The sequence below is a fragment of the Microseira sp. BLCC-F43 genome, from assembly GCF_041929235.1.
GTDB lineage: Bacteria > Cyanobacteriota > Cyanobacteriia > Cyanobacteriales > Aerosakkonemataceae > Microseira.
In genome coordinates this window covers 1-57,671 of record NZ_JBHFNP010000030.1, presented here as the reverse complement: position 1 = coordinate 57,671, position 57,671 = coordinate 1, and the positions used below count along the sequence as shown (strand labels likewise).

Genomic DNA, 57,671 nt, shown 5'->3' with positions numbered 1-57,671 from the left:
ACGCCCGCTAACATAGCTCTTGCTGCTTGTTGTCGAGCATTCCCAGGTACAGCGACAGCAAGTAGGTATGAGTTATTTGGATCTACGTCTCTGTTATTTTTGTATATTTCTTCTTCTCTATCCTTTTCATTTGGTGTGTTTTTGATCGTAAGATTATTTTCTCCTGTACTTAGACGGTTTGCAACATCAGATGATAATTGACAAATTGGCGGTGGATAGACAAGATTTTTAATCCAGAATAATATTATTGCCAAAAATAATGCTATTACAGCCAAAATAATACGATTTCTTCGTGTGGGAGGAATATGTATAATATTAGCTAGTAAATTTAAAGCTAAGCTTAATAATACTACATCAATGATAAAAATAAGAAAATCTGGAACTACGTTGAACATCATTTCGTCACCAAATACTTTGATAGTTTGTATCTTGCCTGGAATCGCCAACCCAGTCTAAATGCTGAACGCTTGCAGAGATTTTGAACTATCGCTCCCACCAAGAAAGCGGTATAACAGCAAAAATAAGTGGCGGCAGATAGCACCTCAACAACCTACAAGCAGCTTCAGCAGTTCTGAATACATTTACCTCGTCAATCGGAGAAAATCAGGAAAGAGTCGGAAAAAAGTAGAGCTAGTAGGGTGGGGTAGCCGTACTCGTAACGCACCAAGCATTGAGCGAAGATGGCACTCCAGACGCGGAGACACTCCAGACGTGGAGCATTTGAAGTGTCTTACTCTCTTCGCATCAGAAGAATACCTCATTAACGAACCACAGAGGCACAGAGAACACAGAGGTAAGAGAAAAGAAGAGATAGATGGTGTTATAGCGCGAAGGGAGTAAGACCCTTGTCCGGGATATTATAAAGTTCAGCTACTGCTTTGGTGTTGGGTTTCGTTACCTCAACCCAACCTACTTTATGAGGGAAGGTAAAAATTGTTTTTTAGAGGATCGGATTAGCTTGTAGCTTCCGGATTCACCGATAATTTTATATTGACCTGGCTGTAGAAATGCTTCTCCGGTTTTGTTATATTGAGCCAGAATTAGTACTGAAGGTGAAGCGGGGTTAGTGGCAGCGAGTTGCTGAATGTGGAAAATCGTAAATTCAAAGTTGGGGAAAAATGTTACTGGTTTTTGGGTGTAAAATACCACGCTGGGTTTTTCAAATCCAACCATGATTAATTCTTCTCCAGGTTTCTGCTGTTGAACTGCGATTGCAGCTAGTTCTCGCAACGGTTGCTGGCGCACTTTATCTACTAAAAAATAGCCCGGAGTTAAGACAAAAATCAAAAATGCGATAAATCCCAGTAAATTGGCACTCCAAAGCCAAGGTTGAAGCTGTTTTTTTCGCAACAAAAACGCCACCGCAGTCGCCGTTATTCCCCAAATTATTCCTCCCCGCAGGGGGATGCCTGACTGTTGCAACACCTGTTTTAGATCGGGCACGGCGGGGTCATATCCGATCAAGTTGGGACTCAAGAAAATAAAAGATGCGATCGCTAATACCAACACTAAATTAAATAAGCCACTCCACCAAAGTCCTAACTGAAGCATCGGGTATGTGGCATTCCTAATTCCCACTTTCTCACCTGCCCCGAAGCTCATTTGCTCAGTCCACAACAGCGTTACCATAATCGCCGCCGCAGGCATTAAGGGCAGTACGTAACTGGGTAGTTTAGTGACAGCAATGGTGAAGAAACCGAAAACGCCTGCAAACCAAAATAGGGCGAATAAACCTAACTGAGTCGAAGCGGGTGCAGCTTGCCAGTATTTTCGATCCCAAAAGCGCAGTCTCGCGATCGCTAAGGGCAAGTAACCAGACCAAGGAGCAAATCCCACCAACACTATTAAAAAATAAAAGTACCACGGCGCAGCATGATCGTTGACGACGCTGGTAAACCGTTGCAAGTTGTGATACCCAAAAAACGAATTAATATAAGCGTCGCCCTGTTTCCAAATTACCAGGATGTACCAAGGAATAGTAATTGCGGCAAAAATTAATCCGCCCAAAAGCGGTCGCATTTGCGGCACAACAAGCCTAAATTTGCCCAGATAAACCAGAAAAGCAGCAATTATCAACCCTGGTAATACTATTCCCACCGGACCTTTCGCCAAAACTGCCAAAGCACTCAGCACGTAAAATGCTACATACCAAGGAGAAAAATACGAGTCAATTTGTTTCCCCGCGTCTCCCCATCCCCGTGTCTCCCTCTCTTCTTCCCGAATTCCGGCATATCCGATAAAAAAGCATAGCAGTGCCGACCCCATGCAACCTACGAGTAGCATATCCGAGACGCCGGTTCTTGCCCAAACTAGGGTAAGCGGATTTAAGGCAATTAGGGCAGCACCAATCCAGGCAGAAAACCAAAGATAATTCGGGATTTTTTGTTCAATTAACCGAATTTGTCGCAAAAATGCGAAACGGCGTAGGGTGTAAAAGCCGAGTGCAGTTAGCCCTAGTGCAGCAATTGCACTCGGTAGGCGGACGCTCCACTCGTTGACACCTAGAATTTTATATCCGATCGCCATTAACCAGTAAACCAACGGCGGCTTATCAAAGCGCGTTTTGCCGTTAAAAAACGGCACGATCCAATCCCCCGTCACGGTCATTTGCCGTGCCGCTTCGGCGAACAGCGGTTCGGTTTCGTCGATTAAACCAATGCTGCCTAAATTCCAGAAAAAGGCCAAAAAGCCAATTAATAGCACCCACAGAATCGACAGTATCCAACGATGGCGCGGATGCTGCTGCCAGAATTTTTTCATAGGGATGGTGATGCGATCGCCAAGTTTCATGTATCTAGCTTTCAAGCCTTTGTCAGCCTTAGTAGGGGCACGGCACGTTTAAGATTGTGACAGTAAACGAAATATTGATCGTGCCGTGCCCCCACAGACGGTTTGGGGTAGGGGCACGGCAGGTGCAACATGGTAACAGTAAACGAAATATTGATCGTGCCGTGCCCCCACAGATCTGATGGGGAATTCAAGGCTGCAAAATCAACTGCCATTCAGATCTCTGACTATTCCATAGGGGTACGCCTGTTTCGCCTACGACGTATGGCCCCCAGTAGCGGCTGGAACCATCTTGCGCAAAAGCCACCAAAACATCTCCCCGATTTAGTTTCAGATTACCATCGGGTAGCGCCAACACCAATCCCCGGCTACCCCCTTCTCCGGGGGCAAAATCCCAGTGTGCAGGTGCGCCGTAAGCTGGCTGCTTACCAGATTTGGCGTTAGACTGTACGGGTAGCAAAGCTAACCGAACCGGATGAGTGCTTTGATTGCTGACTCGCAAGGTTCCTGCTGCTGTCGCTGGTGCTTTAGAACGAGCCTTGGCTCGATTGGTCGCTGCTAACGGCTGCACCAAGGTTGGCGCTGGTGTTGAGTTGGAGGCGGAGTTAGAAGTCGATTTGGTAACGGGTAGCACTTCGGGCGAGGTTGGAACAGGTGGAAGTTCGGCTTCTGGGGGTTCAACCGTAATGCTGAACTGCCATTCTCCCAGTACTTGCCAGATTGCGAGCAAAAATGCTGTAGCAATAATAACCGCAGCATAAACCTGTAAATGTATTTTCATAGTCCTTACTAATAATTAGTCTTAATATTGAAGCCCTTACAGATTGCCTGTTCGTTATACCAGATCCCCAGTGGGATAGAAAGCACTTTAAGGTGAAAAACATACTCTATACAAGGGCATATCCTCCGCGTCCGGATTTTCTGAGGCAAAATTTATGCAAAACACCCGTCTGAACAATTTACTGGATGTTGTCGGCGCTCGACTTGGGGGCTGGCTTCGCAACCCCTGGCGGCGACTATCCTTGATGGTAATCAGCCTGCTGTTCGGGATTTTTCTGGGAACGGCGATTTCAACCACCGCCGGACAAGCCGCTGACTGGGATATTATCGCCGCCGGTATATTAGTTATATTTACGGAATCTGCTAGTTGGATTTGTTACAGCATATCTCGCAGAAGAGGAACGCGATCGCTTGTCATCGATATGTTGAACGCGCTCAAAATTGGCCTCACTTACAGTTTGTTTGTGGAAGCTTTCAAATTGGGGTCTTGATCGACTATGACGACTGAATTACTAAATCAGTTCCTGCAAAAGTTAACCACATCAGAAGCGCTACCCCTATCCGCAATAGAACAATTGGCAGCTTGGGAATTGGCGGATGAATTAAGGGCGAAAGCGTTTGGCATTACGCCAGCTAATGTGAGGCAGGTGTTGGATTTGCGATCGCACCTCTTCCATACAATCTACCCAGACCTAATGCAATTGTGCCAAACAAAAGGTATAAAGCAGCACCCAGCTTGGCTGGAAACCCTCTTCAACCTGTGGTTACCTTTAGCGATGCAGCTAGCAAGTCACCGGCAGCAATTAGAACGCCCTTTAATTCAAGGAATTTTAGGCGGACAGGGAACCGGCAAAACCACCCTAGCAGCGATCCTGACTTTAATTCTGGGTCACCTGGGATACCGTACTCTGAGTCTTTCCTTAGATGATTTGTATAAAACTTATCCCGAACGCCTAGCGTTGCAACAGGAAGACCCCCGCTTAATCTGGCGCGGGCCACCCGGAACCCACGATATTGATTTAGGTATAAAAGTTTTAGACCAACTTCGCAGAGGGCAAGAAAATCCAAATCTGCAATCTGAAATCTACAATCTCAAATCGATCGCAGTGCCTCGCTTCGATAAATCGGCTTGGGGGGGTGCAGGCGATCGCGCACAACCAGAAATTGTGGAAAATATCGATATCGTCCTGTTTGAAGGATGGTTTGTCGGCGTTCGTCCTATCGACCCCAGCGCCTTCGACAATGCACCGCCGCCGATTGTAACCGCAGATGACCGCAGATTTGCCCGCGATGCGAACGCAAAATTGCAGGATTATTTACCCTTGTGGCAACGATTGGATAGTTTGATCCTGCTTTTGCCAACGGATTATCGCCTTTCCCAGCAGTGGCGACGACAAGCGGAACAACAAATGATTTCTACCGGAAAATCCGGAATGAGCGATGAAACGGTGGATCGATTTGTTGAGTATTTCTGGAAGTCTATCCACCCAGAATTGTTTATTCAGCAAATGGCGAGAAACTCAGATTGGGTGGATTTAGTCATCGAAATTAATCGCGATCGTTCTATTGGTCTGGTCTACAAGCCGAGCGATCGCTTACCTTAAAAATTAGGTTCTTCGCTCTGTGGAACTAACCCCGATGTCCAGCAACATGAGGCAGCGCCGGTTTAACAAATCCTCCCAATCTACATCAGTTGCTCAACGACGAGGCAAACGCAGCCAACGGGATTGGCGGCGACGCTGGCGTTATTTTTACTTGCGCTTTGTTCGCCTCAGAGGCAGTCCGGAAGCGATCGCTAGAGGTGCTGCGGCGGGTGTGTTCGCGGGGTGGTTTCCCCTGATCGCCACCCAGATGGCTGCTGCTATCTTATTAGCCGCTTTAATTAAAGGCAATAAAATTGTCGCCGCCGCCGCAACTTGGGTGAGCAATCCCTTGACATCCATTCCAATTTATGCATTCAATTTCCATGTCGGTCGATGGCTGTTGCGATCTCAGGAGCAATCTTTTTCGGGTGAGAGTATAAGTTCCTGGCAAGGAATGATGCAAATGGGGACGGAGTTTTTAGTCGATTTGTTGGTAGGTTGTTTTGTAGTAGGTTCCCTTTGTTCCGTTGGCAGCTATTTCCTATGTTTGTGGTTCGTGCGTCGCGTGCGCGATAAACGACGATATTAATAATTGCTAATAGCTAATAGCTAATTGTTAATTGCCTTTTGGCGATTAGCGATTAGCTATTAGCAAATTATGCCAGCAAATTGTCAGTTAAATTCACCAGTATTTCAAACCTAAAATCATCGACTAAATCTTTTAAAACGGCTTTCAGATCTCCATGTTCGTCGGGGATTTGTTCGATGAGGGCAAAAATATTTTCATCGTCGCCCATAATCGCTGCCCGATTTAAATCCCGATGCCATTGGTCAGGCATAATTTTTAAGTCTTCGCCGGATATGATTCTATTTTCCTTGGCTGACTCTTGCCAAGAAGGTTCGGATGAATCGTAGAGATAACGCACTCCCAGATGCTCGGCAATTTTTTCTAATAAAACCTCCTCTTGAAACGGTTTAGAAATAAAGTCATTGCATCCCATTGCCATCGCAATTTCTTTTCCTGCTTGCAGCACGCTAGCAGTCAAAGCAATAATCACAGTTGCTTGACCTTTTAAATCAGATCTAATGCGTTTGATCGCTTCATACCCATCCATTACAGGCATTCGCATATCCATCAAAATCAATTGAGGTTCTATCTTTTCCCACATTTCAATCCCAGCTTGACCGTTTTCGGCTTCAAACACTTCAAAGCCAAGCGGTGATAGCATTTTCACCAGTAAGTGACGACTTTCCCATTTATCTTCGACGACTAAAATGCGATACTGGGGTTGGTTGGGTGCTAATGCGATTGCTCGAGGTTTTCGCACTTTTTGCAGAAACTCATCCGCGTTTGCTGGCGTCACCGTCCTTACCGGAATCTCGCAAGTAATAACTGTTCCCTTACCCACTTGACTTGCTATTTTAATATTTCCCCCCATTAATTGGGCAAAATACTGGCTAATTGTCAAACCTAAACCCGTTCCGCCTACCGACTGACGCCCCGCTTCTCCTTGCACAAAAGGCTGAAACAATTTCTCTAAATCTTCCGGCGCAATACCGCACCCTGTATCTTCTACTTCAAAGGTCATTAGTAATTGGTTATTGGTCATGGGTGAACCAGAAAAATTTTCCCGATTCCCCAGTTTGACTTGCAGCGTGACGCTGCCCGATTCAGTAAATTTAATTCCATTTGAAAGTAAATTGATTAAAATTTGACGTAACCTGCTTTCATCAGTTTCGATATAATGGGGCGAGTCTGGACTGATTTTAAAATTTAGTTGCAAGCCTTTGGATGTGGCTCTAAGTTGAAACATATCTTGGAGGAAGTCAATCAGATTGTACAAGTTAAAGCAAGATGGATGTATTTCGATCATTCCTGCTTCAATTTTGGACATGGTTAAAACGTCGTTAATTAGTTCCAGCAAATGCTCGCCGCTTTTACTAACAATTTGTAATTGCTCCTGCTGTTGGGAGTTGAGGTTTTGGTCGCGACTCAGCAGTTGGGTAAAACCCAGGATGGCGTTGAGCGGCGTTCTCAGTTCGTGGGTCATATTTGCCAAAAACTCGCTTTTTGCCTTGTTTGCGGCTTCTGCGGCGCGTTTTGTCTGCTCTAGCTCGATTAACTGTCGCTTGAGCGTCTGCGACAGTTGATGCCGTTCCAAAGCATAGCGGATGGCTCGAACTAGCAAGTAGTGGTTAAATTTGCCTTTAATCAGGTAGTCTTGTGCCCCTAAAGATACGGCACTCACGGCGATTTCTTCGTCATCTAGTCCGCTGAGAATGATTACTGGTATATTTGGAAACCGAGTATGAATTTGACGAAAAGTTTCGAGTCCTTGGGCATCTGGTAAGGTCAAGTCGCTCACAACTATGTCGATGCCTCCCTGTTGTAGGCAGTCGAGTCCTTGTTCTAAGCTTGTGGCGCACTCTAAACGAGCGGAAAATTGTTTAGCTTTGGCTAAATAAATCCGAATTAGATCGATATCTCCTTCGTCGTCCTCAATTAAAAGCATCCTGACAGAGACGTTAAGCATGGTTTTATATTCAATCTTTATTGGACCAGGAGTATTTGCTCCCATATTTGAAGAATGAGTGAAGAAACTTAACAAACCCCTCTGTTCCAAAAATTTTAACAATTTTACCTCAAATTAGGGGGCAGGTGAACCAAGTTTAACCAAAAATGGTCTATAGACTGGATAATATGTTTAAATCCTGCCAAACCGGCGGGTTTTGTGAGGTAGGCATTGGCTCCTAATTTGTAGATCGTCAAAACTTCTTCAGGCGCTTTTGATCCGGTAAGGATAACAACTGGGATTTGTTTAAGTTGTTCGTCGCTTTTGATCGCTTGCAGCACTTCGCGTCCGCTTTTGCCGGGGAGGTTGAGGTCTAGTAAAATTAAGTCGGGTAGCACCTCGCCCGCTGTTTGCCGCAGGTAAGCGATCGCTTCCTCCCCATCATGGACAATTTTTAATTGAATCTTCTCTCGCTGGCGTTGAAAGACGATCTCGATCAGATCTGCATCCCCCGGATCGTCTTCAATTACCAGCACTGCAATGAATTCCCCATTCTCGTTTAATTGAACAGTAGATTTTGTCATGCAGGGATAGTAAAATAGAAAATTGTGCCTTTTCCTGGTTCAGATTCTAGCCAAATTTGTCCGCCATGTCGCTCGACAATTTTACGACACAAGGCTAAGCCAATGCCATTACCAGGATAGTGAGAACGGCTGTGCAATCGTTGGAAAATGGCGAAAATCCGCTCGATATATTCCGGTTTGATGCCGATGCCGTTATCTTGCACGGAAATCAGCCATTGTTGTTTTTGCAACGTAGCTGCTATGTGAATTTCCGGAGGGCAGTCGCGGCGGAATTTAATGCCATTAGCGATTAAATTTTGCAATAGTTGTGCCATTTGGACAGGATTGGCTGACAATGTAGGCAGTGGGGTTGTGGTAATAATAGCGTTGTTTTCTGCGATGACAAAGCTGAGATCGATTATTACCTGAGATACCACAGTATTTAAATCAGTTGGCTGTTTATTTAACTCTTGTCGCCCCACCCGCGAATAGATCAATAAATCCTCGATCAGCGCTTGCATCCGGGTTGCGCCATCGGTGATGTAATCAATGTATTTGTCAGCTATCTCATCTAATTGTTGGCGGTAATCGTGAGCGAGCAATTCGGCAAAACTATTGATTTTCCGCAAAGGTTCTTGCAAGTCGTGGGAGGCGGCGTAAGCAAATTGTTCGAGTTCTTTGTTGGAACGAGTCAATTCGGCGATTGCAGTTTGCAATTGCTCTTGGCTGTTGTGTAAAGCTTCTTGGGCTTGTTTGCGATCGCTGATATCGTAAAGTACGCCCACCATGCGCGTCGGCTGTCCAAGAGCATTGTAATAAAAGCGACCCAAGGAATCGACCCAGTGAATGCTGCCATCAGGCCAAACAACGCGGTACTCGCACTCCAAATCTTGTCGTGAAGCGATCGCCGCTTGTGCTGATGCCTTAATCTCGGGTAAATCTTCTGGGTGAATGCGGTTAAACCAGTCGGTGAAGAAACGGCGAGGCGTTCCGGGTTCGTACCCAAAGATTGTTTCGTGATAGGAAGTCCATATTGTCTCGTTTGTCAACATATTCCAATCCCACGAGCCGATGTTGGCTACCTCTAGCGCCAAAGTGAGGCGATCGTTGTTTTCCCGCAGCGCTGCTTCTGCTTGCTTGCGCGAGGTGATATCTTCTGTCGCACCGAGAAACCGTACCACTCGCCCTTCGCCATCGTCCCATTCGGGTTGTATGCGATCGCAAATCCAGCGAATATCCCCTTGTTTGGTCACAATTCGATACTCGAGCGACCCAGCTTGATTAGTTGAAATTCGTTCGTTAATAAACTGACTAAATGCTGGCAAATCGTCGGGATAAACCAGATTCAACCAACCATTTTCACCCTCTGGCAATTCTGCAAAAGTATAACCTGTAATTCGGCTCAAATTTGCTGTTGCCCATTCATCAATAATTGCCCCTGACCGAGTGACATAGCAGGAATAAATGTAATCTGAAGTAAGTTCGCAAATCCGGCGATACTTCTCCTCGCTCTGGCGCAGGGACTTTTCGGCAAGCTGGCGTTCGGTAACATCGGTGACTAAAACAAACCTGGCGAGTCTGCCTAAAAAAGTTAAAGCATTAGAAGTAACTTCTACATCAATAATCGTTCCGTCTTTCTTTTGATGTCGCCACAAACCCGAATTGGCGTAACCTTCAACAGCAAGGTTAGCAACTTTTTCTTGCAGTACTGGAATATCTTCAGGCGGTCGAATGTCGGCAATCGTCATATTAAGAAACTCGGCAAGAGAATAACCATAGTGATGAATTGCCGCCTGATTAACCGCGAGAAAAGCGAGGGTTTCTAGATCGTAAACCCACATAGGCTGGGGGTTATGTTCAAACAGTAAACGATAGGTTTCGCCCTCGCGCAGCGATTCCTCGATTTGCTGAAGTTCGTGGGCTTTCGGGGAAAGGTCAAGAATAGTTTCTGGGGTAACAAGTCCTACCAACTGACCTTGCCGATCCAAAATCGGGAGATGGCGAATCTGATACTGGCGCAATAGGGACAATACCGTCAGGATGTTGTCAGAATTCGACTGGGTGAGGGTAATGACTTCTCGCGTCATCACCTGGGCGATCGCCACCCCAGATAAGTCAACTCCAGCCGCAGTAAGCTTGACTACATCCCGCTCAGTGAATACCCCCAGTAACTGGGACTCCTCCACCACCAATACACAACTGGTTGTGGTTGGACTGGTAGGAATCAAATCTGGGGACGAATTTGAGTTGGATACTTGACAAATGCTGCCTCGTGCTTTAATCATCAAATCAATGGCATCGAGTACAGAAGTATTTGGTCCAACAATCAAGGGAGAGCGATCGATGACTTGCTCTAGACAGGGAAAATTAAGGAGCCGGTCGGTAAAATGCATGGTTAATATCGAAAAACATCTATCTATAGCCCGATTAATTACACTTTAACTAGAAACCGTTATGCATCAAGAACTATACAACTTAGGATTAGAGAAAGTTCGTCAAGGCGACCTAGCGGGGGCAATTAAAGAATTTAGCCGTGCTTTAAAGGTAAATCCTCAATTTAGCGATGCTTACTACAAAAGAGCTGTGACGCGCTTTGACTGCGGAGATCTACAAGGTGCAATTGAAGACTACAACGAAGTTTTGCAGATGCATCCCGATAATATCAACGCTTACTGCGGTCGAGGTTTAACCAATTTGGCGCTGGGAAATATTGCAGCAGCAATCGAAGATGCAACGCAAGCGACGCGCATCAATTCCAACCATGCTCCAGCATATAGTTTGCGAGGAACTGCTTGCCAAAGATTGGGAAATGTGCAGGCGGCGATCGCCAACTTTAAAAAAGCAGCAGAAATTTATTTAGAACAAAAAGACGCGGTTAAATGCCGTCAGTGTATAGAAACAATTAAAAAGCTTCAGCCACCGCCCCCCGCTGCCGAAAATCCAACCAACAATCCCCAATTTAATCCTGAAGAATTCATCAACGAAGCCCTGAAAAAATCAATGTCAGGGGATTACAGTGGAGCAATTGGAGACTTGGATTGGGTAATCCAACTCAATCCTCAAGAAGACAAGGCTTACTTTCATCGCGGGTTAATTTATGCCAGATTAGAAAGTAAATTGGCTGTTATATAACAAGGAAATACGGCAAATTATCAACAAGCATTGTCAGACATTAAAAAAGTAGAAGCATCGCAACAATACCGCAACAGAATGCGAGCAAAACAAGCATATTTATCCAGAGATATTCCGAGAGGCAGACCGAGTTTCAGAGTACAGCAAAGACTAATGATACTCGTTGGCGGTCATTGGGATACAGCGTGGCGACTTGTTGAGTTAGAAAGGGAGAAAAACCCCGGAATGCCAGAAGATTGGTATTGGGAAAAAGCAATTTATAATATAGAGCGCGATCGCGGATTAAAATAGAGGTTGATCTGTAGGGACACGGCATTCAAAATCTTTCCCACAAAACCAAAAATTTTTCATGCCGTGTCCCTACACCAACAATCTTTGATCGCACCCCCATCGATCTGCCGCGACACGGCATTCCAAATCTTTCTCACAAGACCAAACAATTCTCATGCCGTGTCCCTACACCATACCCCCATCGCTCTTTTGGGACACGGCATCCACCATCTTTCGGACAAAACCAAAAATTCTCATGCCGTGTCCCTACACCATACCCCCATCGCTCTTTTGGGACACGGCATCCACCATCTTTCGGACAAAACCAAAAATTGATCGTGCCTTCTCCCTACCGCGACCATCTTTGATCGCACCCCCATCGATATGTAGGGACACGGCATCCACCATCTTTCGGACAAAACCAAAAATTGATCGTGCCGTGTCCCTACACCATACCCCCATCGCTCTTTTGGGACACGGCATCCGCCATCTTTCGGACAAAACCAAAAAATTCTCATGCCGTGTCCCTACACCATACCCTCGTCGATATGTAGGGACACGGCATCCACCATCTTTCGGACAAAACCAAAAATTCATTATGCCGTGTCCCTACCGCGACAATCTTGAATTAAAAATCTAAACCCAAATCCAGTATTTGATTTGAATGATATTTAATATTCTCTTGATCGATTTCCCACTGGCGCGGATTGTTGATAATATACTGTCGAATCCAATCCAAACCAATTTCAACGCGAACGATACTTTCGTAATAATTATCTTGCCAGATAGGAGGCGTTTTAGTGCGGCGCATCAGATTAATTCTTTTAGTTACCGCTGATTTGAAAGAACGAACTACTGTAGGAATAGAACCCGGTACGGGTTTGCCAAATTGTTCTTTTCTTGGCCTATTTTTTGGCAATGCCTGATATCCTTCATCGGTAATAATCAGAATGCCATGCAGATGGTTGGGCATTACAACAAAAACATCTAATTGAATGTGGGGAAAACGACGAGGAAGCGCCTGCCAAAAGCTATGGGCAATGTAACCCAAGTAATTCTTCTGCATTTTCCCATTATCTATATCACCAAACCAACATTGCCGTTCGTAGGTGCAAATTGTGATGTAATAAGCACCCGGTTGGGTGTAATCGTATTCGGGTAATCGAATAGAACGTCGGTGATGTTTTTTGGGGTTATATGCCATTGGGGAAATTATATTTAAAAAAAAATGCCTGCTGTAGGGAACATAATTAATATTGTTTGCTTTTCCCAAGATATCTTTGATGCCGTGACCCTAGACAACCGTGGATATACCAAATCTAGGGACACGGCATAATTAATGTTATTTTCCCTTACACAACCGTGGATATACCAAATCTAGGGACACGGCATAATTAATGTTATTTTCCCTTGCCAAGATATCTTTGACGCCGTGTCCCTACGCCAACAATCTTTAATCGCACCCCCGTCGATATGTAGGGACACGGCATCCACAATCTTTCCCACAAGACCAAAAATTTATCATGCCGTGTCCCTACTACCGCGACTTTGACGCCGTGTCCCTACGCCACCGTGGATATACCAAATTTAGGGGCGCGATCGCATAAAATAAAATACCCCCTCTCCTATTAAAGCAGAGGGGGATGAAAGTGTTTCTAACTATTCACACCCACCAAGCGCGAGGTCATAAACCGATCCATCCAGTTTTCCAAATAAGCTTGATTTGCTTTTTGTTCTTTCGGATCGGTTGTGTTGAGGGGATGAGGTGCCAATCCCAAAATTGCCGCCGTTGTAACGCAGAACATAGACTTTTGAAAAGTTTGACAAATTTGCACTCGCAAATCATCTTCTCCCCGACGGGTTTTGCGGTAAACTTCGTGCAAATATTCTGGGAGATAATGACGCATATCTTGCATCAATTGCGTGGGTGGAATTCCCGCCCCACCAATAGGTAATGGATCGGCATACAATGCCCCATATTCAAATCTACCTTGATCTGGGGAAATAGCTTGAGCTTGTGCGTTGTAAGAAACCGTACCGGGGAATGGCGTGCCTCTAAAGAAAACTGCCTCAACGTAAGGGACGGCGGTATCAGCAAGGAAGGTTAACCCTGCCGATTTTGGGATAATTTCGTACACTTTACCGTCAATTTTAACCGAGTAGGTAATCGGCAAATTTGCTGCTGCTACTAACGCATCTAAGATATGTTGTACGACTTGGGGAATCGATTTAATTTCTCCTCGGTCATATCGATCGGATAAATCGAGGAACATCGGACACATCACCTGCCAAAATTGACCCAAAGCGCTGTAATAAGCAAAGAGACGCACCTGTTCGGGTAAAAATTCTGGAAACAGTTGTTGCACGCCTTGGATGAAGAAATTATGCTTAATTTTGGCAAGGATTGCGGGTTGCGATCGCTTCCTAAACTCCTGTGAATCTAAATAAGCATCCAACCCGCCGCCGCCGTGCCACATCATCGTTCTCATGCAGTACTCTGCATACTCAAAATTAATGCGATCGTGCCACCAATGGCGCAGCAATTTTCCCCAAGTAATCTCGCCGTTGAAGTATTTAAAAAAGGGAAACAGCACTAAAAATTGATGGTCGGCAATGTAGAGGAGATTTTTATAGTAGGCGTCCATCACCACGCCATAACTTTTGAGAATTCCCACCACTTCCAATACATTTTCCGGCGTATCTTGCAGCAGCGCTTGTCCCCTTTTCAGACGGTTAATATATTCTGTAAGCGGGTGTTGATGTTTTAAAATTGTGTTCGTCATGGGTAATTGGTAATGGGTAATTGGTCAATCGCCCATAACACAGAGTTTAAATTAGGATGAAGAGATGGCTTTAATTTAAACATCCCTGCATCCGTATCAAAATCCGTGAAGGGCGAGGTTGATTAATGACCGCTAATTGCAGAAACTTGTGCCACTGCTGGATAATTTGTCAGCATCGCGGTGGTGGTGCTTTCTGTCCAATGCACCATCCAAGCTGGTTGCAAGCCCAAGATTACAATCAGGATAGCAAGAACGATCGCAGGCGCGCGATCGCTCCACTGCACAGGTGGTAAATACGTCACTTTTTCCGATAGTCTGCCAAAAAATGCCCGGTTCACCAACAGCAGGAAATAAACCGAGGTTAACCCCGTCCCAATCATCGACAGCAAGGTTTGAGTCGGAAATACCGGCAAACTGCCGCGAAATACCAAAAATTCCGAAATAAAGCCCACCATCCCCGGAATTCCAGCACTCGCCATCACGCCCACAATCATCAAGCTACCCACGACAGGCAAACCCCGTTCCGGGTTCAACAGTCCGCGCAGAATCTCGATATCCCGCGTACCTGTCTTTTTATATACAACGCCTACCAGGAGAAACAACAGGGCAGAAATTAAACCGTGACTGAGCATTTGCAGAACTGCGCCCAATAGCGCCAGGGGTGTAGCGGCGGCTGCGGCGAGGAGGACGTAACCCATGTGACCGATCGAACTAAAGGCCACCATTTTTTTCATGTCGGTTTGAGCGATCGCGTTAAACGAACCGTACAATACGCTGATCACCGCCCAAGTCGCCAACCAAGGTGCTGCATACGCCCAAGCTTGGGGAAACAAACCTAACCCAAACCGCAGTAACCCGTAAGTCCCCAACTTCAACAGTATCCCCGCTAACAGCACGGAAATCGGCGTGGAAGCTTCCACGTGTGCATCGGGTAACCAAGTGTGGAAAGGTACGAGGGGAATTTTAATCCCAAACCCGACAACAATTGCAGCTAAAAGTAACAATTGCGTTGCCAAAGGTAGGGTGTTACCCAGTAGCGGTTCGTAAGCAAAACTGGGACTATGGCTAAGCCAAACTAACCCAAAGAAAGCGGCTAAAATCAGAATTCCAGAAATCGCCGTATAGATGAGAAATTTCGTAGCTGCATAACCCCGACGCTGACCGCCCCAAATAGCAATCAACAGATACAGTGGAATTAATTCCAACTCGTAAAACAAGAAAAACAGCAGCAAATCTTGCGCCAGAAAAGCTCCAGCTACACCCGCATTCAACAACAAAACCAAAGTGTAGTAAAATCGGGGTCGCGAGATAGATGTCTCGCTGCTGGAAATCGCAAGGCAAGTCAGCAGACTATTTAAAACCAGCAAAGGCAAAGACAACCCATCCACGCCGAGATGGTAAGTTAAGCCTAAACTATCAATCCAGGGGATAAACTCTGAGAATTGCTGGTTGATATCCTGGGGGTTAAACTGACTCCCCACGACCAGCGACCAGAGAAATAAACCACATGCGATCGCCAAGGTCACTCGCCGGATAATTATAGGCGCTACAGTTCCTGGCCATAACCCCACAATAATCGCACTTATCAACGGCACCAAAATTAAGGCACTAAGCATTTATCGCTCTTGCTCCTAAGTTTTTGATAATTGGTAATTGCTAATGGCTAATTGCTCGCTTGGTATGTGCTATTAGCCATTAGCCATTAGCTAATAGCTAATTGCTAATGGCTAATTGCTCGCTTGGTATGTGCTATTAGCCATTAGCCTCGTTCCCAAGGCTCTGCCTGGGAACGCCATTAGCTATTTACTGAGTGCTAATCGCCAAAATTCCCAATCTACAATTGCTTTGACAGCTTCTGGATCGATGAACCAACTCATCAAAAAGGCAAAAACGCTAGTTCCCAGCAAAATTGTCAGCACGTAAAACTGGGATTGACCAGAAACGCTGTATTTCAAGCTTTGTCCGCCGAAAATTGTGCCAAAGCCGACTAAATTAACCAATCCATCTACAATGTAGCGGTCAATGGCAGAATTTAACCGGGACAATTGGTTGACAGCAAAAACTACGCTGTAGCGATACAGTCTATCCACGTAAAAGTCATAAGCCAACAAGTCTTGCACAAATCTCAAAGGTACTTGTATCGGTCTTGACCAAGTGCGTTGCAGATCGACTGTCGCACCCAAAGCGGTACCAAATAACCCCGATGCAACTAACAGCAAAACTGCATCTCGGTTGATATACATCCAGTCTGGCAGCAAATCCAAGCGCTGCATCATCCCAGGAACGAATAGGGTGAAAATGGTCAACGAAACCATCGGCACTGCCATAGGCCATGCTACCTCTGGGGCGCGACGAGTTTTCGGCGCAGTTGGTCCCAAGAATGTCAGGCGAAAAACGCGGGTTAAATTTAAGGCAGTCAAGGCGTTAACTAACAGCAAAACTGCCACAATCCAAGGTTGGGATGTCCAAAAGTCGTCCATCCCCAATCGCAACGCCCAAAAACCGCCCAAAGGCAGCAGTCCGATTAACCCCGCCGAACCTACGATAAAAGCAGTGGTTGTAGCGGGCATTTTTGACCACAGGCCGCCCATTTCGGTTAAATTTTGGTTGTTGGTGGTGAGTATGACCGAGCCAGCGCTCATGAATAATAAAGCTTTGGCGATCCCATGGGCGAGTAGTAACATCAGCGCAAATCCCGTCCATTGATACCCAACGGCGATAAAGACCAATCCCAAATAAGCGCTGGTGGAATGGGATAATGCCCGTTTGATGTCAATTTGCGCCATCGCTACCAAAGACGCACCGATGGCAGTTGTTGTACCAATTACTACCAACGCCATCGACGCTACTGGGGAAAGTACCAATACCGGCTGAAGTTTAATCAGCACGTAAGCACCGCCAGCAACGACAACCGAGTTTCGCAATATCGAAGCGGGGTTTGGCCCTTCCATCGCTTCATCCAGCCACATGTGCAGCGGAAATTGAGCGCATTTCCCCGTCGGTCCCGCAATTAAAGCTAAACCTAATAAAGTTGCTACCGTTGGCGACAAGGTAGTATTTTCTGCCCAGTCATACAAATCTGGCCAGTTCAAACTTCCCGCCATTGTCGCTAATGTTACCACCCCCATCAGCAGCAGCACGTCTCCTACCCGTTTGGTTAAAAACGCATCTCGTGCTGCGGTTACCACTAAAGGTTGTGCGTACCAAAAACCCACCAGCAAATAAGTAGAAAGCGTCAGCATTTCCAGCAAGGCGTAAGTCAAAAATAACGAGTTACTAATTGCCACGCCACTCATCGCCCCTTCAAAAAATCCCATCAGAGCAAAAAAGCGGGCTAATGCCCAGTCTTTCTCCATGTATCCCAGGGCGAAGAGTTGAGCTAACAAACTTAACCCCGTTACCAACTCCATCGCCCCCACACTCACCGATGAGATATCAATCGCAAAGGATAAATCCAGATCTGCTACGGTTAGCCAGTGGAGGATTAATTCTTGTGGCTCTTTGTTCCAGGTAGATCTAAAAACAATTGTGCCGTGAACAAATGCCAGCACGGTCATCAACAGGTTGAAGTAAGCTGCCGGTCTAGGTCCCGTGCGACGAATGATGCCCATCGACCAGGGTAAGGTCAAGACCGCACCAATCAGTCCATAAAAAGGCACCCACCAACTTGTTTGGGTGAGAAACTCTGTCATCTAAAAGTCTCCGGTATGTGTGTCACCTTTGTGTTTTTAAACCAGGGATGAACACGACGCGGCGGTTTTAACCGCAGTCACAATTAATCCGGTTGAGCGTCGTATCAATCGGACGAGAGTTTTTACTGAATTGACCATTACGTTTCCAATTGTGGTCAGAGACAGAAACTTGTTTGGAGGTGTCACCACTTACCCAGCCACAATAGGTTTTGTTGCCACAAGTCGCTGCAACATAGTCGCCTTTTCTCAATCCGTGACGAGTAACAGTACCACCATATTTCCTTCTAATTCCACCTTTTGCAGGAACCATCAGATGTAATTGACGGCGCGATCCAGTCTGGCGACGAATCACAGCCAATGGTGCAGGTGTAACAGAAACATTTCCTTTCCACCCCATTGTTTGGCTGTCAATGATGCCGTACCTAATCAATGCACTGCAAGCTAGTGCGATGCCGTCTACAGCGTGTGTAGCAGGTATTGCATCACCGAAGAAGTGTTTCTGTTTGTGCAATCCTAACTGTTGTCTGACATTGGCAGTTTTCCAGCCCTCAATTTGACTGACTTCGCCATATTGCTTAAGATTTTCTAACTGCCATTCCTGACCAACCATTACAGGACTAAAACCTTTGTCGCCACGCGCTTTAACTACTTCGTAGGCGATCGTTGTAATAGGGTAAATTAGCGACAATTCGCTCAAGATCCGCAACTCCAATTCACGGTTGGCTCGAATGCTTGGTGGAACCTTGCATTGCTTGCGATTGTTAAACCGTTTTTGGCGATCAGGGCGTTGATTAAACGCAACCTTGCGATTAATACGACGACCTCTATGCCCTCTACGCATCATCAAACGTTGCTCCATGCGTCCAGAAACGGTTTTAAATGGCAGTTGAAGATGCCCCATCCACAAGGTAGATTTCGCAGATTGGACTCCAATAGCTGTGTAAAGCTTGCCTGGATCAATGCCAACCGCTACCCTCTGAGTATTGAACTCTTCAGGATTGTTGACTAACTGTACCTGGAAAATACCAAGGTCGTTGTATACTACTTTGCCTTTTCCTTCCTTTAACCAACGTCTCGCCCTGCTAGACTTGGTTGGCATTAATCGTTTGCCTGATGGTGATAAAACTGGTACTCGTAACATGGAGATAATCCTTCGAGTAAAGTTGACTCGTCCCCTCGCCCACCTAATTCAAGATGTCTTGGCTTTCCCAACGACTAGACAAACAGTCTTGTAATCTGTCCGGACTGGGGAAGTATCCGGAAGTACTTGCCAGAACTAGGCTCTGTGGGCTATTCACCAATTAATTAGGTATTTGTCTACCTAATCTCCGTCTATGGGAGAGCCCAGAAGGTGAAACTAAGAATGTCCTTGCTATTTTTGCCTCAAAAACAAAGCAGCACCACTCACCAATCGCAATTCACTCCAAGCGTGTCTTGCCATTGACGATTCATATTGGATTGATTAGATTTTGTTTACTTTAACCTTTAAATTGCTCAAGATTAATACTTCATACCTAAAATAATTATTAACGACCACCCCCATAGCTCCCGATCTTATCTATGGTTCTCTCAGTGCCTGTACTGAGTCTGCTTGTGTTTATATTATCTACAGGCTTGGTGGAGTTACCGTCGGTTGACCCATCTCCCATCGAAAATGCCCTCCCACCCCCACTGCTTTTTTAGTTTAGGGTACTTTAGACAAACATCCTCTATCCTCTGGCTGACAGGTCAGATAATTCCCAGTTATTCCATAGTTATGAAAAAATTATAAAACATAACCAGACCCTTTCCGAACAAATCGACTTTTATTGCTGCCGCTCCTACAGTCCGGCAGTGTTAAGTTTTATTAACATATCTTATATGGAAATATCATAATAATTTATATTGTCAAGGTATCCATGCTTCTCTATGCTTAATGATACGAGGCTAAAAATAGTACTCGCTCAGAAAAATGGGTATTCTCGTCCAAATTTATGTTAGAGGCAAAAAATGGACGAAAATAGGTTGGCGATCGCTTAAGGAGGAAGATAATGCCAATTGCAGTTGGAATGATTGAAACGAGAGGCTTTCCTGCCGTTGTAGAAGCGGCAGACGCAATGGTGAAAGCAGCTCGCGTCACTTTGGTCGGTTATGAAAAAATCGGTAGCGCCCGCGTCACGGTAATCGTCCGGGGCGACGTATCCGAAGTACAAGCCTCGGTAGCCGCAGGCGTCGAAGCAGCCAAACGGGTAAACGGCGGCGAAGTCGTATCGACCCACATCATCGCCCGTCCCCACGAAAACCTGGAATACGTCCTGCCGATTCGTTACACCGAAGCGGTGGAACAATTCCGCACCTAAGTTTTCCAGCCTAATAGACTCGCGTCTTGATAACTGGCAAGTCCCTTGTCCAAACTCTATAGCAGCACTTTGATTCAGCGAAGGAAGAACTCATGGCAATTGCAGTTGGAATGATTGAAACCCTCGGCTTTCCAGCCGTGGTAGAAGCCGCCGACGCAATGGTGAAAGCCGCCCGCGTCACTTTGGTCGGATATGAAAAAATTGGCAGCGGTCGCGTCACCGTAATTGTGCGGGGAGATGTATCCGAGGTGCAAGCGTCCGTAGCAGCAGGCGTAGAATCTGTCAAGCGGGTAAACGGCGGGCAAGTAGTCTCTACACACATCATTGCCCGTCCCCACGAAAACCTGGAGTACGTCCTACCCATTCGTTACACCGAAGCAGTAGAACAATTCCGCGAGAGCGTCAGCGGCATTCGACCTCTCAACAGACCATAGGATAGGTAATGGCGTTCCCAGGCAGAGCCGTGGGAACGAGGGTAATCGGTAATCGGCATCAAAAACATCAACCAATTACCAATTACCAATTACCAATTACCAATTAGCAAAAATGCAAATTGCCAAAGTTCGCGGCACCGTAGTCAGTAACCAAAAAGAGCAATCCCTCAGAGGGTTAAAACTGCTCATGGTGCAACTAATAGATGAGGAAGGACAGCTACTTCCGAAATATGAAGTAGCAGGGGATCGGGTTGGTGCTGGCATGGGTGAATGGGTTCTCATCAGCCGTGGTAGCGCCGCCCGTCAAATCGAAGGTAGCGAAAAGAGTCCTATCGATGCCATGGTGGTGGGGATTATCGATACGGTATCGGTTGATAATCGCTCGCTCTACAGCAAGAAGGAAGACTATCGTTAGTCAAGTCAGTTTACCAACAAAATCGGTTATTAGCGCCGTTCTTCTAGAAAGGCTTCCTGATAGAATGTAGTTGGTTTCAGGTTGAAAAACCGCTAGAACGTGCCCGACAAATATGGCTGAAACAGTGCCACACGACAGCCTAGAAAATAACAAAGACCAAGAGCAGCGATAACTCGATAAACAGCGCAGTAAGCCCTTTTCCAGGCTGAATGATTTAGAAAAACATCACTGGAGCAATCCGCGTACCGTGGGGCACACGGAAACGTACCTTGAAATAGGTAAACGCTTGGAGAGTAGTCCACAACAAGGGCGTCTAGATATTAAGTGATATTCTAGTAGGCTCGGACTAGACATAATTGTGTAAGACCTAAGTAGGGGCAACCTAAAAAGGCAGCGATTAGCTCAAGAATCTTCGCCCTTCTGGGGGGGAGAGTTGTCAATTTGTTCAGTCAGCGAGGAATTTAGATATGGTTGCCCGTGGGATTGCGGCACCGCCGACGCCCTGGTCAAGATCTTTGGCAGAGCCAAAGATAGATCCAACTGCCTACGTGCATTCGTTTTCCAATATCATCGGAGATGTGCAAATTGGGGCTAACGTGATGATTGCCCCTGGTACTTCGATTCGCGCCGATGAAGGCACGCCCTTCTATATCGGCGAAGGCACGAACATCCAGGATGGGGTAGTGATTCACGGTTTGGAACAAGGTAGGGTGATTGGAGACGATGCAGAAGAATATTCTGTCTGGATCGGGAAAAATGCTTCAATTACCCATATGGCTTTGATTCACGGTCCTTGCTACGTCGGGGATGATTGCTTTATCGGTTTTCGCTCTACCGTATTTAACGCCAGAGTGGGGAAAGGCAGCATTGTGATGATGCACGCCCTGATCCAAGATGTGGAAATTCCACCCGGTAAGTTCGTACCTTCCGGGTCGATTATTACCACGCAACAGCAAGCCGATCGCCTGCCAGACGTGCAAGAAGAAGATACTGAATTTAGCCGCCACGTCGTCGGTATTAACGATGCCCTCAGATCCGGCTATCAGTGCGCCGACAACGTCGCTTGCATTACCAATATCCGCAACGAACAACTAGGTACAAATAACAATAGTTTTGAATCAGAAAGCACGTCTATGAACACCGCAGAAATCGCTTCCCTCGTCCGCAGTCTGATCGCCAAAGGATGCCGCATCGGTATCGAATATGCAGATGAGCGTCGCTTCCGCACCAGTTCTTGGCAAAGCGCTGGGTCGATCGATGGTGCTAACGAACGGGGAGCGATCGCATCCGTCCAATCCGCACTCAGCGAACACGCCGGAGAATACGTCCGCCTAATCGGCATCGACCCCAAAGCCAAGCGCCGCGTCGTCGAGCAAATTATTCAGCGTCCCGACAGTAGCCAACCCGTAGCCAAAGCTAGCGCCCCTGCAACTAATTATTCACCCTACTCGAGCAACGGTAGCGGAAATTACAGCGGCGCAGCAGCGAGCGGATATATCAGTGCAGAAGTGGTAGAATTTGTCCGCAATCTATTAGCAAAAGGCTACAAGATTGGGACGGAACACGCAGACGAACGCCGCTTCCGCACCAGTTCTTGGCACAGCTGCACCCCGATCGAATCTAAGCCAGAAGCTGAAGTTTTGGCACATCTGGAAGGTTGCTTAGCCGAACATACGGGCGAATACGTCCGCTTGTTTGGCATCGACCCCAAAGCCAAACGCCGCGTCATGGAGCAAATTATCCAGCGTCCCAACGGCAAAACAGTAACAACTGGCACCAGCGCACCCGCAGCAGTTCGCAGCACAGCCAGCGTTGCTACCGCACCCGCTCCAGATAGTTCTGTATTGAATCCGCAAGCAGTAGAACAAGTACGCGAACTGCTATCCCAAGGCTACCGGATTGGTTTGGAACACGCCGATGAGCGCCGCTACCGCACCAGTTCTTGGCAAAGTTGCGGTCCCATCGAAGCCAAAGATGCGCGAGAAGCAATCAGCGCTTTGGAAGCTTCGTTGAATGAGTATAGCGGCGAGTACGTGCGCTTAATTGGAATTGATACCAAAGCCAAGCGCCGCGTTCGCGAAACCATCATTCAACAACCGCACGCTAAAAACGGTAGTCGGTAGAAGCAAAGGTCACCGGGAATTTTAGATTTGAGATTGCAGATTTTAGATTTTGGATTAAATAAAATCGGCAATCTGCAATCTCAAAATCTGCAATCTTAAATCTGCAATCTGCAATTCCCCACGACCCATGACCCATGACCCATGACCTATGCCCCATGCATTTGCCGCCACTACCGTCAATCACCACCTCTCACGTTATCGTTACTGGCGATGTGAGCATTGATAAAAGTGCCGCGATCGCACCAGGGGTAATTCTCCAAGCAGATCCAGACAGTCGAATCATCATCGCCGCCGGTGTCTGCATCGGCATGGGAGCTATCCTTCACGCCCACAAAGGCATCCTGGAAATAGACGCAGGAGCAATTTTAGGCGCAGGCGTCCTCGTCGTCGGAGTTGGCAAAATTGGAGCAAATGCCTGCATCGGTGCCGCGACGACAATTTGGAACAGTTCGGTTGACTCTTGGCAAGTCTTGCCAGCGGGGTCGATGGTAGGAGAAACCGGACGTAAAATCGCCGACAATTCCCCACCACCACAACAAGAAACCCCCGAAGTCACGCCAGAAGTTAAACCAGCAAACTTTGAAACAACAACCTTGACAGAAGAAGTCAAAGCAACAAACTTGAAAGCAGCGACTGCGACAGAAGAAGTCAAAGCAGCAAACTTGGAAGCAGCGACCTCGACAGAAGAAGTCAAACCAGTAACTGACGAATCTGTACCAGTCAAAGAACAACAAGTTGAAGCAGCGACCTCGGAAGCAGATACCGCCGCAACTGCCTTTGAGGATAATGGCATCAACGGTAAGTCAGCAGCGGCTATTGAACAACCAGCCACCGCCCCAACTGAGCCACCTGCTAGCCCAGAAGTTGAATTGACCCCACAGCAAGCGCCCAACTCAGACAGTATTTCTGTTGGCGTGACCGTTTACGGTCAAGCGCACCTAAACCGACTGCTGCTGACGCTATTTCCTTATAAATCAGCGACTAACCCCCCCAAAAACGAGGAGTGAAGTAAATCGGGATATAGCAGCAGCCAAGCTAGGGAATTTTAGATTTTAGATAAAGATTCAATCGGCAATTTGAAATCTTTAATTCTATTGCTAACCATCCATCAACCGCTAAGAAAGGTCATACTTATAATTAGGAGCTTCTGTTTTTTTCGCGGAGGTCATCGGTGGAGCAAAGAAAGCCAGGGCTGGTTCAATACCAAAGGTCAGGTCAAACGCAAAGTCAAACCAGAAACTTCCGGGATGCTTCCTTGGGAATGGTTTCGACTCGGAGTTTTCCTGCCATCGTCGGAACAGCCGATATGATGTTGAAATCGGCGGGAGTGACCTTAGTCGGATTTGAAAAAATCGGCAGCGGTTACTGTACCGCCATCGTCCGAGGAGCGATCGCAGATGTCCGCCTCGCCGTCGAGTCGGGCGCCCAAGTCGCCGAACAGATGGGTCAATTCATCTCCTCCCTCGTCATTCCTCGGCCTCAACCCAATTTAGAAGTGATTCTACCCATCGGCAGTCGCTTGCTCGATCTGGCAGAAAATAATAGCAGTCGCCTCAGCAACCAATCGATGGGCTTATTGGAAACTAGAGGCTTTCCAGCAATGGTGGGCGCCTGCGACGCCATGATGAAAGCCGCAGATGTCGTCCTAGCCGCCTACGAAACTACCGGGGATGGCTTGTGTACTGCGATTATCCGGGGGTCCGTGGCAAACGTAGCCGTTGCCGTAGACGCCGGGATGCGCGAAGCCGAGCGAATTGGCGAATTCCACTCGCTGATGGTGATTCCCCGCCCGTTGGATGACTTGGAAAAGACTCTCCCCCTCGCCAGCTGCTGGATCGAAGAGAAACCGAAACCCCAACCGCTCATGTTACCCGTCAACGTCAAGGAAGAAGAAAAACAACTCGTAGAACTGCCAGATTTAACCAAGTTGCCGATTTCCATCAAAGAATAGTTTCCCGGGATCGATTGGTCACCTCAAGGTGGATAATTAGATCTAAACCGCCTAGCAGCAAATCGATACAAATAAAAAAGCGCTGCTCATTTAGCTTTAGGTGCGTTCGGGGAATGGCCCTGTGAGACACAGGATAATTATCAATAATTCCTTCCCCAACCGTTTACCCTGCCAACTTGCAACGCTCCTGCGAAGGAAGACTGTCACTTTGTTCAGTGATTCCATCATAACCAGGAAATTTCCTAGATAAAAGACATTATTATTCATAGTTATGATAGACTGGTGTCTATAGTTACCGGCCAGGAGAGGGGCGGTTGAAGCAGGCAACGCTGCACCAGCTAAAAGTATTTGAAGTCGTCGCTCGACACGGAAGCTTTACCCGTGCCGCTGAGGAACTGTTCCTTACCCAGCCTACGGTTTCGATCCAAGTCAAACAACTCACCAAGGCTGTCGGGTTGCCTTTGTTCGAGCAGGTAGGCAAGCGCCTCTACCTCACAGACGCAGGGCGAGAACTGTTGACAACTTGTCGCGAAATCTTCGACAGGTTAGACCAGTTCGAGATGACAGTCGCCAATTTCAAAGGGTTGAAACAGGGAAGGTTGCGACTCGCGGCAGTCACTACCACAAAATACTTCGTACCGCGGTTATTGGGGCCGTTTTGCCAGCGGTATCCCGGTATCGACGTTGAATTCCAGGTGACCAACCACGAGGGGTTAGTGGCGCGTCTGTCGGAAAATTTAGACGACCTGTATATTCTCAGCCAACTACCAGAGCATCTCGATATCAGTTACCATGCCTTTTTGGAAAATCCCCTGGTAGTGTTGGCTCCGATGGATCATCCTCTGGCGCATGAGAAAAATATCCCGATCAAACGCCTGGTTGATGAACCGTTTATTATGCGCGAACCCGGATCGGGAACGCGAAGTTCGGTGCAAAAATTGTTTGACGAGCAGGGAATTGCCGTGAGAGTCAGGCTGGAATTGGGCAGCAATGAGGCGATTAAGCAAGCAATCATTGGTGGATTGGGGATTTCAGTCTTATCTCGCCACACGTTAGGGTTGGAAGGAACAAGCGATAAACTGACTATCCTGGATGTGGAGGGGTTTCCAATTCGGCGTCAATGGTATGCGATCTACCCTGCGGGAAAACAACTTTCGGTTGTGGCGCAGACTTTCTTCGAGTATTTGTTGGAAGAAGTGAAGCGAATTACGGCTGGAGTTAATAGCAACGCAGTAGAGAGCGAGAGAAAATCTGGTTGAAGGGTTTGAAGCGATCGCAAATACTTAAAATCCCCGCTGATTCCGGCTGAAAAACTAGGAGAATGCGGGTTACAGGCTCTGACTTGCAGCTAGCCATCAACGGTAATTCAATGGTTTCAGCCTCTGAAATAAAAACTGTCCGTAATGGACATTTAATAAAATTTTAACTTTTCAACCCTTAACTAAATCTGATTTGTGAGATAATTTTTTCCGGTCATAAAATTATCTCTATTATCGAAGGTAGATTTCATGCAAGCAAATTCAGAACCTCAACAAGGAAAGATTGTAGTTGCCGCTGACGAATACACTTTAACCGATGTGGGATTTCTCCGCGCCCCAGATACAGAAACTTTTGTGAAAAACATTGCCAATTGGTTTACAGGCGGTGCAAAGGGCAAATTCCACGCCTACTCAGCTAACGGCGGTCTGATCCAATCTCGGTTAGCAAAAACAATGACAGATGCAGGTCATACCTGGACTGTAAACGTTAACCAGAAATTCGACCTCGACACATTAAAACAATATAACGGCGTATTTCTGGGTGGAGTTCCGAAGGATAACCAGGTGCTGATCGATTATGTCAAATCAGGAGGTAACGTTTACCTGATGGCTGGGACGGGATACGGCACCTATGAAGATGAAGCCAAGCGGTGGAAGACATTTCTCAATGAATTTGGATTGGAAATTTCTCCCTATAAAATCAATATTAATGGCAATTTGGTAATTACGAGTAATCATCCAATTTTTGCGGGAGTTAAATGTCTTTACTGTGATCTCGCTCAGCCAATTCTCAATACCAAGCCCGATGTGAAAAACCAGCAAGTTTTTCACAGCGATCCAGGTTTATATGCAGCATTTGAAAATCCAGGAACTCAACAAGGAAAGATTGTAGTTGCCGCTGACCAAAGGCCTTTAACCAATACGGGATTTGACCGCGCCCCAGATACAGAAATTTTTGTGAAAAACATTGCCAATTGGTTTACAGGCGGTGCAAAGGGCAAATTCCACGTCTACTCAGCTAACAGCGGTCTGATCCAATCTCGGTTGGAAAAAGCAATGACAGATGCCGGTCATACCTGGACTGTAAAGGTTAGCCAGAAATTCGACCTCGACACCTTAAAACAATATAACGGCATATTTTTGGGTGCAGAGCCGAAGGATAACCAGGTGCTGATCGATTATGTCAAATCAGGAGGTAACGTTTACCTCATGGCTGGGACGAGTTACGGCGGCTATGAAGATGAAGCCAAGCGGTGGAAGACATTTCTCAATGAATTTGGATTGGAAATTTCTCCCCACGAAATCAATATTAATGGCAATCGGACAATAAATAGTAGCCATCCAATTTTTGCGGGAGTTAAATATCTTTACTCTGTTATCGCTCAGCCAATTCTCAATACCAAGCCAGAGGCCAAAGACCATCAAGTTTTTCACACCGATCCAGGTTTATATGCAGCAGCAGTATATAACAGAATCGTCACAAGCGGACAATTTGAAGTAAAATCCAACTTTGACACTGGCGTTGAATTTACTAACACCCAGACCAAGGAAGTCTCCTATAAATTTGTGCCATCCGGCACTTGGATACCCGGTAAACGCGAAGAAGGTTTTACAGAAGTTACCGCCGCCGGGGTAAAGGGGATGTCGCCTGAGCTTCAGACAGTGTGGAATGAGAGCTTGAAGGAGCTGCAAAAATATCTGAAATATCCTAACAATACGGCTTTCGCCCTACTTGCAGTAAACAAGACAACTGGTGTTGTAACTGAAGTGAGCGCAGCAACGACTATTGTTCTCAAACCTGGTGAAACTTTGGTCTTCATAGTTAATGATTTTCCGCCAGACTACGGTGATAATGTTGGCAGCCTGACTGTCAATTGGTCAGCCCTCAATTAACAAAATGAGCGCGTTTGGGAAAGCTGCAATATCCTCCGAAAAATCGTCGGTTTCGACCAGCGAGATTGACGCATCACCTTTGTTTTTGGCGCAGCGTGCCTAAGTTTTGTTGCAGCTAGCCATCAACGGTAATTCAAACGTTTCAGCCTCTGAAATACAGCGGATTGCCAGGGAGTGAGGGAAAGCCTTTTGGGTTGGTGTGCACGCAGCATTAATGCTGGTTGCACACCAAGCCGTACCTCATACGGCTGCAATCCGCTATAAAAACTGTCGGGAGTCTGGATGCATATTTAATAAAAATTTAACTTTTCAAAGTTTAACTAAATCTGATTTGTGAGAGAATTTGACGGTTCAACAAAATTATCTCTGTTATCGAAGGGAGATTTCATGCAAACAAATTCAGAACCTCAACAAGGAAAGATTGTAGTTGCCACAGACGAATACACCTTAACCGACACGGGATTTGTCCGCGCCCCAGATACAGAAATTTTTGTGAAAAACATTGCCAATTGGTTTACAGGCGGTGCTAAGGGAAAATTCCACGTTTACTCAAGTAACGGCGGTCTGGTTCAATCTCGGTTAGCAAAGGTAATGACAGATGCCGGTCATACCTGGACTGTAAACGTTGGTCAGAAATTTGACCTCGCCACTTTAAAACAATATAACGGCATATTTCTGGGTGCAGAGCCGAAGGATAACCAGGTGCTGATCGATTACGTCAAAGCCGGAGGTAACGTTTACCTCATGGGCGGTACGGGATACGGCGGAGCTGAAAATGAAGCCAAGCAGTGGAAGACATTTCTCAATGAATTTGGATTGGAATTTTCTCCCCATTACAACAATATTGATGGCAATTTGGTAATTAATAGTAGCCATCCAATTTTTGCGGGAGTAAAATGTCTTTTCTATTATGGCGCTCAGCCAATTCTCAATACCAATGCCGATGGAAACCATCAAGTTTTCGAGAGCGATCCAGGTTTACATGCAGCATTTGAAAATCCAGGAACTACACAAGGAAAGATTGTAGTTTCAGCTGACGAATGGGTTTTATGCGACACGGGATTTGTCCGCGCCCCAGATACAGAAATTTTTGTGCAAAACATTGCCAATTGGTTTACAGGCGGTGCAAAGGGCAAATTCCACGTCTACTCAGCTAACCATGGTCTGATCCAATCTCGGTTGGCAAAAGCAATGACAAATGCAGGTCATACCTGGACTGTAAACGTGAGCCAGAAATTCGACCTCGCCACCTTAAAACAATATAACGGCGTATTTCTGGGTGCAGAGCCGAAGGATAATCAGGTGCTGATCGATTATGTCAAATCAGGAGGTAACGTTTACCTGATGGCTGGGACGGGGTACGGCGGCTATGAAAATGAAGCCAAGCAGTGGAAGACATTTCTCAATGAATTTGGATTGGAAATTTCTCCCTACCCAATCCATATTGATGGCAATTTGGTAATTACGAGTAGCCATCCAATTTTTGCGGGAGTTAAATGTCTTTTCTATTATGTCGCTCAGCCAATTCTCAATACCAAGCCCGATGTTAAAAACCAGCAAGTTTTTCACAGCGATCCCGGTTTATATGCAGCATTTGAAAATCCAGGAACTCAACAAGGAAAGATTGTAGTTTCCGCTGACGAATACCCTTTAACCGACGTGGGATTTGTCCGCGCCCCAGATACAGAAATTTTTGTGAAAAACATTGCCAATTGGTTTACAGGCGGTGCAAAGGGCAAATTCCACGTCTACTCAGCTAACCATGGTCTGATCCAATCTCGGTTGGCAAAAGCAATGACAGATGCCGGTCATACCTGGACTGTAAACGTTGGTCAGAAATTTGACCTCGCCACTTTAAAACAATATAACGGCGTATTTCTGGGTGCAGAGCCGAAAGATAACCAGGTGCTGATCGATTACGTCAAATCCGGAGGTAACGTTTACCTGATGGGCGGTACGGGATACGGCGGAGGTGAAAATGAAGCCAAGCAGTGGAAGACATTTCTGAATGAATTTGGATTGGAAATGTCTCCCTACTACATCAATATTGATGGCAATCGGACAATAAATAGTAGCCATCCAATTTTTGCGGGAGTTAAATGTCTTTACTCTTATGTCGGTCAGCCAATTCTCAATACCAAGCCCGAGGCGAAAGACCATCAAGTTTTTTACAGCGATCCTGGTTTATATGCAGCAGCAGTATATAACAGAATCGTCACAAGCGGACAATTTGAAGTAAAATCTAACTTGGACACTGGCGTTGAATTTACTAACACCCAGACCAAGGAAGTATCCTATACATTTGTGCCATCCGGCACTTGGATACCCGGGAAACGCGAACAAGGTTTTTCAGAAGTTACCGCCGCCGGGGTAAAGTCGATGTCGCCTGAGCTTCAGACAATGTGGAATGATCTCTTGAAGGATCTGCAAAAATATCTGAAATATCCTAACAATACGGCTTTCGCCCTACTTGCAGTAAACAAGACAACTGGTGTTGTAACTGAAGTGAGCGCAGCAACGACTATTGTTGTCAAACCTGGTGAAACTTTGGTCTTCATAGTTAATGATTTTACGACAGACTACGGGGATAATATTGGCAGCCTGACTGTCAATTGGTCAGCCAGTTGAAGGAAATAAGGAAGCTTACGAATCTCTCTCTGCACAGTTTGCAAATTGAGAGCGTTGTCAGTCCTGAATTAGCAATTGAGGTGAGCAATCACCTCTTTTTTTATAAAAATTTACAAAAAAGTATAGTTCAAAATACCGATTGTATTTTTAAATCCCCGCCTAAAAAATCTATCCTTAGATAGATTTTTTAGGCGGGGCGTACTGGTAGCGTACATAAGGCTAAAAAATTAAGTAATACGAATCCGAAAGCCCAAGGAGAAAAATAATGGCAACACAGCAATTCACGATTGATGCCGTGAAAAACTGCTCGACTGATGGGACTTTATGCCAAACAAAAATAGCACTAAAGGAAGGGCAATTACTAATAGTTAAGGTTGATGAACCAACAAAGACATGGAGCGCATATAAGGATTGTAAAAAATCCTGGGTGAATGCTAACGGTATATCTGCTGTCACAAACAAGATTGATGGCTTGTACAAAGAAGCTACCATACTTGACTGGAACTATGAGTCTGAATTTGCCTTGGGCAGTCTGATCGGGACTCTGGACGGAGGCAGGACTTATTTTCCCGTAGGAACCCATTTGGAAATGACAATTTTAAAGGCTGGCGATCTATCTTTTTTCTTCTGGGGCGGCGATGCCAACACAAATGCAGGTTCTCTGACGGTAACTGTTGAAGTCAAAGACGCATCAAGCTATTACATACCTACAGCAACTGACAAACCTGCGGACAACATTGACTATGAAGCAGAGTATTTCGATATTAATGCGAGAGTACATAGTTTGACTGGAGGGACGCGATTAAATACAGGTATCGAATTAGAACCTGGGGACTTACTAAAAGTTAATGTAGACCCCAAAGATTTATGGAATATGGCGTGGATGGATCGAAATTGCGATGTTAACGCTAACGCTATAAATAAGAACAAGTCTTACCCATGGGGCTATCATGGATCTCCCTTTTCATTTAGGATGGGTAATCTGATTGGGACTCTGGATGGAGGCAAGACCTATTTTGCTGTAGGAACCCATTTGGAAATGACTGTTTTAACTAAAGGTACACTCTCTTTTGTTGTGTGGGATGTCGATTACCTAAATAACAGAGGTTTTGTCAGAGCATTTGTCAAAGTAGTCAAAAAAGGTGGCGCTACCCCGTAGCAGTAAATCCAGGCTTTAAAGGCGAGATAGTAAATTGGCACGGGGTGAGTTATAAATAAAATTAGCCGCCAGGAGAAAATGATGGAAAAACAGCAATACACGCTGGAAATTGACAGCGTAAAAAATTGTTCGACTGATGGCTCTCTGAAAACTACGGATATCAAACTAAAGGAGGGGCAATTACTAATAGTTAATGTAGACCCAGAAAAAACATGGACTCCGCGTAAAAATGAACCTCAATTGTGGGTAAATGCTAACGGTATATCTGCTGTCACAAACAAGATCGATCGCTTGTACAAAGAAGCGACCATAGTGTCGCAGCAAAATGAGTTTGAATTTGCGTTGGGCAGTCTGATCGGGACTCTGGACGGAGGCAAGACCTATTTTCCCGTAGGAACCCATTTGGAAATGACAATTTTAAGAGATGGGGATCTATCTTTTTTCTTCTGGGGCGGCGATGCCAACACAAATGCAGGTTCTCTCACAGCAACTGTCGAAGTCCGAGAATCATCAAGCTATGGCATAACTGAGACAACCGCGAGCTACGATGACGAGGAAGCAAAGTATTTTGATATTAATGCGAGAGTACATAGCTCGAATGGAGGGACGCCCTTAAATACAGGTATCGAATTAGAACCTGGGGACTTACTAATAGTTAATGTAAACCCCAAAGATTTATGGAATCCGAACTGGATGGATCGAAATGCCGATATTAACGCTAACGGTGTTAATATTAAGGGCAAGGGGAATTGGCCATACGGCTATAATTCAAAGCAAAACTTTGAATTTAGGTTGGGTAGTCTGATTGGGACTCTGGATGGGGGCAAGACCTATTTTGCTGTAGGAACCCATTTGGAAATGACTGTTTTAAGTAAAGGTACGCTCTCTTTTGTTTTCTGGGACGTCAATTGGGACAATAACAGAGGTTTTGTCAGAACATTTGTCAAATTAGGAGCGCCTACCCCGCCACTGGAAACGAAGGGACAATTTGAAGTGCCAACTAACTCTGACATTGGCGTTGAATTTAGTAACACCCAGACAAAAGAAGTCTCCTACACATTTACACCCTCTGGCACTTGGAAACCGAAAGGCGATATTCCAGATTGTACCGCCAGCGGATTAAAGGGTTTCCCACCAGAAATTCAGGCTGCCTTGAAAGAGAGCTTAAAAGAATTTCAGCAGTATCTGAAATATCCCAACAATACGGAATTTGCTCTGCTGGCAGTAAACAAGACAACTGGTGTTGTAACTGAAGTGGGTACAGCAACGACTATTGTTCTCAAACCGGGTGAAACTTTGGTCTTCCTAGTCAATGATTACAAGCCGAACTACGGGGATAATATTGGCACCCTGACTGTCAATTGGTCAGCCCTCAATTAACGAAATGAGGGAGTTTGGGAAAGCTTCAATATCCGATTAAACGGGACTTCTCCTCGCCAGGAGAAGTTTCTTTGTCTCAATTCTATAGGGGCACCGGCGGGTGCAAGGTGTGGGTTTTACCAATCAATCTGTTGGAGTCGGAAATTATCTCTAAATCACCCCAGGCATTCGCCGTTTTTCCCCCTCACCCCTGCGTGGGGCGATCGCCTTCCGGGCCCTAGCAGAGAGCGGCTATAAAATCAGGGGGGCTACTATTTTCGCCTGATCGCTGCCAGACTTCGCCCCTTACTTAACGTAACTTTACAAACCGCCTGTCAGCTTGGCCTGAGAATAAATTTGTTTATTATAAGTAGGTGCAGGTAAATAAAGTGAAAATAGTTATATAAATATAGGGCAGGCAGGATGCCCACCCCACAAAGCTTTCAACTCTCTTGTGGGATGGGCGTCTCGCCCGTCGGGTGTTCAGTTTATTTATGCCTACCTACTTATTATTTTTAATAAAAGTATATTAATTTAATATTATATTAACTTTAACATCGCTGCATCGATGTAAGCAGTTTGCTGTTGGGGTGACTTGGCGGCTGCGAAAATAATTATATCACCCGATTTTGCCAGGTTTGTCTAGTCGCTGAGGAACATCCGATCAATGCAGGTACAAAAGGTTAGCTACCCTGCCGCCGACAATCATTGTACAACGCTCGACGCAAACACCGCTATCGGATTTGAGCGCATTGCCAGAATCGCGGTTCTTTCCCTCAAAGTGCCGATTGTGGCGATCGCTCTGGTTGAGAATAATTCTGAATGGGTAAGATTTAGTCACGGTTTATCGATTTCCGAGGCGCAAAAGCTGAACCTGTTGTTAAACTGCCCCAGCAACCATATGGCGATCGTTCCTGATACCCATTTAGATCCTCGCTTTGCCATTAACCGATTGCAGACTGAGAAAACCGAAATTCGTTTCTATGCCGGATGTTGTGTAACAGACACTTTTGGCAATAAACTGGGAACTTTCAGCATCATGGACTATAGTCCCCGTCAACTGAGCGAAAATGAGGTGCAAGCACTTCAGGATCTGGCAGTTTGGGTGCAAAGCGAGTTGAAGTTACAGAATAAAACTCAGTGCGTTGGCATAGCATCTTTGCCAGAAAATCGCCTGATGGCACTCTCATCGGATTTGTTTTGTACAATCGGGTTAAATGACTTCTTTCAATACCTCAATCCAGCTTGGGAAAAAATATTAGGTTGGACAAGTTCGCAATTGCGCTCTACTCCTTGCTTAGAATTTGTCCATCCAGAAGAGCAACTTTCGACCCAGGAAAAAATTAAGGTATTACAGAATCAAATCTCTAGCGCTCAAGATATTATTTGCTTTGAAAATCGCCTGCGGTGCAAAGATGGATATTATCGATGGTTTTCCTGGCACGCCAGATATTGTCAACAACAACAATTAGTAGAAGCAGCGATTCGGGACATCACCGAACTAAAATTAGCCGAAAAAGAACTGCTGCAACAGTTCGATCAACTTCAATCGGTGTACCATTGGGCGGATCTGGTAGAAAGAGTTAGCAGAGCCAACACAATTGAAGAAATTTACGAACAATCTTTAACTGGTATAAAAGCAGTTTTGAACGCGAATGGAGCTGCCATCTCGATATTTGAAGAAGAGGGTGGCACCATGTTCCAAGTAGGGAAAGGAATTTCAGGAAACTTTATGCTATCCCTAGCCAAATATTCGCCTTGGGTGGACTCAAATTCAGAACCCCAGCCGGTGTTAATTCCCAGGGTAGCAGAGAGCCAGGAATTGGGAGAAATGCAATACGAGCTGTTGCAAGAAGGGATTAGTTCTTGTGCGTGGATTCCGTTAGTAAGTCGGGGAAAACTGTTCGGACGCTTCGGGGTTTATTACGATAAAATCCGGAATTTTGATGAAGAAGAAGTACACTTAGCAGAAACATTTGCCGATTATATTGTATTTGCAATCGAGCGGAAACAAGCAGAGGCAGCACTGAAACGCTCGCAAGCGGAAATCGCCGAAAAAGCTACAGAACTAGAAGCAGCTTTAGCAGAACTCAAACGCAACAAATCTCAACTGATCCAAAGCGAAAAAATGTCAAGTTTGGGACAACTGGTAGCAGGGGTTGCTCACGAAATTAACAATCCCGTTAACTTTATCTACGGCAATATCGAACACGCGCATAACTACACCCAAGATTTACTCAAGCTGTTGCAACTTTATCAAAAACACTACCCCGAACCCCATCCAGAAATTCAAGAAGAAGCAGAAGCAGTCGAAATCGATTTCGTTATTGAAGACTTGCCAAAACTTCTAGAATCGATGAAAGTGGGAGCAGAACGCATTCAAAAAATTGTGCTTTCTTTGCGTAATTTCTCTCGCATGGATGAAGCTGAAATGAAAGACGTTAACATCCATGAAGGAATTGATAGCACGCTGCTGATTTTGCAAAATCGCATCAAAGCTAAACCCAATTCTCCCGGTATTCAAATAATCAAAAATTACACCGATTTGCCTTTAGTGGAATGCTTTCCCGGACAACTCAATCAAGTGTTTATGAACATTCTTTCCAACGCCATTGATGCATTGGAAGAAAAGACCAATTTAAACGATAATTCAGAACCGCCGACTATCTGGATCGAAACCAAATTATCCCATACAGACCGAGTCCTGATCAAAATAGCAGATAACGGAACCGGCATTCCAGAACACATTCAAAAGCGATTGTTTGACCCCTTCTTCACTACTAAACCTGTAGGTTCCGGTACTGGGTTAGGTCTTTCGATTAGCTATCAAATTGTGACTGAAAAACATCGAGGACACTTGCAGTGTAATTCTTGGTTGGGAGAGCGAACAGAATTCACAATCGAAATTCCCTTAAAGCAAAATCTAGGGACTTGAAGATTGCAGATTTTAGATTTCAGATATCAGATTTAATTCAAATCTAAAATCTAAAATCTAAAATCTAAAATTATTTTTTACTCTCCAGCTTGTAACTGCCTTATCAACTCATAAAAAGGTTCCCAATTATCTTCCATCACAATCGGTCGCCAAATAGCTTCAATGCGGGGTCTGAGCAATACCGTTCTTGGATTCCAACGCGCCATTGTTTGAGGAATTTGACCGCGCACATCGAGGGGTAAATTATACAAAATTAGATTAAAAATCTGCTGCCAATTTGCTAGATTATCTGATTTGCCAACATAGCGCAAAAAGTCCGCATCGCTGAAGATAGAATCAACATCTTCGGGGGAATGTCTGTGGAAAAGATCGGTGAGTTCTGTAAAAAAGTCGTGATAGCCTAACTCAGTTTCCTTTAAAATAGCAATCGTTAATTTCACTAACTCATCAGCTTCGGGTAATTGTAAATTCTCCAAACCCAACTTTCTCAGCATTAACTGCTTGTAAGTCAAATAATAATGCTCGTCAAACCGCGACAAAGCTGCTTCCATATCATCCGCCGGTATTACAGCACCTAGCGGAACTTGCAGCATCTGTAAATTCATCTTACAAATTGCGGGTTGACTCCCGTAACTGTAACGTCCGTAATAGTCAAAATAGGCAGCTATAAAATTGGGGTCGTATTTGGGAATAAACCCATAAGGGCCATAGTCAAAACTTTCACCCACAATCGACATGTTATCTGTATTTAATACCCCATGACAAAAACCAGCTGCCATCCATTGAGCGACCAATTCTGCGACTCGTTGGACTAATTCTGCATAAAATAACGAGTAGGATTCGGCTTCGCCCTGCACAGACGGGTAATAATATTCAATGACGTGATTTAACAGCTTTGTAGTCAAATCTTTACGACCGATCCGGTGCAACCGTTCAAACGTACCAAACCGGATATGGGAACGGCTAAAACGCACCATTACGGATGAGCGAGTGGGTGAAGGTTCATCTCCTCGCCACAGTGCTTGACCTGTTTCTATCATGCTTAAGGTGCGGGAAGTTTTCACACCCATGTAGTGCAAAGCTTCCGCCGCCAAAACTTCTCGCACGCCACCTTTAAGCGTGAGTTTCCCATCGCCGCCGCGAGAATAAGGCGTTGTACCGGAACCTTTAGTACCGAAGTCGTAAAGTGCGCCATCGACACCCTTGACTTGACCGTAAAGAAAACCCCTACCATCTCCCAACATGGGGTTATATTCGCCAAATTGATAACCGTGGTAACGCATTGCCAAACACAGCTGACTTCCCTGAAACTTACCAAAGGCTTCGATAAAATCGTTATCCGTAACCGTTTTGGGGTCGAGTCCCAATAAGGGAAGCAATTGGTCGTTGCGGAATCTTAAAATATGCTGGGGAAATTCTGACGCCGCTACTATGTCAAAATAATCGTCTCCTAGAGATTCAAACGCGGGTACGTAATTGAGGGAAAAGAAGGGATTGGGATAATTTTGGATTGTTGCAGTTGCGTCCATGATTGCGTTCCCGCAGCTATTCACTAAATCAAAAAATGTTATTAGTTGTTTTTTGGAAAACAACTAATAACTAATAACTCATTCCTAGGGATTTGATTGATTTTGCAATTGTTGGATTTGTTCTGGAGTAAGAACCTGTTTGATTTGATCGTTAGAAGACTGAACGATTTGTCGAATCCGGTTGATCTGGTCTGGCGTCAGGTTCAAGGTTTGTGCGGTAATTTGCTGACCAGAACGCTGTGCTTCTACAATTGTATCGCGTTGCTCTTTGGTCAACACCGCCTCAATTTGCTGTTGTCTGTTAACCAGAATAGACTGAATGCGTTCTCTCTGTTGAGCAGAGAGATTCAATTCCTGTTGTCCAGCAGATGGACGATTAGAAGGGGTTGCGGGTTGATTTTCCGCCGGACGAGGTGCTGCACTTGGATTAGCGGACTGGGAATAAGCAACACCGGGGACGACGGTTGTCAGAGCTACTGCGGTAGCGACGATAGAAACGCACTTGGCTAAACTAAAAGCCATACTGCTCCTGAAAAATGCATAAGCACCAGTCTAGCGGATATATAGGGGAATGGAGCATAGCCTATGGCATATGACAGAGGAAAGATGAAGAATGACGAATGATATCATGTCCGGTTCTTCACCCATAGTTAGGAATGACACGGTGACACGGTGACACGGTGACTTGGGAGAGATTTTGATTCAGGGTAATTAGGCGGACATGATATGATACGTCATTGCCAATTACCTATGACCTAGGCACGACGAGGGCATAAACCGGGTTTCTTGGTATAGAAACCTGGTTTCAAAGCGTCTTACCGATCGCCCGATCTAATCTTCCACCTCACTGAGACGGCGGATATTTAATACGTCGCTCATCTTTTTAATTTGGGTAAAAATGCGGTCTAATTGGTCATAATCGCGGATATCGATGCCCAAACTAATTAAAGCAGGGCGGTTATCATAGGTTTTGACTTGGGCGCTGCGGACGTTGATATAGTTGTCCGTTAAGCGAGAAAGAATGTCTTTAAGCACGCCAACTCGGTCGAGGACTTCAATTTGAAGATTAACCGGGTAGGTTTGGGGACAAAGACTATCTGATTCGGCGGGATTCCAGCTGACGGGGATTAAGCGATCGCCTTCCACATTTTCTAGATTCGGACACCCTTGTCGGTGAATCGAAATCCCGCGATTGCTGCGCGTCACCAATCCAATAATCGGTTCGCCGGGGATGGGTGTGCAACACCCAGCTAGGGAATAAAGTAACCCTTCAACTCCAGCAATCGGAGAGCGTTGGGTACTTGGTGCAGCAGGACGCAGTCCTTCCCGTTCTTTCAGCGGAGTGCTAACAGCCCCACTTTTTGCCAACTCACAACTTAAGGGCGACTCGGCACAGCTGTCAAGAGCAGGAGCAATCGGTTGTGACGCCCTCACCGCATCCCGCAGTCGATTGACGACTAAATTTAGCGTCACTTCACCGTAACCCAAAGCGGCGAGTAAATCTTCCACGCTGTGGTAGTTACATCGTTCCGCCGCCGCCTGCATCGGTTCCGACTTCAGCAGCGCTTCAAAACCAGTTTTACCCAATTCCTTTTCTAGCAGTTCCCGTCCGCGAGCCACGTTTTCTTCCCGGTTCGATCGCTTGTACCACTGTCGAATTCGGTTGCGGGCGCTGGGAGTGACGACAAAGTTCAGCCAATCCAAACTAGGGCGACCGTTTTTCTGGGTGATAATATCCACAATGTCGCCATTCTTCAACCGCGTCCCCAAGGGCGTCATCCGCCCGTTCACCCTCGCACCGGCACAGTGGTGCCCCACCTCGGTGTGAATTCGATAGGCAAAATCAACGCATGTTGCTCCCTGCAACAGGGGAATTACATCCCCTTTGGGCGTGAAGACATAAACATCGTCTTCAAATAAATTATCTTTAACGCTTTCGATATATTCTTGAGCATCCTTAAGGTCGTTTTGCCATTCCAGTAACTGGCGCAACCAAGTGAACTTTTCATCTTCTGCTGTTAGCTTGCTATGGTCGGAGCGACCAGTTTCTTTATACTTCCAATGGGCTGCAATCCCATATTCTGCCACCCGATGCATTTCCACGGTGCGGATCTGTACTTCTACCGGACGCCCGCTGGGGCCGATGACAACGGTATGCAATGATTGATAGCGGTTGGGTTTGGGTAGACCGATATAATCTTTAAACCGACCCGGAATCGGTCGAAAAGCATCGTGGACAACTGCCAAAGCGCGGTAGCATTCCTCGTTTGTTTGAACGATGATGCGAATTGCTGCCAAATCGAATATTTCGTGAAATTCCTTTTGCTGTCGCTCCATTTTTTGGAAAATCCCGTACAGGTGTTTGGGACGCCAGCTAATGTCGATACATTGAACTCCTACTTGATCTAGACCTTGCCGTAAAGTTTCCCCCACTTGCGCCAGTCTTGCTTCTCGATCGGTTCGTTTTTCAGCTACTAATTCCTGTATTCGTCGATAAGCTTCCGGTTCGAGATATTTAAAGGCTAAATCTTCCAGTTCCCACTTAAACCGCCCAATTCCCAAACGATTCGCCAGGGGAGCAAAAATTTCTCGCGTTTCCAGGGCGATGCGCCGCCTTTTTTCATCTGCTAGGTGTTCCAGGGTTCGCATGTTGTGCAGGCGATCTGCCAGCTTTACCACAATTACCCGGATATCTTTAGCCATTGCCAAAAACATGCGGCGGAAGTTTTCCGCTTGTCGCTCGGTCTTGCTGGAAAAATTGAACTTAGACAGTTTGGTGACGCCTTCGACTAGCTGTCTTACCTCCGCGCCAAACAGCTTTTCCAGTTCTTCTGGGGTAACATCCGTATCTTCAACGATGTCGTGGAGAAATCCGGCTGCTATCATAGCAGGGCTACCACCCAGCTCGCGCAACAATCCGGAGACGGCGACCGGATGGCAGATATACGGTTCTCCCGATGCGCGACTTTGTCCCTGATGCAGCTGATAAGCAAAGCTGAAAGCGCGACAGACTAACTCGTTGTCTGCGGGTGAGAGAGGCACCTCTGGTGCGCCGCCTGCTTTCTTACTTGCAATCCCTTCTATTGATGCTCCTGATGATTCGCTCGATTGCTGCGAGATCAAACATTGCTGCAACCAATCGGGGATCGCACAATCTATCGTCGAAGTCAGAGCTATTGCGTTCATGCTACCCTTGCTAAAATCCTAAAAATATGATGTTGTTTGGAGAATCTGCCTGACGAGGCGGTGGTACGGGTGCAAAATCGGCTCTTCGCTCCTGACAAGGAAAGATTCTTCACCTTTATCACACTGCCAAATCATCAAATGCAGTTGGATCTTCAGAAAATTTTCCACTAGCAGCGATCCGCTATACCCTCCACAAGAATCTGCGGAGGATAAAACAGTTAGCAGCGCTGAGGGAAAGAACTTAATCCTTGCTAGAGCTAACGCCTTTACAGGGCGAGCGGGTTACCCATCGCCTTGATAGAATCGACAAAATTCTTTACATTGATTGTATACTAATGAACTAAAAATGTTACCGCAGTTTTATCGCGATCGCTATCAAGAATTTTTCACCGCTGTTGTCCACCTGCAACAAACTGTCGCTGATGACAATCCCAACCCGACTCTCCTGCGACAGAGCTGCGAGCAACTGCAACTATTATTTCAACAACAAATTTTAAGCTTGGATAGCGATAACTTAGACCCCTCGGTTATGTCGCGGGTACAATCTTTCTTGACCGAACTCAACAAGCAGATGCGCTTACTCTCAATAGATGTCACCTTCTTGCAAGCTTCCCGTCAGTCAGCAACTACTCAACAACGCCTCGCTCAGATTCGCTCGCGCATCGAAACTCTGATAAGCTACTGCAATGCTCTTCTAGATAACGACTCAGCCTCGGTAATGGGTAATGGCGTTCCCAGGCAGAGCCATGGGAACGAGGTAATGGGAACGAAAAATTACCAATGACTAATAACCAAATTCTTTTTAATGTAGAAAATCTGCGGGTAGCTTATCCCAGCCGCAAGTATAGCAGGGAGTCGAACTGGGCTGTCGATGGCGTTTCTTTTACCTTACAACCGGGGGAAAGACTGGGATTGGTGGGAGAATCGGGTTGTGGTAAATCAACCCTGGGACGGGCGGCGATGCGCTTATTACCCCCCCAAACGCGGATTGAGGGGGGAGTAACCTTTGCCGGACAGTCGGTATTCGACCTCGATTCAGCGCAATTGCGCCGCTTTCGGGGGGAAGCAGTGGCGCTGATATTTCAAGATCCGATGACGCGCCTCGATCCTTTAATGACGATTGGGGATCACTGCATCGAAACACTAAAAGCACATAAACCAGAATTGTCTCAACGTCAAGCAAAAGACAAGGCAATTGAAACGTTAGAAGCGGTGAAAATACCGGCGAGTCGGTGGACGCAATATCCCCACGAATTTAGCGGCGGAATGCGACAGCGGGTAGCGATCGCTCTCGCCCTGTTACTTTCTCCCAAACTAATTGTGGCAGATGAGCCGACCACGAGTTTAGATGTCACGGTATCGGCGCAAATTTTACAAGAACTAACGCGCCTGTGTCGCGAAAGGGATATGGCGCTGCTGTTAATTTCCCACGACTTGGCGATGGTGGGGGAATATTGCTCGCGCATGGCGGTAATGTATGGCGGGAAAATAGTCGAAACTGGGACAACCGAAGCGGTAATTCAACATCCCCAGCACGAGTATACCCGCAGTCTCCTGCAAGCAGCGTTACATATTCAAGCCGTCGAGGAAAGCAATACCAATTACCAATTACCAATTACCAATTACCAATTACCAATTCTGCGCGTTAAAGATTTAAAACAGCACTATACATTGGAATGCGGTTTTATCGAGCAACTTTTATCTCGAGAAAACCGAACAATTAAAGCGGTAGATGGAATTAACTTGGAACTTTATCCGGGTGAAATTTTGGGATTGGTGGGAGAATCTGGTTGTGGAAAGAGTACTTTATCGCGAACAATTTTGCAGTTAATTCGCCCAACTGCTGGAAAAGTAGAGTTTCTGGGACAAGATTTAACCGCTTTATCTCGCCAGTCAATGCAACAGCAACGGCGACAAATTCAAATGGTATTTCAAGACCCTCATGCTTGCCTTAATCCTCGCATGACTGTGGGACAAAGTATCGCCGATCCTTTATTTATTCACAAACTGGCTAATCCCACAGAAGCGAAACAACAAGTATTGCAAATGTTGGAACGAGTGGGGTTAACACCAGTTGAAGAGTATTATAACCGATATCCATCTGACTTGTCTGGGGGACAACAACAAAGGGTAGCGATCGCTCGCGCTTTAATTACTCGTCCTAAACTGGTAATTTGCGATGAACCAGTTAGCATGTTAGATGCTAGCGTGCAAACGCAAGTGTTGGAATTAATGCTGGAATTAAAGCGGGATTTTGACTTAACTTATTTGTTTATTACCCATGACCTTTGGGTAGCGAGATTTTTTTGCTCGCGCATCGCCGTGATGAATGGTGGTCGCATCGTGGAAATTGGCGCTACTCAAGAAGTATTTTCCCATCCCAAACACCCTTATACCCAAACATTATTGCAAGCTGCTCCCTTGCTAGCTCAAAGAAACCGGGTTTCTTAAAGAAACCCGGTTTCTTTGGCTCGATGTAACTAGCAACTTACGTTATTATTACGCAATCAACAGTTTCATGTACCGGACTGACGCAAAGAAACCGGGTTTCTAGGCAAAATCGTCGCGAAAGAAAGTGGAGATATGCCTCCCTTCCGCACTCGCGTTCGCGGTAAGAAACAAAGGTGATAGACAAAGAAACCGGGTTTCTAGGCAAAATCGTCGCGAAAGAAAGTGGAGATATGCCTCCCTTCCGCACTCGCGTTCGCGGTAAGAAACAAAGGTGATAGTTCACAGGACATTGTTCACAAAGCATACGTAGTGTTCTGAACAGTTAACATTCTCCGGACAGTTATCATCGTTATAGAAATTGCTAATACAACGTACTAAGAAAGGACATTCGTCCCCGTTAATAACACACCTTATTAACGATGGACAAACACTGACGGCATAAGGACAGGGGCCGCCGTAAATATCACCTGGGCAAAAATAATCCTTACTTATAAACAAATCATTATAAAGACTCTTAAGACCACCGCCATATAACTCAGCATCTTCATCTTCTAATTTCTTGTAAAGAAGATCGAGGTCAGCAATGTTGAGAGATTCAATTTCAGCCCACATTCCGCACCCTCAACTGTCACATTGAAGAGAATGAGAATCAAACTCTCTGTTTTCAGGAGGAAAGGGCTCCCCTTTCCCCCTGAAAATTAATTATTTTTAGAAACCGAGTCAGGAACAAGCGCTCCCCGACGTAAAAATCTGCCATAAATTAACGTTATTAAGCCACAAAAATATAGTAGTGCTGGCGAGCATTAACAACGGCTGAATCAACTTTTGAATTAATTTAACTTACTGAATAATGAAACGATTATTCTGACTTTCACAGCAACAAATAATAAGAGCGACAGCGAGCAGGAAATAAGTTCAATATGCCCTTTCGTTCGGCTGTTAAGTTAGAGATTTGGGTAACTTTCTGTATTTCCAGGTAATGAACTGATTGCTTCCCTGGATTGATACCTTTGCTATCTCTACCGAGACTCCATTTTTCCTCATTTCCAAAAATGATAAAAATTATAATTCCCTAAGTTACCTACTTTCCCTACGTTACCTACTTTCCCTAACTTCCTACTTGTTGGCGATATTTATTCTGAAAAGTAGGAAAAGTAGGTTGACTATAAAAAAAGTTGCTTGATTTTTAAAAGCTGATAAAGTTTAACATGTTATGTACCCCTATTTAGATAGGCAGGCGGACATTTCTGGGGCTAAAAGATTTGGTTGTATATTTTTTAATATTGTGTTATGGTCTCTTGTGGATTATGTCGAGTCAGCCATTCCCTTGATGGAAGTTGAAAAATTAAGAACGGCATGATAAAGAAAAATAGCCAAGCCGTTTGCAGCCATTATTATATTGCCCGGTTGATTATTTAAATTAGATCAAGGGAGGGATACAAATTCCACAACGGTCCACGATATAATTCAGAACAGGAGAGTAAGGAAAGAGTCCCCGATGGGGAATCAAAACCTTTTTATACTTCCGAAATGCAGTCTGAGCTTAGAAAGTTGGTACGGGTTGTTCGTGATTGTTGCAAACAAGGAATATTAAGCAGGTAGAACTATGGTTCAAGCTCAGCCCAATCCAACATTACTGACTGGAAATCTTAAGAGCATATCACCCTCGAAGTCGGAGCAGATTATTCAATTCAACCACCCAGAGAAGTATCGCACCTCAGAGTGGTATACAGGGCATGGAGAAATTGCTGCTAGTGGAGATGGTCGCTCATTTGCCATCTCTGCAAGCTATACTCTCGAAGCCGAAGTTAAGTTGGTAGATGGGGTTTTTGAGCCTTCTAATCCAACCCTAGCTCAGGTCTACAGCAGTCGCAGTCGTTGCGTGGCGATTGTCGATCAAACCGTAAATGAGCTTTATGGAGAGCAATTGCGGCGCTACTTCGAGCATTATGAAATTCCTCTGGAATTGGTTGTTTGTCGCGCTTGGGAGTCTGACAAAACTCCTGATACCGTCCACCGCTTGCTGAAATTTCTCGGTAAAGACGGCTGTGATGTGTCCCGCAATGAACCTGTACTCGTAGTCGGCGGCGGCGTTCTCAGTGACGTAGCTGGACTTGCCTGTGCCTTACACCACCGACGCACTCCTTACGTCATGGTGGGAACAACCGTTGTTGCTGCTATTGATGCTGGTCCGTCGCCTCGCACCTGCACCAATGGCAGCCAATTCAAAAATAGTCTGGGAGCCTATCATCCTCCAGTTCTGACCCTGGTAGACCGGAATTTCTTCCGCACTCTGGCGACAGGTCATGTCCGTAACGGGATGGCAGAAATCATCAAAATGGCAATCACCGACGATGGGGAACTGTTCGAGTTATTGGAACAATACGGTTCTCAATTGCTGGAAACACACTTTGCCACCCTTGGGGGAGATGAGAAACTGGCTAAAATCGCCGATGAAGTCATCTATCGAGCGTTGTACTCCTACATGAAGCATGAAGGGACGAACATGTTCGAGACTTATCAAGACCGTCCCCACTCCTATGGTCACACCTGGAGTCCGCGCTTTGAACCTGTTGCTAAGTTGATGCACGGACATGCTGTCACCATTGGTATGGCGTTTGGTGCGACTATAGCTGTTGAAATCGGCTGGCTCAAACCTACAGAACGCGATCGCATCATCGCTTTGTGTCGCTCTCTCGGATTATCTGTCTACCACCCCATCCTGGAAGATATTGACTTAATGATTGAAGGTCAAAAGAACATGCGCCGCAAGCGCGGAGATGGGGGTTTGTGGGCAGCACTACCAACAGGCATCGGTTCCTGCGATTATGCTCAGGAAATTTCGCCAGAGTTGTTGCAAGCATCTGTCGCCAGCCACAAGCAGGTATGTTCTTCCTTACCAGACGGTGGTAAAGGCAAGGAAATATATCTGGGCGACCTCGGTCTGGAGTAGGATAACTAGGCGATGAGTCAGCAACTAAAAACTCCAAAAGCTGTCAGACCTGTGACTCCTCTGGGTATTTTAGCCCAAAAGCTGGAGGAGATTGTCCAGACAGCAGCACAACTTAACGTGCCAGATTCCCTGATGGCATCTTTGCAACAGGCGCTAGCACTAGCTGCCGGATTAGATCCCTATCTAGAGGAATGTACGACCCCCAAATCACCAGCCCTAGCCACCTTAGCTCAGAAAACAGCCGAGGAAGATTGGAGCCAACGCTTTGATGATGGCGAAACGGTGCGGCAGTTGGAGCAAGAGATGCTCTCTGGACACATTGAGGGACAAACCCTGAAGATGTTTGTTCAGATGACTGGGGCAAAGCACATCCTGGAAATCGGGATGTTCACTGGATACTCAGCATTAGCGATGGCGGAAGCCTTGCCGGAAGATGGGTACGTAGTCGCCTGTGAGGTGGATCAATATGTGGCAGACTTTGCCCGCAGTTGCTTTGATAACTCTCCCCACGGCAACAAAATTAAGATAGAAGTTGCTCCGGCTTTGGAAACATTGCACAAATTAGCAGCAGCGCAAACATCCTTCGATTTGGTGTTCATTGATGCTGATAAGCGGGAGTACATCGATTATTTCCAACTTCTGCTCGATAGGGAACTGTTAGCTCCCGGTGGGATTATCTGCGTGGATAACACCTTACTTCAGGGACAACCCTATTTACCACCAGAACAACGCACTGCTAACGGAGAAGCGATCGCTCAATTTAACCGTGCTGTGGCGGATGACCCTAGGGTGGAACAAGTGTTACTCCCATTGCGAGATGGTTTAACAATCATTCGCCGGAAGTAGAGATATTTAGGACTTACGCAACTGGCACATTTATGAGGTTGGTAGTAAGCGTTTTAACGCTTATTATAAGCACGCTCTGTGCTTACTACAAACCATTGATTCTCGTTACCAGGCTCAACCATTGATTCTCGTTACCAGGCTCAGCCTGGTAACGAGTGTTAGGAGGCTCGGCCTCCCGATTTTTTCCTGCATTGAATAGTCAACCCAGGCTCAGGAATAATGTACTGATGAATGCTTTACTGAAAAATCTCGGCACTTTAACTTTACTTTTAATTGCCTTGCCGATAAATTGTGCGATCGTTCTTGTCTCCCTTTTAGCAAGTTGGGTAACTTCTCCATTTCGCCAGCGCATCGTTAACGAACACCCCAAGAATATCTTGATTACGGGGGGTAAAATGACAAAAGCACTGCAACTGGCTCGTTCTTTTCACCAAGCTGGACACAGAGTCTTTTTAGTTGAAACCCATAAATATTGGCTATCCGGTCATAGATTTTCCAATGCTGTTACAGGATTTTATACAGTACCAGCACCGGAAAAAGATGCCAATGGCTATTACCAAGAGTTACTAAAAATTGTGCAAAAAGAGGGAATAAATGTCTTTATTCCCGTATCCAGTCCAGTTGCTAGCTATTATGATTCTGTAGCAGGAACTTTACTGTCTCCCCACTGCGAAATCATCCATTTTCCGCCTGACATCACCCAGATGTTAGACAACAAGTTCACATTGTGTGAGAAAGCACGTTCTTTCGGATTATCAGCACCAAAATCCTTCTTGATTACCAATCCCCAACAAGTCCTGGATTTTGACTTTGCAGCCGATGGTAGTCAGTATATTCTCAAAAGCATTCGCTACAATTCAGTTTCTCGTCTCGACTTAACCAGACTCCCCTTTGCAGGAATGGCAGATTATGTTAAAAATATGCCTATCAGCAAGGAAAACCCCTGGATGATGCAAGAGTTTATTACTGGACAGGAATATTGCACTCACAGCACAGTTCGCAACGGAAAAATTAGACTTCACTGCTGTTCTAAATCTTCTGCTTTCCAGGTTAATTATGAACACATTGAGAAGCCGGAGATATATGCATGGGTTGATAAATTTGTCAAGGGATTAAACTTAACCGGACAAATTTCTTTTGATTTCATTCAAGCAGAAAACGGCACTATCTACCCTATTGAATGCAATCCTCGGACTCATTCGGCGATTACGATGTTTTACAATCATCCAGGATTAGCAGATGCTTATTTGAAAGATAGTCAGGATGAGAATGAATCGCCAATTGTACCACTTCCTGATAGTAAGCCGACCTATTGGATATACCATGAAATATGGCGACTGACTGGAATTAGGTCATGGTCAGATTTACAAGCTTGGATGCAAAAAGTTTTCCAGGGCAAAGATGCCATTTTTCAAATAAACGACCCTCTGCCATTTTTAGCAGTACCTCACTGGCAAATTACTTTGCTTTTGCTGCAAAAGTTGCGGCAATTAAAAGATTGGGTAAGGATTGATTTCAACATTGGAAAATTGGTGGAGTTAGGCGGAGACTAGGACATTTAACTATCTAACCACTTGTTAATTATTGTTGATTCTTTAATTCCAGGAGAATATCTGTGTCAGCGCTTTGTATCCTTCATTTAGTGGGATCTGCCTGCGATCAATTTTACTGCGATTTGTCACGCCTTTATGCCAAAGACAGTCTCGCAGCAACAACAAATCCCTCGCTTTACGACTTTCGGATTGCTTACATTACACCGGATGGTCAGTGGCGATTTCCCGCATCCCTGAGTCAAGAAGACATCGCTGCCGCCGAACCCCTTCCCCTCGGCGATGCCCTAAAGTTCCTGACAGCACAAAACATTGATGTGATGTTACCACAAATGTTTTGCATTCCCGGAATGACCCACTACCGGGCACTATTTAATTTGCTGAATATCCCTTATGTGGGTAATACCCCGGAGGTGATGGCTTTAGCTGCTCACAAAGCCAGAACCAAAGCGATCGTTGCCGCTGTAGGTGTTAAAGTACCTTATGGAGAACTGCTCCGTCCTGGGGATATTCCCACAATTAAGCCCCCAGCAGTTGTCAAACCAGCGAGTTCAGATAACTCTATAGGAGTGACTTTAGTCAAAGATATGGAAAGCTATGATGCTGCTCTGAAAGCAGCCTTTGAATGCGCGGATGAAGTCATTGTCGAGGAGTTTATCGAACTCGGTCGAGAGGTTCGATGCGGCATCCTTGTCAAGGACGGTAAGCTAGTAGGATTACCATTAGAAGAGTATGCGGTAGACAAACACACTCATCCTATTCGCGACTACGCTGACAAATTGAAACCAGCTGACAATGGTGGGTTAAGTTTGGTCGCCAAAGATCATACCAAGGCTTGGATAGTAGACCCTAGCGATCCGATTACAGAGTCGGTTCAGGAAGTGGCAAAGAAATGTCATCAGGCGTTGGGTTGTCGTCACTACAGTCTGTTTGACTTTCGTATCGACCCCCAGGGACAACCCTGGTTTCTAGAAGCAGGACTGTATTGTTCTTTTTCACCCAAAAGCGTGGTTGCTACGATGGCACGAGCAGCGGGAATCTCTTTAGATGAGTTGTTGTTGATGATGCTCGAGCAGATTCATTAGGTACTAAATTTACTTCAGGGTAGGTAAGTAGATACTCGTAATGACTGGAAGGATTTGAGCAACCCATGTTACCAAATATCAACAGCTTAGAAATTGAAACGCCCCGCGATCGCGCCCTCACCAGTCATCCGATCCTTGGTATCATCGGTTGCGGCAACATTGGAGGGCGACAAGCCGCCAACTTTCTCGCCCACGGCTACCAAGTTTATGTCTACGACATCAACCCAGAGCGGATGGCAGAAGCTCAGCATCTAGGTGCCCACATTACCAACAGCTGCGCCGAACTTGCCGCCTGCTGTGAAATAATTTTTACCGCCCTACCTACCCCCTCTGATGTCATCACAGCAGTATTAGAGGGCACACAGAACCTCCGCCAAGGATTGCGAGCGGGCAGTATCTATGTTGACATGACAACCAACTCGCCGGAAACGGTTCTCCGGGTCTATGAAGCTATGAACCAACTGGGGGTTGAAATGCTCGATGCTCCCTTCAACGATTGCCCTGTGGGTGCCCACAGTCACAAAGGTATGGGTTTGGCGGTTCTAGCCAGTGGTCCGATATCAACCTTTGAGCGGGTTAAACCTATACTGCAACTGATGGCTGATCAGGTACTCTACTGCGGAGAAATCGGTTGCGGAACTCGATGCAAGCTTATCCATAACGCTGTAAATGCCGTGGCGGTTCAGGCAGTCAGCGAAGGGATTACCCTAGGTTTAGCTCAGGGAATTGCACTATCGACAATCTGGGATGTGTTGCGCTTCGGTTCTTTTGGTCAGAGTGCCGGAGATATTCACGGATTGCCCTACTACTGGTTCTCACGACGCTGTGACGATCCCTCCCAACATCCGGCGTTTACTGTCAAATTGCTGCACAAAGACCTACAGCTTGCTCTTGCCATGGCTCGCCAGTATAATGTGCCCGTCCCCCACATCAGCCTGACAGAAGAAGACTATGAACAGGCACAGCAACGGGGCTGGTCTGACTATGCTACAACCAAAGTCCGTTGCTTGCAGGAGGAGCGAGCTAATGCGATCGCTAAAGCCGATCTCCCAATAACCCCTTATCTGACTCCACAACAGCCCCAGCCCAACCAGGCGCAGCTTGGAGATCCTCCCAAGCAAAAACTCCGATTCTCCCTGTATACCTTGTTAGTGTTGGTGCTTGTGAGTAACCTTTTTCAGATGGGATTACACTGGCTGCTTTGGGGATAGGGACTAGATTTAAGCTAGTTATGGGTTTATGGATGCTGTCACAGGGGGGTGGCTTTCCCCCCAATCATCACTGGCTTAACTGGTTGGACTAGCGACGGAATCCGCCGTAACGCGAGGAGTTAAACCAGAAACGCTGACCACAATTCCCCCAAGAACCACAGCAAAAATAATCGCGCTCAACCAGGTCAATGATTCATGGAAGAATAGCCATGCTTCCACAGAACTCATCACCGGAACTAACAGATGGGAAAGGGAAACAACTTCTGCAGCAATGTATTTTAGACAGTAGGTCAACAATCCATGTCCTAGGACTTGACAAAAAAGTGCCATTGTGATAATGGTTAGCCAACCCTTGAGAGAGATAGGTAGAGAGCCATCCGGAAACAGCAAGACCAAGGGAAGAGTTAAGACTGTCACCACTGCGAAGCACCAGAACATGATTGTGCTAGGCCCGAGTCGCTCCCGCAGCCGTTCCGCCAACAGAGGTTCAACACTAAAGAAGACGGCTGAGAAAAGCGAGGCTGCATCACCCCACAAATGCTCTGGGTTAAAGTTAAATTCCTCAACACCCAGCAGAATTGCTCCCCCAGTAGCGATCGCCATTCCAAACAAGAAAGCTCGACTGAACTTTTGACCCCAAAACATCCAAGCAAATAACCCTGTAAATAGTGGCGTCAGGCTATGAAGCAGGGTGGAATTAGCAACAGTAGTTTGAGTCAAAGCCCAAGCCCAAGAAACAACTGCTACAGCAAAGGTTACTCCCAGTAGCAAGAGTAAAATTCCGCTCAACTTCCAGCTTGTCTTCCAATCAACATTGGAAGCTTCATCCTGTTGGTCTGGTTGGTTTTGGAAAGATGTATTCCGGGAGATTATCTGCAACCCTGCAAAAATCAGCGTCGCCATCCAGGAACGATGAAAGATTGTCGCATAGGGAGTAATTTCAGTCTCACAAAGGCGAATAAAAATCGGTGCAAAAGAGATTGCTATTAGCCCGAAAGCCAGAGCAATAAATGCTCGAAAGCTCTTTGAACCGAACCAATGGAAATAATCGGGACTATAGGCAAGTCGAAGAGCCTGCGGCACTTTCATAGGTACAGATGTGAGGAATATTTCTTCAGTAAATGATAGCAAAGTTTACACAACCGGACTTATGCACAAAGTAAGAAGGTAAAAAAGCAATTTCAAAGTTTGGAGTAGCGATTGCCCGAGTCCTGCACAAGTAATTTTGCTACATTCCCCACCCAAAACGGAGAAACCGCTTGTATACCTAGTTACTCAACCCACATTCCGCACCCTCAACTGTCACAAAGATCAAAATCTCAGGAGAGGGGCGAGCAGCGCTTTCCTTGACCCCTCTAGATTGATTGAAAAGACCCCGCCCTTAAGGGCGGGGTCTCATTATCGTATAGGCATAGAAAATAAAGTATAAGTTACACCGGCTCACGCTGACAAGAAAAAAGGGATAAGCTACAGCTGTTTGCGCTCGGCAAGCACAGTGATGAGACAATAAATCCTTGTATATTATGTGTAAAAGAGTTACCCAAAACGGCTGATGAATGCTGCCACAGAAATTGCGGTTCTTGCATCTAGACCATCTAGGCTTAGTTGCGGGTATAATAGATGAGATAGGAATAGTAGAAACAATTAATTGGTTCGGTTTCTAGGTTGCTCGTTCGTCAGTCCTGATTTAGATCCTTTGCGTAAGTTCTGCAACAGAAAAATTGGATTTCGTCACCTCAATCCAACCTCCGAATCAAAATCAGCAAAACCCACAAATGATCGTAAATATTACTGCCGGATCCACAGTCCCCAGGGAATCTGGCGCGACAAATAGCAGCTTTAATATCACTCTGAGGACTGCCTCTCCCACTCCGCTTGCGGTCAAATTCAATACCACAGGTTCCGTTGCCACTTTGGGGACAGACTACACGTTCGACCTGGCAACCAGCACCGGCATTACCGCCATCGATACAGTTAGCAACACCATCACTCTAGCCGCCAACGTCACCAGCGCCACCCTAGCAATCAAACCAATAGACGACAACATCATCGAAACTGGCGGCGAAACTATCCAATTGACCCTCGAACCTGGAACGGGTTACACCTTGGGTGCTAGTTCCGTCGTTCGGTTCGCCTCCCCCACCAACTTCAGCGTTGGGAGTCGTCCTTTTTCCGTCACCACAGAAGACTTCAACGGCGACGGTTTCCTCGACTTAGGGGCGGCGAACCTTGACTCCAACAACGTCTCGGTGCTGCTAGGCAACGGCACGGGTGCCTTTGGTAGCGCCACCAACTTCGGCGTCGGGAGTGGTTCTGCTTTCGTCACCACAGGAGACTTCAACGGCGACGGCAAGTTCGACTTAGCTACCGCGAACTATAGTTCCAACAACGTTTCGGTGCTGTTGAATATCAGTTTCCCCACCGCCACTCAAACCATTGCCGATAATGACCCCGTTACGGTTCAATTCTCTGTCCCCACGTACCAAGTCAATCAAGACGGCACTGTTGTTGGCGCCGCCGTCACCATTACCCGCACCGGAGATGCTGCCAATCCCGGTAGCGTCCAACTTCAACTTGCCAACGGTACTGCTACGGGTGGCACACAACCCTTTGCGACGGGAACTGACTTCGACAATACGACTCAAACGATTAACTTTGCTGCCAATGAAACCAGCAAAACCGTCACAATTCCGATTAACGATGACCCAACAGTCGAACCAAATGAAACTCTGACTCTAACTTTAGTCAATCCCAGTCCGAATTTCGTCTTGGGGACTCAGACTACGGCGACGCTGACCATCCTCGATGCCAATGTTAATCCCACCGCCACCCTTGCCGTCGCACCTTCCACCGTTAATGAAGATGGTTCTACCAATCTTGTTTACACCTTCAATCCCACGGGAGATTTAACCAAATCCCTCACGGTTAACTTCAACGTCGCTGGCACTGCAACGTTCAATACCGATTACACTACTTCCGGTGCGACAACATTTTCTGCTAGTAACGGCACAATTACTTTTGCTGCCAATTCCAATACCGCTACTCTGACAATCGACCCCAGCGCCGATACATCTATCGAACCGAATGAAACTGTAGAATTAACCTTAGCTTCTGGAATAGGCTATAACCTGGGTACTACGAGTGCAGTTGTTGGCACAATTAATGACGACGATGACAGCAACAACAACGTCACTTTATCGGTTAATCCCAGCAGCGTTAATGAAGATGGTTCTACCAATCTCGCTTACACCTTCAATCCCACGGGAAATTTAACCAAATCCCTCACGGTTAACTTTACCGTCGGCGGCACTGCAACGTTTAATACCGATTACACTACTTCCGGTGCTGCTAGTTTTTCTGCCACCAATGGCAGCATCACTTTTGCTGCGGATTCTAATACTGCAACGCTGACGATTGACCCGAATGCAGATGTCTCTATCGAACCGAATGAAACCGTTGTTTTAACATTGATAGATGGGGCAAATTATATTGTTGGCACTTCAACGCCTGTCGCTGCAACCATTACAAATGATGAGTCAAATCAGCCACCGCAACTGAGCAACATCAATAAATCTGCCGATGAAGATAGCGATATTACCTTCAGTGCGGCTGATTTTAGCAATGCCTTCACCGATGCTAATTCTCAGAATTTGATTCAAATTAGGGGAACTTCTCTGCCTAGTAATGGACTGGTTAAATTAGGCAGCAATAATGTTCCCAAAAATCCAGAAATTTCTGTCACCGATTTAGGCAATCTCCGCTTCACTCCCAATCCTAACTGGAATGGCAATACCAGTTTCAATTGGAATGGATTTAATGGAATTGATTTTGCGCTTACACCCGCGACGGTGAACCTGATTGTGAACTCAGTGAATGACCCGGTAGTGTTCAATCCGCTGAAGTCTGAGATTCAATTTACTGCTGTCGTGGTGGATTCTTACTTACCTTCTCTGAAGAGACTTTCCTCGATCCCGACGTAGGTGATACTATTACCTATACCGCCACACTCGACAAGGGTAATCCTTTACCTAATTGGCTGAGTTTTAACCCATTGACTCGCACTTTTACTGGCATTATAACGAGTGGCGTTGTTGGTAGTTTCACCTTGTTGGTGAGGGCGACAGATGGGGGTAATGCTACTGCGATCGCTCTCTTGAACATTACCATCTCTAACATGGAACCCGATTGTTTCTGCGAACAGATTGTTCTTCCCGATATTGACATAAATCCCAATGTTGATCGCAACCCCAATCCAATAGAAGCAGGTCAATCTGGTAGCAATAGTGACGAGACTATCGTCGGTACTGATGCTAGCGATTCCATCGATGGCTTTGGCGGCAACGATTGGCTTGATGGCAAAGCAGGTCGGGATAACCTGATAGGCGGTATCGGAAATGACACGATTTTTGGCGGCAGCGAAAGGGATTGGATTTTAGGCAATCAAGGCGATGACTTGATCGGTGCTAATACGGGTAACGATTTTATCAGCGCTGGGCAGGGTAACGATACGGTGTACGGCGGTCAAGGGAACGACTTCGCTCGCGGCGATACTGATAACGACCTGATATATGGAGATATTGGGAATGATACTGTATCGGGCGATCTGGGCAACGATACCATCTATGGCGGTACCCCCGATATCCAAGACAGAGACACCAACGGACGCGATTTGCTGTTTGGTGCTAGCGGCGATGACTTCATGAACGGGACCCAAGGTCAAGACACATTATTTGGCAATGACGGTAAAGATACGGTACGCGGAGGTCAAAATGATGACATTGTCATTGGCAATGCCGACAACGATCTATTGTTTGGCGACAAGGGAAATGACAGCCTCTGCGGCGACGATGGTAACGATATCATCTATGGTGGCAACGGAAGCGATATCCCCATCACCAAAGGCAGCGAACAAGACGTACTTTGCGGCGGTAAAGGCGATGACTTGCTGTTTGGCAATGAAGGGTTAGACAATCTCAATGGCGATATAGGCAACGATACCCTGTATGGTGGTCAAGAAGATGACATGCTCGCAGGTGGGGCGGGCAATGACTGGTTAAGTGGAGACTTAGGTTGCGATGTTCTGCGGGGTGGTAGCGGCAACGACATCTTCATCTTCGCACCTGGTACGGGTACAGATGTTATCTTTGACTTTCAAGATGGGGAAGATTTTATAGCCTTACGGGGTGATTTGAGTTTCCCACAACTGACTTTTACCCAAAGCAACGATAGCGTTTTGATGAGCGTGAAAAGTAGCGGGGAATTTTTAGCGGTGTTGAATGGGAATGCTCTCAACCAAATCAGTCAGCAGGACGTTATCCAGCTAGATTAGAAAAACCACAGGAGAGTCGATTTGTCCACCCTCCTGACACCAAATTAAACAAACCAACTCCAGATCGCTGTATGCCAGCAAGTTATATCATGTCCGGTTCTTCACCCATAGTTAGGAATGACGCTCCTGACACGGTGACACGGTGACGCTCGCTCGATTTTTATTAAGGGTAATTAGGCGGACATCATATTAATTCCTACCAAATATGCAACAGCAATCAACCGCATCAACTTCCTCTCCACCCCTGGAAGTATTCTGTTCCCGCCAATTTCTGGAATGGTTGCACGAACAACAAATCAGCATTGCCTTCACAACCTATCAAACCTCTCGACTCTGTTTAATTGGCGTTAATTCAGAGGGAAACCTTTCCGGATTTGAGCGTTTGTTTGACCGAGCAATGGGATTATATGCCACATCAGAACGCCTGTATCTCAGTACAAAATATCAGATCTGGCAGAGCGATAACGTGCTGAATCCAGAGCAATTATACAACGGATACGACAAGCTTTATATCCCTCGGATTGGCTATACGACTGGCGATATAGATATCCACGATGTTGCAGTCAACAGCAGCGGAAAAGTGATAAGCTGCTACGCACCTAATTTGAGAGTCAAATTTTGCCTTCTTCTTGTGGGGTGGGACGTATTGCCCGCCTCTTTATTGGATTTAAATGCGTAGCAGCTTATTTGTCAGCAGCTTATTAAATTGTCTGGCAACGGTGAGCGAGCGCTACAGTTGCACTCCCCTATGGAAACCGCCGTTTATCTCAAAAATTATCAATGAAGACCGCTTTGAAGAGGACACACCGGACAAGGAGACGCTCCTGACGCGGGGAAACCCCACGGATAAATCCGGGGGATTCAAGCAAGGAAGAATTTCTTTTCTCTCCACGGATAAATCCGGGGGCAAGTGACCAGGTGCAGAGATCTTGA

The 57,671-nt window shown here is 46.0% G+C and carries 44 protein-coding genes (1 of these 44 running past the window's edge); 29 read left to right on the top strand and 15 right to left on the bottom strand.

The features are described 5' to 3' along the window. From ACE1CM_RS04710 to ACE1CM_RS04700, 3 genes are all read right to left on the bottom strand, one after another. A protein-coding gene (locus ACE1CM_RS04710) for a hypothetical protein (protein ID WP_374876254.1) crosses the window boundary here: on the bottom strand, positions 1–446 show its 5' portion. The gene continues 148 nt to the left of window position 1, outside the view; the window shows 446 of its 594 coding nt (coding positions 1–446); its start codon is at positions 444–446; the stop codon falls past the left edge of the window. 463 nt (positions 447–909) lie between these two features. Next, the gene (locus tag ACE1CM_RS04705; RefSeq protein WP_374876253.1) at positions 910–2,805 is read right to left on the bottom strand and encodes an ArnT family glycosyltransferase; all 1,896 of its coding nucleotides are present in this window, start codon (positions 2,803–2,805) and stop codon (positions 910–912) included. 172 nt (positions 2,806–2,977) lie between these two features. Beyond that, positions 2,978–3,568: a hypothetical protein gene (locus tag ACE1CM_RS04700; RefSeq protein ID WP_374876252.1), complete on the bottom strand. Its 591-nt coding sequence runs from the start codon at positions 3,566–3,568 to the stop codon at positions 2,978–2,980. 154 nt (positions 3,569–3,722) lie between these two features. On the opposite strand from ACE1CM_RS04700, the gene ACE1CM_RS04695 reads away from it, so the two are divergent. From ACE1CM_RS04695 to ACE1CM_RS04685, 3 genes are read left to right on the top strand one after another with little or no spacing between them, the layout of a single operon-like run. Next, a complete protein-coding gene (locus ACE1CM_RS04695; protein WP_374876251.1) occupies positions 3,723–4,058 on the top strand; it encodes a DUF565 domain-containing protein in 336 nt (111 codons plus the stop codon). A gap of 6 nt (positions 4,059–4,064) precedes the next feature. After that, on the top strand, positions 4,065–5,171 hold the full coding sequence (locus ACE1CM_RS04690) for a glycerate kinase (protein WP_374876250.1): 1,107 nt from the start codon (positions 4,065–4,067) through the stop codon (positions 5,169–5,171). 34 nt (positions 5,172–5,205) lie between these two features. After that, positions 5,206–5,739 carry a DUF2062 domain-containing protein gene (locus ACE1CM_RS04685; protein WP_374876249.1) on the top strand — a complete coding sequence of 178 codons (534 nt, stop codon included), beginning with the start codon at positions 5,206–5,208 and terminating at the stop codon, positions 5,737–5,739. A gap of 67 nt (positions 5,740–5,806) precedes the next feature. Here the strand turns inward: ACE1CM_RS04685 and ACE1CM_RS04680 are convergent, their stop codons facing one another. From ACE1CM_RS04680 to ACE1CM_RS04670, 3 genes are all read right to left on the bottom strand, one after another. After that, entirely contained in the window at positions 5,807–7,684 is a 1,878-nt protein-coding gene (locus ACE1CM_RS04680; protein WP_374876248.1) for a response regulator, read from the bottom strand. 104 nt (positions 7,685–7,788) lie between these two features. Then, positions 7,789–8,247, bottom strand: a complete 459-nt coding sequence (locus tag ACE1CM_RS04675) for a response regulator (RefSeq protein WP_374876247.1) — start codon at positions 8,245–8,247, stop codon at positions 7,789–7,791. After that, the gene (locus ACE1CM_RS04670; protein WP_374876246.1) at positions 8,244–10,619 is read right to left on the bottom strand and encodes a PAS domain-containing protein; all 2,376 of its coding nucleotides are present in this window, start codon (positions 10,617–10,619) and stop codon (positions 8,244–8,246) included. The genes ACE1CM_RS04675 and ACE1CM_RS04670 overlap by 4 nt, the downstream gene beginning before the upstream one ends. 61 nt (positions 10,620–10,680) lie before the next feature. On the opposite strand from ACE1CM_RS04670, the gene ACE1CM_RS04665 reads away from it, so the two are divergent. The 3 genes from ACE1CM_RS04665 (at position 10,681) to ACE1CM_RS04655 (ending at position 11,964) form a co-directional block, all read left to right on the top strand. Continuing rightward, positions 10,681–11,358, top strand: a complete 678-nt coding sequence (locus ACE1CM_RS04665) for a tetratricopeptide repeat protein (RefSeq protein ID WP_374876245.1) — start codon at positions 10,681–10,683, stop codon at positions 11,356–11,358. A gap of 30 nt (positions 11,359–11,388) precedes the next feature. Then, a complete protein-coding gene (locus ACE1CM_RS04660; RefSeq protein WP_374876244.1) occupies positions 11,389–11,649 on the top strand; it encodes a hypothetical protein in 261 nt (86 codons plus the stop codon). Positions 11,650–11,712: 63 nt separating this feature from the next. Next, complete coding sequence (locus tag ACE1CM_RS04655) at positions 11,713–11,964, top strand: hypothetical protein (protein WP_374876243.1); 252 nt, start codon at positions 11,713–11,715, stop codon at positions 11,962–11,964. A gap of 292 nt (positions 11,965–12,256) precedes the next feature. On the opposite strand, the gene ACE1CM_RS04650 is transcribed toward ACE1CM_RS04655, so the two are convergent. From ACE1CM_RS04650 to ACE1CM_RS04630, 5 genes are all read right to left on the bottom strand, one after another. Then, positions 12,257–12,832 carry a transposase gene (locus tag ACE1CM_RS04650; RefSeq protein ID WP_374876242.1) on the bottom strand — a complete coding sequence of 192 codons (576 nt, stop codon included), beginning with the start codon at positions 12,830–12,832 and terminating at the stop codon, positions 12,257–12,259. A gap of 451 nt (positions 12,833–13,283) precedes the next feature. Next, a complete protein-coding gene (locus tag ACE1CM_RS04645) occupies positions 13,284–14,411 on the bottom strand; it encodes a CO2 hydration protein (protein WP_374876241.1) in 1,128 nt (375 codons plus the stop codon). Between the two features lie 122 nt (positions 14,412–14,533). After that, positions 14,534–16,027 carry an NADH-quinone oxidoreductase subunit M gene (locus ACE1CM_RS04640; RefSeq protein ID WP_374876240.1) on the bottom strand — a complete coding sequence of 498 codons (1,494 nt, stop codon included), beginning with the start codon at positions 16,025–16,027 and terminating at the stop codon, positions 14,534–14,536. Positions 16,028–16,210: 183 nt separating this feature from the next. Further along, positions 16,211–18,103: an NAD(P)H-quinone oxidoreductase subunit F gene (locus ACE1CM_RS04635; protein ID WP_374876239.1), complete on the bottom strand. Its 1,893-nt coding sequence runs from the start codon at positions 18,101–18,103 to the stop codon at positions 16,211–16,213. Positions 18,104–18,170: 67 nt separating this feature from the next. Further along, positions 18,171–19,244, bottom strand: a complete 1,074-nt coding sequence (locus ACE1CM_RS04630; protein ID WP_374876238.1) for an RRXRR domain-containing protein — start codon at positions 19,242–19,244, stop codon at positions 18,171–18,173. Between the two features lie 889 nt (positions 19,245–20,133). Between ACE1CM_RS04630 and ACE1CM_RS04625 the strand changes: the two genes are divergently transcribed. From ACE1CM_RS04625 to ACE1CM_RS04570, 12 genes are all read left to right on the top strand, one after another. Continuing rightward, positions 20,134–20,442, top strand: a complete 309-nt coding sequence (locus ACE1CM_RS04625; RefSeq protein ID WP_226587503.1) for a carbon dioxide-concentrating mechanism protein CcmK — start codon at positions 20,134–20,136, stop codon at positions 20,440–20,442. A gap of 92 nt (positions 20,443–20,534) precedes the next feature. Further along, the gene (locus tag ACE1CM_RS04620) at positions 20,535–20,876 is read left to right on the top strand and encodes a carbon dioxide-concentrating mechanism protein CcmK (protein ID WP_226587502.1); all 342 of its coding nucleotides are present in this window, start codon (positions 20,535–20,537) and stop codon (positions 20,874–20,876) included. A 112-nt stretch (positions 20,877–20,988) separates the two neighbouring features. Next, a complete protein-coding gene (locus tag ACE1CM_RS04615) occupies positions 20,989–21,291 on the top strand; it encodes a EutN/CcmL family microcompartment protein (protein WP_374876237.1) in 303 nt (100 codons plus the stop codon). A gap of 467 nt (positions 21,292–21,758) precedes the next feature. After that, entirely contained in the window at positions 21,759–23,414 is a 1,656-nt protein-coding gene (locus tag ACE1CM_RS04610) for a ribulose bisphosphate carboxylase small subunit (protein WP_374876236.1), read from the top strand. 134 nt (positions 23,415–23,548) lie between these two features. Further along, the gene (locus tag ACE1CM_RS04605; RefSeq protein ID WP_374876235.1) at positions 23,549–24,421 is read left to right on the top strand and encodes a carbon dioxide concentrating mechanism protein; all 873 of its coding nucleotides are present in this window, start codon (positions 23,549–23,551) and stop codon (positions 24,419–24,421) included. A gap of 185 nt (positions 24,422–24,606) precedes the next feature. After that, a complete protein-coding gene (locus tag ACE1CM_RS04600) occupies positions 24,607–25,365 on the top strand; it encodes a BMC domain-containing protein (protein ID WP_374876272.1) in 759 nt (252 codons plus the stop codon). A 314-nt stretch (positions 25,366–25,679) separates the two neighbouring features. Continuing rightward, complete coding sequence (locus ACE1CM_RS04595) at positions 25,680–26,624, top strand: LysR substrate-binding domain-containing protein (protein WP_374876234.1); 945 nt, start codon at positions 25,680–25,682, stop codon at positions 26,622–26,624. Positions 26,625–26,873: 249 nt separating this feature from the next. Then, positions 26,874–28,517: a hypothetical protein gene (locus ACE1CM_RS04590; protein WP_374876233.1), complete on the top strand. Its 1,644-nt coding sequence runs from the start codon at positions 26,874–26,876 to the stop codon at positions 28,515–28,517. Between the two features lie 387 nt (positions 28,518–28,904). Beyond that, the gene (locus ACE1CM_RS04585; protein ID WP_374876232.1) at positions 28,905–31,145 is read left to right on the top strand and encodes a hypothetical protein; all 2,241 of its coding nucleotides are present in this window, start codon (positions 28,905–28,907) and stop codon (positions 31,143–31,145) included. 265 nt (positions 31,146–31,410) lie between these two features. Next, positions 31,411–32,304 (top strand): hypothetical protein, encoded by an 894-nt coding sequence (locus tag ACE1CM_RS04580; protein ID WP_374876231.1) that lies wholly within the window; start codon positions 31,411–31,413, stop codon positions 32,302–32,304. Positions 32,305–32,382: 78 nt separating this feature from the next. Continuing rightward, positions 32,383–33,684: a hypothetical protein gene (locus ACE1CM_RS04575; RefSeq protein ID WP_374876230.1), complete on the top strand. Its 1,302-nt coding sequence runs from the start codon at positions 32,383–32,385 to the stop codon at positions 33,682–33,684. 646 nt (positions 33,685–34,330) lie between these two features. Further along, positions 34,331–36,598, top strand: coding sequence for an ATP-binding protein (locus ACE1CM_RS04570; RefSeq protein WP_374876229.1), 2,268 nt, complete (start codon positions 34,331–34,333; stop codon positions 36,596–36,598). Positions 36,599–36,675: 77 nt separating this feature from the next. On the opposite strand, the gene ACE1CM_RS04565 is transcribed toward ACE1CM_RS04570, so the two are convergent. The 3 genes from ACE1CM_RS04565 to ACE1CM_RS04555 all read right to left on the bottom strand — a co-directional run bounded on the left by ACE1CM_RS04565 (position 36,676) and on the right by ACE1CM_RS04555 (position 41,313). Next, positions 36,676–38,127, bottom strand: a complete 1,452-nt coding sequence (locus tag ACE1CM_RS04565) for a YdiU family protein (RefSeq protein WP_374876228.1) — start codon at positions 38,125–38,127, stop codon at positions 36,676–36,678. Between the two features lie 84 nt (positions 38,128–38,211). Further along, positions 38,212–38,649, bottom strand: coding sequence for a hypothetical protein (locus ACE1CM_RS04560; RefSeq protein WP_374876227.1), 438 nt, complete (start codon positions 38,647–38,649; stop codon positions 38,212–38,214). Positions 38,650–38,958: 309 nt separating this feature from the next. After that, complete coding sequence (locus tag ACE1CM_RS04555; RefSeq protein ID WP_374876226.1) at positions 38,959–41,313, bottom strand: RelA/SpoT family protein; 2,355 nt, start codon at positions 41,311–41,313, stop codon at positions 38,959–38,961. A gap of 346 nt (positions 41,314–41,659) precedes the next feature. Between ACE1CM_RS04555 and patD the strand changes: the two genes are divergently transcribed. The 7 genes from patD (at position 41,660) to ACE1CM_RS04520 (ending at position 51,409) form a co-directional block, all read left to right on the top strand. Next, complete coding sequence (gene patD / locus ACE1CM_RS04550) at positions 41,660–42,097, top strand: heterocyst frequency control protein PatD (RefSeq protein WP_374876224.1); 438 nt, start codon at positions 41,660–41,662, stop codon at positions 42,095–42,097. Beyond that, on the top strand, positions 42,094–43,764 hold the full coding sequence (locus ACE1CM_RS04545; protein ID WP_374876223.1) for a dipeptide ABC transporter ATP-binding protein: 1,671 nt from the start codon (positions 42,094–42,096) through the stop codon (positions 43,762–43,764). Before patD ends, ACE1CM_RS04545 begins: the two co-directional genes overlap by 4 nt. A gap of 1,606 nt (positions 43,765–45,370) precedes the next feature. Further along, positions 45,371–46,717 carry a sedoheptulose 7-phosphate cyclase gene (locus ACE1CM_RS04540; RefSeq protein ID WP_374876222.1) on the top strand — a complete coding sequence of 449 codons (1,347 nt, stop codon included), beginning with the start codon at positions 45,371–45,373 and terminating at the stop codon, positions 46,715–46,717. 12 nt (positions 46,718–46,729) lie between these two features. After that, positions 46,730–47,563 (top strand): O-methyltransferase, encoded by an 834-nt coding sequence (locus tag ACE1CM_RS04535; protein ID WP_374876221.1) that lies wholly within the window; start codon positions 46,730–46,732, stop codon positions 47,561–47,563. Positions 47,564–47,790: 227 nt separating this feature from the next. Further along, positions 47,791–49,116 (top strand): ATP-grasp enzyme, encoded by a 1,326-nt coding sequence (locus tag ACE1CM_RS04530; protein ID WP_374876220.1) that lies wholly within the window; start codon positions 47,791–47,793, stop codon positions 49,114–49,116. A gap of 62 nt (positions 49,117–49,178) precedes the next feature. Then, on the top strand, positions 49,179–50,198 hold the full coding sequence (locus ACE1CM_RS04525; protein WP_374876219.1) for a D-alanine--D-alanine ligase: 1,020 nt from the start codon (positions 49,179–49,181) through the stop codon (positions 50,196–50,198). 65 nt (positions 50,199–50,263) lie between these two features. Next, a complete protein-coding gene (locus ACE1CM_RS04520) occupies positions 50,264–51,409 on the top strand; it encodes an NAD(P)-dependent oxidoreductase (RefSeq protein ID WP_374876218.1) in 1,146 nt (381 codons plus the stop codon). A gap of 75 nt (positions 51,410–51,484) precedes the next feature. Here ACE1CM_RS04520 and ACE1CM_RS04515 read toward each other — a convergent pair whose 3' ends face one another. Next, positions 51,485–52,498 carry a DMT family transporter gene (locus ACE1CM_RS04515; protein WP_374876217.1) on the bottom strand — a complete coding sequence of 338 codons (1,014 nt, stop codon included), beginning with the start codon at positions 52,496–52,498 and terminating at the stop codon, positions 51,485–51,487. A 686-nt stretch (positions 52,499–53,184) separates the two neighbouring features. On the opposite strand from ACE1CM_RS04515, the gene ACE1CM_RS04510 reads away from it, so the two are divergent. The 4 genes from ACE1CM_RS04510 to ACE1CM_RS04495 all read left to right on the top strand — a co-directional run bounded on the left by ACE1CM_RS04510 (position 53,185) and on the right by ACE1CM_RS04495 (position 57,652). Next, entirely contained in the window at positions 53,185–55,389 is a 2,205-nt protein-coding gene (locus ACE1CM_RS04510) for a Calx-beta domain-containing protein (RefSeq protein WP_374876216.1), read from the top strand. Further along, entirely contained in the window at positions 55,323–56,738 is a 1,416-nt protein-coding gene (locus ACE1CM_RS04505; protein WP_374876271.1) for a putative Ig domain-containing protein, read from the top strand. The genes ACE1CM_RS04510 and ACE1CM_RS04505 overlap by 67 nt, the downstream gene beginning before the upstream one ends. Before the next feature lie 205 nt (positions 56,739–56,943). Next, a complete protein-coding gene (locus ACE1CM_RS04500) occupies positions 56,944–57,417 on the top strand; it encodes a DUF4915 domain-containing protein (RefSeq protein ID WP_374876215.1) in 474 nt (157 codons plus the stop codon). After that, positions 57,410–57,652, top strand: coding sequence for a DUF4915 domain-containing protein (locus ACE1CM_RS04495; RefSeq protein ID WP_374876214.1), 243 nt, complete (start codon positions 57,410–57,412; stop codon positions 57,650–57,652). Before ACE1CM_RS04500 ends, ACE1CM_RS04495 begins: the two co-directional genes overlap by 8 nt. Positions 57,653–57,671 lie beyond the last annotated feature (19 nt).

Coding starts and splice junctions, on each gene's coding strand:
- ACE1CM_RS04650 (WP_374876242.1), bottom strand. CDS start 12,832: ATGGCATATAACCCCAAAAAACATCACCGACGTTCTATTCGATTACCC.
- ACE1CM_RS04590 (WP_374876233.1), top strand. CDS start 26,874: ATGCAAGCAAATTCAGAACCTCAACAAGGAAAGATTGTAGTTGCCGCT.
- ACE1CM_RS04580 (WP_374876231.1), top strand. CDS start 31,411: ATGGCAACACAGCAATTCACGATTGATGCCGTGAAAAACTGCTCGACT.
- ACE1CM_RS04560 (WP_374876227.1), bottom strand. CDS start 38,649: ATGGCTTTTAGTTTAGCCAAGTGCGTTTCTATCGTCGCTACCGCAGTA.
- ACE1CM_RS04530 (WP_374876220.1), top strand. CDS start 47,791: ATGAATGCTTTACTGAAAAATCTCGGCACTTTAACTTTACTTTTAATT.
- ACE1CM_RS04645 (WP_374876241.1), bottom strand. CDS start 14,411: ATGACGAACACAATTTTAAAACATCAACACCCGCTTACAGAATATATT.
- ACE1CM_RS04520 (WP_374876218.1), top strand. CDS start 50,264: ATGTTACCAAATATCAACAGCTTAGAAATTGAAACGCCCCGCGATCGC.
- ACE1CM_RS04535 (WP_374876221.1), top strand. CDS start 46,730: ATGAGTCAGCAACTAAAAACTCCAAAAGCTGTCAGACCTGTGACTCCT.
- ACE1CM_RS04605 (WP_374876235.1), top strand. CDS start 23,549: ATGACCCATGACCTATGCCCCATGCATTTGCCGCCACTACCGTCAATC.
- ACE1CM_RS04540 (WP_374876222.1), top strand. CDS start 45,371: ATGGTTCAAGCTCAGCCCAATCCAACATTACTGACTGGAAATCTTAAG.
- ACE1CM_RS04680 (WP_374876248.1), bottom strand. CDS start 7,684: ATGCTTAACGTCTCTGTCAGGATGCTTTTAATTGAGGACGACGAAGGA.
- ACE1CM_RS04640 (WP_374876240.1), bottom strand. CDS start 16,027: ATGCTTAGTGCCTTAATTTTGGTGCCGTTGATAAGTGCGATTATTGTG.
- patD (WP_374876224.1), top strand. CDS start 41,660: ATGTTACCGCAGTTTTATCGCGATCGCTATCAAGAATTTTTCACCGCT.
- ACE1CM_RS04500 (WP_374876215.1), top strand. CDS start 56,944: ATGCAACAGCAATCAACCGCATCAACTTCCTCTCCACCCCTGGAAGTA.
- ACE1CM_RS04620 (WP_226587502.1), top strand. CDS start 20,535: ATGGCAATTGCAGTTGGAATGATTGAAACCCTCGGCTTTCCAGCCGTG.
- ACE1CM_RS04630 (WP_374876238.1), bottom strand. CDS start 19,244: ATGTTACGAGTACCAGTTTTATCACCATCAGGCAAACGATTAATGCCA.
- ACE1CM_RS04575 (WP_374876230.1), top strand. CDS start 32,383: ATGATGGAAAAACAGCAATACACGCTGGAAATTGACAGCGTAAAAAAT.
- ACE1CM_RS04510 (WP_374876216.1), top strand. CDS start 53,185: ATGATCGTAAATATTACTGCCGGATCCACAGTCCCCAGGGAATCTGGC.
- ACE1CM_RS04675 (WP_374876247.1), bottom strand. CDS start 8,247: ATGACAAAATCTACTGTTCAATTAAACGAGAATGGGGAATTCATTGCA.
- ACE1CM_RS04695 (WP_374876251.1), top strand. CDS start 3,723: ATGCAAAACACCCGTCTGAACAATTTACTGGATGTTGTCGGCGCTCGA.
- ACE1CM_RS04495 (WP_374876214.1), top strand. CDS start 57,410: ATGCGTAGCAGCTTATTTGTCAGCAGCTTATTAAATTGTCTGGCAACG.
- ACE1CM_RS04515 (WP_374876217.1), bottom strand. CDS start 52,498: ATGAAAGTGCCGCAGGCTCTTCGACTTGCCTATAGTCCCGATTATTTC.
- ACE1CM_RS04635 (WP_374876239.1), bottom strand. CDS start 18,103: ATGACAGAGTTTCTCACCCAAACAAGTTGGTGGGTGCCTTTTTATGGA.
- ACE1CM_RS04670 (WP_374876246.1), bottom strand. CDS start 10,619: ATGCATTTTACCGACCGGCTCCTTAATTTTCCCTGTCTAGAGCAAGTC.
- ACE1CM_RS04700 (WP_374876252.1), bottom strand. CDS start 3,568: ATGAAAATACATTTACAGGTTTATGCTGCGGTTATTATTGCTACAGCA.
- ACE1CM_RS04555 (WP_374876226.1), bottom strand. CDS start 41,313: ATGAACGCAATAGCTCTGACTTCGACGATAGATTGTGCGATCCCCGAT.
- ACE1CM_RS04565 (WP_374876228.1), bottom strand. CDS start 38,127: ATGGACGCAACTGCAACAATCCAAAATTATCCCAATCCCTTCTTTTCC.
- ACE1CM_RS04690 (WP_374876250.1), top strand. CDS start 4,065: ATGACGACTGAATTACTAAATCAGTTCCTGCAAAAGTTAACCACATCA.
- ACE1CM_RS04625 (WP_226587503.1), top strand. CDS start 20,134: ATGCCAATTGCAGTTGGAATGATTGAAACGAGAGGCTTTCCTGCCGTT.
- ACE1CM_RS04570 (WP_374876229.1), top strand. CDS start 34,331: ATGCAGGTACAAAAGGTTAGCTACCCTGCCGCCGACAATCATTGTACA.
- ACE1CM_RS04545 (WP_374876223.1), top strand. CDS start 42,094: ATGACTAATAACCAAATTCTTTTTAATGTAGAAAATCTGCGGGTAGCT.
- ACE1CM_RS04685 (WP_374876249.1), top strand. CDS start 5,206: ATGTCCAGCAACATGAGGCAGCGCCGGTTTAACAAATCCTCCCAATCT.
- ACE1CM_RS04585 (WP_374876232.1), top strand. CDS start 28,905: ATGCAAACAAATTCAGAACCTCAACAAGGAAAGATTGTAGTTGCCACA.
- ACE1CM_RS04610 (WP_374876236.1), top strand. CDS start 21,759: ATGGTTGCCCGTGGGATTGCGGCACCGCCGACGCCCTGGTCAAGATCT.
- ACE1CM_RS04665 (WP_374876245.1), top strand. CDS start 10,681: ATGCATCAAGAACTATACAACTTAGGATTAGAGAAAGTTCGTCAAGGC.
- ACE1CM_RS04615 (WP_374876237.1), top strand. CDS start 20,989: ATGCAAATTGCCAAAGTTCGCGGCACCGTAGTCAGTAACCAAAAAGAG.